Source organism: Streptomyces sp. NPDC094143, assembly GCF_040303825.1.
Taxonomy (GTDB): Bacteria; Actinomycetota; Actinomycetes; order Streptomycetales; family Streptomycetaceae; genus Streptomyces.
Map to the genome: position 1 here is coordinate 57672 of NZ_JBEOTZ010000013.1, position 54187 is coordinate 111858.

Below are 54187 nucleotides of genomic sequence, written 5' to 3' on the forward strand. Positions count from 1 at the left end.
GTGTGGGTACCGCTGGTCGTCGCGCTGCTGCTGGCGCTGCTGACCGCCGCCTCCTACGCGGAGCTGGCGACGAAGTATCCGCGGGCGGGCGGAGCCTCCCACTACGCGACGCGCGCTTTCGGGCCCTTCGCCGGCTTCGTGGCGGGCTTCTGCATGCTGGCCGCCGGGATCGTCTCCGTGGCCGCGCTCGCCCGAGGCTTCGGCGGTGACTACCTGTCGGCCTTCGTGACCCTGCCCGTGGGGCTCGTGGCCGTGCTGTTCCTGGCCCTGCTCGCGCTGGTCAACGCACGAGGCATCAAGGAGTCGACCCGCGCCAACGTCGTCGCCACCGTCGTCGAGGTGGGCGGACTGGCCGTGATCGTCGTCCTCGGCGCGTGGCTGCTGCTGCGCGGTGACGGCGATGCCGGGCGGCTCACGCAGCTGGGCACGCCGGAGAAGGGAGCGGCCGCGGCCGTACTGAGCGGTTCGGTACTGGCGTACTACTCCTTCGTCGGGTTCGAGACCTCGGTGAACGTCGCCGAGGAGACCCGCGACCCGCGGCGCTCCTATCCACGCGCCTTGTTCGGCGCCCTCGCCACCGCCGGAGCCGTGTATCTGCTGGTGGGCCTGGCCGCCAGCGCGGCGGTGCCGACCGACCGGCTGGCCGGGTCGAGCGGGCCGCTGCTGGAGGTCGTCGAGGAGGCGGGCGGCGTGCCGCCCCGCCTGTTCAGCGCCATCGCGCTCGTCGCCGTGGCGAACGGCGCGCTGCTCACCGGCATCATGTCCTCCCGCCTGGCCTACGGCATGGCGAAGGACGGGCTGCTGCCCGCCGCGCTGACCAAGGTGCTGCCGGGCCGTCGCACGCCGTGGGCCGCGATCGCGGTCACCACCCTGCTGGCGATGTTCCTCGCGCTCACGGGCAGTGTCGCCACCCTGGCGTCCACCCTGGTCCTGCTCCTGCTGGTCGTCTTCCTCATGGTCAACACGGCGGTGCTGGTGCTGCGCCGGGACCCGGGCGAAACCGACCATTTCCGGAGCCCGACCGTACTGCCGGTGCTGGGCATCGCGTCCTGTGTCCTGCTCGCCACGCAGATCGAGGCGCAGGTGTGGCTGCGGGGGCTGGTGATCGTGGCCGTCGGCGTGGTGCTCGGCGCGGTCACCGCCGTGCGGCGAACCCGGCGGACGGACCAGGACACGCGGAGCACCGGCTGATCATCCGCAGAGGGCTGGCCAGGCATGCGCGCAAGACCTGCCGGCGGTCGTGGACGGACCGGGCGAAGCCGAACGATCGTGTGTCTGCTGTCTGCTGTCTGCTGTCTGCTGTCCGCCGGGTCGGCGTGCGGTCGGCGACGAGCGTCTACCGTGGCCACCCCGCCTCCGGCAGCCCACGGCGTCGGGGGAGGCCGGATCGGCGCCCGGTACGAGGGGCGGGGCAGGCTCCTCAAGGTGTGCCGGTACGAGTCGCCGTCGAAGCGGGCCGGGAGATCTCCCACTACGCGGGCGGTACGAGGTACGGGTTCTGGAGGCCCGTACCGGCCGTCTGCTCGGCACCCACCGCATGGCCGGACGCACCCCGGTCGCCTGCACACTGTTCGTCCCACCCGGCGCGGACACCGAGGAGGTCGACCCGTCCGGTGACGCCGTGCTCCGCACACTCCTCGACCCGTACGCGCGCGGCGAGCAGCCCTGAGCGCGTGCCGCCCCAGGTCCGCCTTGTCGTGACGGCAGCATGCGGAGCCCGGCTCCTTCCTCGGCCAGGGGCCGGAGTGTCGTCTCGTGGTCCGAGTAGAGACGCCGGACCAGGGGTACCCGGGCCGCCCCGTGGAGGGAGGCACTCGTGGGAAAAGGTCCTCGTCCCGTGCCCGCGGTGACGGTCGCCGCCGCGCACGGTGCGTTCAACGTCGTGGGCGGCCTGTGGCCGCTGGTGCACCTGCGCAGCTTCGAGTGGGTCTACGGACCGAAGGCCGACGACTGGCTGCAGATGACCACGGGCGGACTGCTGGCGGGCGCCGGCCTCACGCAACTGGCCGCCGTCGCGGATCCGGAGGGCCCGAAACACGCCCGCCGCATCGGCCTGGTCACCGCTGCCACGCTGCTGGCGGTCGATCTGGTCTACGTCCCCAAGGGGCGGCTCAGGCCCACCTACCTCCTGGACGCCGCGATGGAGGCGGCATGGATCGCGGCCTGGTTCCGGAGCGCCCCCGCCACCGCCCCCGGCGGCCGGTGGACCGGGAGGCGTGGACGATGAAGGCACCACTGCCGCTTTTCCCCCCGCCCGGGCGGACGTCAGACGGCCAGGGACTACAGGAGCCGGCCGCCACCGTCGTCGGGGCGGAGGCGCTGTGGACCGACCTGCCCGACCACCGCACCGACGGCCGCGACTGCGCGGAGCGTCGTGTCACGATCCACGCCTGCTCGCCGACGGAGCGGACCGGCCAGGACGGCGAGCCGGCGGACGGACCGCTGCGCCGCGTGCCCACCAGTTCCGGGGAGCGCCTTTCCCCCAGGGGCCGCCAGGGTACTTCCGACTCCTCCTCCGACCGCGAGGCCGAGGCCGATGGGCGCGGGGACGGGTGGCCGGAATCATGAGAGTGCCCGACGCGTCCGCCGACCCGGTCCGCGCAGCCGGCGGACAGCCGTCGTCCCCGTCCCGGCCGGCCGCACTGGTCGAGGCCGGCTTCCGAGCGCTGGCCCGGCTGCGCCACGCCCCGGCCCTCCACCCCCAGGGGCTGACCTGCACCGGCGAACTGGAGGTGGTGGAGGACGGGGCCGGACCATGGCACGTGCCGTGGCTGGACATACCCCGGCGGCTCACCGCCACGGTCCGCCTCTCGCGTGCGGGAGGTCTGCCCCGGCGCCTGCCCGACGGGCTGGGCCTGGCCGTGCGCGTGACGGACGCCGACGGCCCGGACCGCACCCTCGACCTGCTCATGACCAGCAGCGGCCGTGGCCGGGCCGGACGGCATGTGCCGCTTCCCCGTGCCGACGCGCTGCGCGGCCCGTACTCCAGCCTGCTCCCGTACCGGGTGGCCGGCCGGTCCCGGCTGCTGGCGGCCTTCCCCCGCCGGACCCGGCAGGCGCCGGTGCCCGGCGACCCGCAGAGCATGGCCGCCGCGCTGGCGGCCGGGCCGCTCGTCTACGACCTGTGCGCCGAGACCGCCGACCGGTCCTGGCGGCGGTTCGCCGTGCTGACGGTGCGGGCCGTGCTGCCGGTCGGGCAGGAGGACACCCTCGACTTCGACATCTACCGCAACAGCGTGCGCGCGTTCGCGCCTGGCGGCGCCCTGGCCGCTACCCGCCGCGCCGCCTACCGCGGTTCACGCTCGGGCCGGGGCGCCCCTCGCGAGGCTCCGCGACAGTGACCTCCCGCCATAACCGTCCGGGTACCTACATACCGATCGGGTTGAGGTAGGTGGCCGGGCGGGTGGCGGCGTCCTGCTTGAGGATCTGGCCGCCGAACGGCCACGCCAGTGTGAAGTGCTCCGTCTCGTTCGGAGGGGTGACCAGGAACTTCGCGGGCACGAACTTCTCCTGCTGCGGAGTGGACCCGGCCACGGGGAGCAGGGTGATGCTGAAGTCCACCGTGTCGCCCTGCTCCAGTGTCATCTTCACTGGCGTCTTGGAGGAGCGCGCCAGCGACCAGGTGCCGTCGGTCTTCTGAGCGCCGATCATGTCGACGCCGGCGAATCCGGACAGGGTGCAGGTGCGCTTGCTCCGGTTGGTGAACCAGATGTACGCCTGGGTCTGCTTCTCGCTCTGCCCCATCTCCGGCCTCGCGTCATCCCCCGTGGCGAAGCCGGCCTTGAGGTCGGCGGTGTGGCAGCGCGTCGGCTCCGCCTTGGCGGCGGCCGAGGCCGGGACGGCGGCAGCGGCACTGCCCCCGACGACAACGGCCGCAAGGACGACGGCAGTCAGCTTGCTCTTCATGATTCGGTTCCCCTCCATACGAATCGGCGCACGAGGTCAGCGCGCGCCTGCACACCTGAAGACGCGCGATGTGGGGAAGTGGTTCGGTGTGCCGCGGCACCAAATGGCCCTGCCTGGCGACGTCTTCCTGACACTTGTCAGGAAGACGCCGCGGGGCATCCCGAGTACGTTCCGCCACACATCACAAACCCCAGGGAAGGAATGGCGTGTCCATACTCAAGCGGTACGCATCCCTCGCAGTGGCCGCCCTGGCTCTGCTGTCCGTGAGCCTTGCCGGGCCGGCATCCGCGGGGACCACGCAGTCCCGTGCGGTCTTCGGGGAACAGGCCCGCGCTGCCGGCCTCAGCCGAGGCGACGCCGACGCTCTCCAGGCGAAGGTGGACCGCTACCTTGCCCGCCACGACGGTCGTCAGGTCGCGGCGAACGAGATCGTCCTGGCGGACGGCGCCACGCTGACGGTCACCGTTCCCGGTGAGAAGTCCGTGCGCGATTTGAGCACGACGACCGGAACCCGCGCGGCGGCCCAGTGGGAATGCGACTACGGCTACTTCTGCATGTTCCGTCAGCAACTCGGCCTGGGCGACCGGCTCGCGTTCTATCACTGCCAGGACTACGCGTTGCAGGGCTGGACCGGTGACGGCTCCTACTACAACCACCAGACCCCCGGCACCCGTGCCCTGTTCAAGGCCCAGAACCGCAACGTCATCTTCACCACGCCCGGTGCCACCTACAGCGAGCCCAGCTACAACTGGACCCCCGTCTGGTTCGTCAGGCCCTGCTAGACAGGTCGACCGCTGAGCACCGCGACACCAGGCCCGACACCAGCCGCCCGGTCGGCGCGGGGTCGACGGCCGGGGGCGCTGGTGCAGATTCGGATGAGCGTGAACATGTCCGGCGCGCGGTCGACGCTGACCATGGCTCTGTCGGACATCGGCGAGCCGGTGCGCGTGACGGTGCTGCGGGCGGCGGACACGGTCCCCGTCACCGAGGCCGGCGGCATCCTGAACGGCTGAGCCGGGGCAAGGCGTACCGGGGTGTTCCAGGGCGCACGGCCGCCACTGTTGACGGGTACATGCCCTGTCAGTTTAATCAGGCCTTAAGTTAAGCCAGTCGCATGCCGTGAAGGGTGAGGACCCCCCACAGAGAGGTCATGCCATGACCCTGCTACTCAGACTTCCGCTCATGCGTGGAACGCCCCCGGCCGTGCGACGGCCGGGCGCCGCGACAGCTGTCCTGCTCCTGGCCCTCGCCCTGGTCGCGGGCCTGGGCCCGGCCTCACCGGCCGCGGCCGCGGGGGAGCGTGTCGACGTCTGGCTCACCACGACATCGGACTCCGCCGGCCGCAACGTCACCCGCGGACTCGCGCAGCAGGCCGCCGTGAACTTCGGCCCCACCGGCGGCAGCGCGGACCAGACCATCAACGTCGACGAGGCCACGACGTACCAGCAGTTCGAAGGGGGCGGCGCGTCCATCACGGACACCACCGCCCACCTGCTGCGCGGCGGCGCCATCAGCGCGTCGACCCGTGACAGCGTGATGCGCCGCCTGTTCTCGCCCACCGAGGGCATAGGCCTCTCCTTCGTCCGCAACCCCATCGGCGCCTCGGACCTGTCCCGGCCCGGCCACGTCTCCCTCGACGACACCTGCTGCGACCTCGGCGACTTCGGCGCCAACGGCTACGACACCAACGTCCGCCTGCTGACCACCCAGGCCAAGCAGCTCAACCCGGCGCTGCGCGTCAAAGGCGTTCCGTGGAGCGCGCCGGGCTGGATGAAGGACAACGGCCGCATGGACCAGATGGGCTGGCTGAAGTGGGAGTACTACCCCATGTACGCCCAGTACCTGGTGAAGTACATCCAGAGCTACCAGGCAGCCGGCGTGGACATCGACTACATCTCGGTGCAGAACGAACCGAACTGCTGTCAGGCGAGCAACCCCACCGCCATGGACTACCCGGGCATGAACTGGAACGCCTCCGGTCTGATCGAGTTCACGAAGAACCACGTGTACCCGGCCTTCCGCGCGGCCGGCATCGACACCAAGATCCTGGTCCACGACTGGAACTACGGGGACTACCCCGCCATCGGAGCCCCCATCCTGGCGGACGCCGGCGTGCGCAACGACCCCCTCTTCGGCGGCATCGCATGGCACGGCTACTCCGGGGACCCCGCCGTGGGCAGCCAGGTGCACCAGCAGTACCCGAACGTACGGCAGTTCAGCACCGAGCACTCCGGCGGCACCTGGATCGGCAACCAGCACAACGAGGACCTGGCGGACATCATCAACTACGCCCGCAACTGGAGCGGCAGCCTGGTCAAGTGGAGTCTGGCCCTGAACCAGAACATGGGCCCGCACAACGGCGGGTGCGGCACCTGCACGGGCCTGATCACCGTCCAGGAGGGCGGGCCGCGCGCGGGGCAGGTGGACTACACGGTCGAGTACTACACCACCGGCCACCTGACCAAGTTCGTCAGGCCCGGTGCCCACCGGATCGCGTCCACCGCCGGCACCACCGTGCCCAACGTCGCCTGGCGCAACCCGGACGGCTCCAAGGCGCTGATCGCACACAACGGCAGCGCGTCGGCCCGGTCCGTCCGGGTCGACTGGGGCTCGCAGTCGTTCCACTACACGCTGCCCGCCCGCACGACCGCCACCTTCACCTGGTCCGGCACGCCGTCGGGCAACCCGGGCGGCGACACGGGCAGCCTCGTGGGACTCGCCGGAAAGTGCCTGGACGTCGCCGGCGGCAGCAACGCCGACGGCACGGCAGTGCAGCTGTACACGTGCAACGGCTCATCGGCCCAGCGCTGGACGGTCGGTTCGGACGGCAGTGTCCGCGCACTCGGCAAGTGCCTCGACGTCAGTGGAGCTTCGACGGCCGACGGGGCCAGGGTGCAGCTCTACACCTGCAACGGCACCTCGGCGCAACAGTGGTCGTACAACCCCGCCACCCACGACGTGGTCAACACCGGAGCGGACAAGTGCCTCGACGTGACGGGCAACAACTCCGCTGACGGTACTCCCGCCCAGATCTGGACGTGCACCGGCGGCGCGAATCAGAAGTGGACGCTGAACACGGGCTGACCCGGCTGACCCGGCCGGCCGGGCCCTCCGGGGCCCGGCCTTTCCGCGCACCCGCCGGTCGACCAGGTCGTGCCGCCCATCGTCACCCAGTGAGCGTGACGGGCGCGCTGGGCCTCGTGTCGCGCACCCCCGCTTCCCGTGGGCCGGCCGCGCGACCGGCCCAGGACCGCGGCTCGACAGGGTGATCGCCTGTACGACATCGGCAGTCACGGATGGCTGCCGTGAGGCAGGCGTGCCATCACTGCTCTTCCCGATGACGCCACGTGGCATTGCCAGGGGGAATCAGGCAGAGCGGGCCGGCGGCTCCAGGGGTTCGCCGAGCAGGGGTGCGCGCAGCGGCCGGAACTCGACGGCCACGACCCCGTCGACATCGCGGCACATGTCCTCCAGGACGGGGACCGTGGTCCGGGCCAGGTACCCGCTGAGCACGACGTGGCCGTGCGTCACGTCCACCTGGACGGCGGAGGGCGCCTCGCCCAGCGCCTTGACGAGGACCTCCTCGACGATCTCCCTGCGGATCGCTTGGTCCGCCCGCAGGAACACCCGCAGCAGATCGCTCCTGCTCACCACCCCGATCAGGCGACCGTCGTCACCGACGACAAGGAGCCGCTTGACCCGGTGCCGTGACATCACCCGGGCCGCGTCGACCACACTCCAGTCCTCCCGCGCGCACAGCGCCGGTGACGTCATCAGCCCCGCCGCGTCGGTGGCCCCCGCCTTGGCCGGCTGCGGCAGCCCGTCGACCCCGCCCGTCGGCCAGCCCTGCATCTTGTGCAGGAGGTCGGCCTCCGACACCACACCCATCGGACGTTCCTGGTCGTCGACCACGGGAACCGCGGTGATGTCGTACTCCTGCAACAGATGGGCGATCTCCTTGAACGGCGTACCGCCCTGGACCCGGACGACCGCGTCGCTCATCACGTCGCGCACCTTGTGGTGGTTCATCGAGTATTCCTTTCTCCCACCACTGTTGTAGGAGGCAGCGTCCACCGGCGCCTCGGTGATTCCCCCGACTCCATACACGAGCCGGCTCTCCTGCACCTTGGAAGCGCTTGTCATCCGCACCGCTTCTCGTCCTGGCGGACTCCGTGACTCTCGCCTCCTCCGCTGAACTGCCGCTGCTCGTGGTCGACAGGTGGGGTGAGCCCCGGGCGCTCTGTCCGTGTTGTGGCCGCCGAGCCGTGGAGCATCGAGAACACCCTCGGACGCCAACATGGACTTCCAAGAGTTCGCGGCAGCCGTAGACGACGACGGTGTGTTCCGAGGCTTTTGCGCCGCTGACCGGAACGATCCGGGTGCTCGTCGCGACAGGCACCCGCTGTCGGTCAGTCATGGGAACCTGTGGCGGCAGCGGTGATGCCGATGCGATCATGGCCGACGAACCGCGACCGTCCCCCGGAGCGGTTTGTCACTCCCCACGTCGGTCGCGCGGTGTCCGTCAGCATATTCGGCGGCTCGCCAAGAGCCCGGAGTGCCGTGCCGAGAGGTCTGTTCGAGCAACACCCGCGTTATTCACCGGGCTCGGCGATCAGTGCCGTGGCAACGGAGCGGAACCCGAGCCGGGCGTAGATGCGGGCTACGTCATCGGTGCCCGCGGACAGGAAGACGGTCTCGGCGCCTCGCGACCGGGCATCGGCGACCAGTACCGCCGTGACCGCTTGCGCGAGCCCTCGACGCCGCGCGGCCGGCAAGGTTCCCACTCCTACGATCTCGGTGACGGCGCCGACCGGCTGGTGCTGACCGGCGCACAGCGCGTCTCCGCCCTCAGCCGCGGCGGCAACGAACGTCAGTCCGGCCTCGATACGCGCCACAGCGCGTTCCACCGAGCCGTCACCGGCACTGCCAAGCACAGCCTCGCGCAGGTCCGCCGGACCGGCCGCACCGACGGCGGTGCCGGGTTCGCCGAACGCCAGCCGCGGAACGGCCAGTGCGCTCGGCAGGACGGGATCACCGGGTCCGAGCATCCGAACCACGACGCCGTCCGACATCTCGGGCACCTCGCGCACTGCGGGAGTCGGTGCGCCGGGGTCGAGCACCATCAGGGGGTGCTCGTGCACCGCCAGTCCTGCCTCCTCCACTGCGGCCCTGAGCGCCGGCGTCGTCTCCGCGACCCACTCGAAACTCTCCGGGACGCCCAGTTCCCGCTGTCTGGCGCGGACCCGGTTCACATCGGCGGCACTCACCGCTCCGGACCACCCCAGGGTCGGCCGTGCGTAGAAGGGCCAGCCCTGTCCCTCGCGTAGGAACAGGGTCAGTGGCCCGAAGTCCTCGGCCCGGGCACCCGAGCGGGGAACCGCGTCGTAGTACTGCTCGAGTCGGCCCAGCAGAGCACGACGATCACCATGATCAGCAAGATCCGCAGACGTCACGCCGGGCATCCAAGCAGGAACTCGAAACCCACTTCCACCGCATTACACCGGCGTCACCGGTCAAGCCCCCCTCCGTGCAACACGCGCGACCCAGGTCACGCGCCCTTGCCCCGCTGCGGGGGCCCGCCGACGCGCTGACGGAGACGGCCGGTGGGTCACCCGTTCATGTCGCCCGGCGCATCACCTGGACGCAGCGGGTGCGGGCTGTGGAGCGGGGAGAGGGAAGGACTTGTCGCCGAACAGGATGCGGCCGGCCGCGGCCCGGCCCGGGCGGGTGCGCAGCAGGGTGAATGCCGCTGTAGCCGCGGCCGGCGTGCGGACGTGGGCCAGCCCCCTGCGCAAGATGAGCCGCCCTTGGAAGCGAGCACGCAGCGCGGCTCCGTTGTAGGGGGACAGCGCGTCCGGCCGCCCGGTGCGCAGCGCGTCGTCGAGGACCTCGGCTGCGAACTCCGACAGCCGCAGGCACGGATCCAGGCCACCGGCGGTGAGGGGCGAGACGGCCCCCGCCGCGTCGCCCACCAGAATCCCGTCCGCGCAGCTGATACGGCGCAGCACCCCACCGACCGGAATCGGCCCTCCGCGTCGCTCGACCGCGTCGGGACGCTCGACGCCGGCCAGCCCGGGCGCGGACGCGCTGAACCGCCGCAGGGCTCCGCGGAGTCCTTCCGGGAAGCGGTCGCCATAGCCGGCGACGCCGACGTGGGCGTGCTGTCCGTCGTTGACCACCCAGGCCAGATAGCCGGGAGCGAGCGACGGGTCGAGCACGCAGTGGAAGGTCGGTGGTTCGTCGTGCCCGGCGAGTCGGAAGACCTCCTCGGCGCCGACCAGCAGGTGCCGGTTGCGGTCGAGCTCCAGGTCGCGGGCCACGCTGGAGCGTGCTCCGTCGGCGCCGACGACGAAGCGTGCCCGGATCGTCGCCGGCCCGTCGCGACCGATCAGGTGGAACATCCTGCCCTGACGGCCGGCGTAGCGCGTGCCCAGGGCGATCCGCACGCCCGCGGCCGTCGCCGCGGCCGCCGTCGTCGCGTAGAGCGGCCCCATGTCGCCCACCCGGTATTCGTCGCGGGCGCTGACCAGGCTGACGGGGCGTCGCAGATCAGGCGGGTAGAGCAGCACACGCCGAATGGGCGGGCCGAGGTGCTCGGGCGGCAGCGGGAAGTCGTCGAGCGTCTTGCGGACGAAGATCCCCGTGGTGCGGATCGCACGGGAGAGGCTGGTCCGCCGGTCGACCAGGAGCACGTCGTGGCCGTGCCGGGCGAGGAGCGTGGCGGTGTGCAGGCCGGCCAATCCCGCGCCGACGACCAGAACGTCGGTACTGGCAGTGGTTCCGAGGTCGCTGATGCCGTAGGAGTTCACGGTCGGCCTCCCGCATGCGTGACCCCGTCCACTGGCGCGGTCCCGTCTCCGTCCGCAGCCCCGTCCAAGGGATCCTCCGCCTCCCAGCGGAGCAGATCTCCGGGCTGGCAGTGGAGCGCCTCGCAGAGTGCGGCCAGCGTGGCGAAACGCACGGCCTTGGCGCGCCCGTTCTTGAGTACCGCCAGGTTGGCGGGTGTGATACCCACGCGTTCGGCCAGCTCGCCGACGGACATCTTCCGTCTGGCCAGCATCACGTCGATGTCGACGACGATCGGCATCAGATCACCTCCGCCAGCTCTGCCCGCATCCGCGCGGCCTCCACGTCGCGCGCGACCGCCTGGCCCAAGAGCATCCGCAGCACCCAGACGATCAGGGCGACTCCCAGGACCGCCAGGCAGACCCCGCCCAGCAGGAGCACGATGCCCGGGGCCACCGCCTCGCCCGGGGCCAGAACGACACCCAGCGCGAACACGAGCAGTGCTGCCGCGGCGAAGGCGCCGATCACGACGTGCACATAGCGGAAGGCGGCGTGGGAGAACACCGTTCCGCGTCGGACCATCGCCGCCAACTGCCATACGCAGACCAGCACCACCTGCGCCGCCACGATGCCCAGGACCACGATCAGCACGATCGGCACCCGTCGATCCGCCAGCACGCCGCCCTGCGAGCCATCGGCCAGCTGAGCGACCATCAGCGTCTGCACGAACAGTGTCCCGGCGAGCAGTACGACGACCACGGCACGCAGGGCGAGCACCGCAATGTTTCCCATCACTTCCCTCTCGATCGAAACGCATCGAAACGCGATAGGAACTTATCGAGATTCGATAGATCCGGCAAGGCGCCTGATGGACTGGGGGAGGGTGCCGGGGGTTGTTATGACCGCTGTCATGATGGATGCTGCCTCTCGGCGTCTGCCGCAGCCGACCAGGACGAGCCGGGAGGACCTGAATGATCGACAACGTCGCACGGTCGATGTGGGAGAGGTTCGAGCCGGTTCACCAACTGGTCTACTTCACCCCCGAGGTGCGCGAGGCCATGGAGGGTCTCGGGTTGCGCGGCTACTGGATGGGCTACTTCGCCCTGCGCGCGGCGCCTCTCGGACCGGTCCCCGCCTCCGTCGTCACCAGCTGCTTCTACGTCTTCCACCCCGACCGGGCGGCGAAGGCGCTGCCGGGCGCCTGGTCCGTCGCCTCCCCGCACCAGGTGATCGAGGCACGCGAGCGGGCCGTCGACGCCGCGATGACCAGCTTGTACGGTCCGGACGTCGTGGCCTCCGCCGAGCTGGCCGAGGCCGCCGACCTCGCCTGGGAGGCCGCCCGCGCCGCGGACACGGCCGGACGGGTGCTCGGTGCGGCCAACCAGGCCCTGCCTCGCCCGGCCCGGCCCCACGTGCGGCTCTGGCAGGCGGTGACCACTTTGCGCGAGCACCGCGGCGACGGCCATGTCGCCGTGCTGGTGGGCCGTGCACTGGGGCCGGTCGAGGCGCTGGTGCTCAAGAGCGCGACGGGGGAGACCGACGCCGAGTTCCAGCGACGCGTCCGTCAGTGGAATGACGACGAATGGCGTTCGGCGCAGGTGAAGTTGGGTGAGCGCGGCTGGATCGACGGGGCGGGGCGGCTCACAGCGGCCGGAGCGGCCGCTCACCAGCAGATGGAAGCGGACACGGACGCGGCGGCGCTCACACCGTGGCAGACGCTGGGCGCCGACGCCACCACTCGCCTCGCCCACCTGCTCGAACCGCTCGCACGCCGGGTCCTGGACTCCGGGATCGTGCCGGCCGGCAACCCGGTCGGACTGACGGACACCACGTGGAGTTCCACCGGCTGATACCCGCTGATCCCCCGGTCAGCGCGGACCGAGGAACCTCCAGGATGTTGGCCGGCAACCCGGCTCTTTACGGCCAAAGGGCGCGAGGCGGTCGTGCGGCCACGCTTGCAACTGCCGCATGGACACGGCCGGGAGGCGGACCGGTATCTCCTGGCCGCAGCTGAGCGGATCGCCCGACCTCTGTGCAAGAGTTGAACTTTCACTCGGGTGTCGGGCGTTGCTACGGAGGACCCGCACAGGCGTGAGCACGGTTGGCCTGCAAGCGCGCTTACGTCCGGAAGCCGCCGCCCTGTCTTGCCTGCGCTTCGGAGCGCTGGAACCTTCGGTTCTTGAACTCGGTTCGCGCCGCAACACGCAACGAACCGCGACTGCTTGAACATCACCAGCGTCATCCGAGGAGTGAAACCATGCTGAGAGGGATGCGGATACCGGCGTTGGCGGTGGCGCCCGGCGCAGCCCTGGGTCTCGTGTTCGCGGGGCCCGGGCCTGTCTCCGCCGCGCCGAGCCCTTCCGGGCCTGCCCCTTCCTGCGTCGTGATGTACGAGAGCTGGCGGTACACCGACGCTGCCAACGACTGCGCCGAGACGTTGAGCGTCTCGGTGCTCTACCAGGACGGCGCGACGAGCCGATGCTCCATCCTCCCGCCGGGCGCTCGTGCGACGGTCGGTGAGGGCTATCTCGGTCAACACGGTCGCGCCGACCATCTCGTCCGCTGCGAAACACCCTGACCGTGCGCTCCACCGAAGCGGCGTGCCCGCATCACCATGATGCCGATGTCGTTGTCATGCGTCGTCCACCACTACGTCCCGGACAACGGAGCGGGGACGTCCGGGAACGGCAACGTCGCATCCCACAAGTGGGTCGCGAACTGCTGAAACGGCCCGCGCTGAGCAGCGTCCCCCCTCACTGCTCCCGTTCCGCAGGCGTGAACGGGCCGGTCGCGCGGGCTACGCACATGTCGACGACGGTCCTCTTCGCGGCCGCCGAGCCGTCCAAGCAGAGTCGTCCGCCTCGGTCGCGCAGGTCGACAAGGAACCGCGTTGTCGTACCGGACTGCTTGAGGTCGTGAATGCGTCCGTCGATGTAGCCGAGGTCGTTCAGGACCCTCCTGACCTTGGCTGGGGTCGGCTCCGTCAGATCCCAGAGCACCTGGGCGATGCGCTGTTCATGGAGGATGCCCGCGCACCAGTCACGAGCGTTCAACTCCACCTCCGGCCCTGCTGTAGGAGCGATCGGCTCGACCGCGCCACTCGGCGGTGTGTTCACCGGACCAGTCGGCAGCGTCTGGGCCGGACCGGTAGGCAACGTCTGGGCCGGACCGGTAGGCAGGGTTTGGGCCGGACCCGTCGGCGGCGCCTCCGCCGGGCCGCTCGGCGGCGCCTCCGGCGACGCGCTCGCCGGACACTGCTGCGCGACCTGATCCAGCATCTCCGTGAACGCTACGTCGGGGGCGGTCCCCGCCGAGCGAGCGGAGCCGCTGTCAGGCCCGTCGACGCCTGCCTTCTCGGTGCCGCACGCGGCAAGTGCCAGCATGGTGACGGCCACTGTCGCGAGCAGGGGCCGTGGGCGGGGCAGAAGGCGGCCAACGGAGCGGGCGCGAACAGGGCTTGGTCTCATGCGCCAAGTCTCCGAGCCGGCCACGGTTTCCACGTGAGTACACGTACTCACCGGCGTAGGCGGACTCACTCGACTCGGGTCCACACGGGCCGCGTTCAGCTCGCTCAGCTGCCCTCGGCGCGGACGCGGTCGGCAATGCCCCGTGTCAGTCCCTCCGCCAGGTCCTCCAGTAGACCAGGACGCCGTCGGGCAGCGACCTCCCGGTGTTCGAGTAGTGGAACTTCTTGCCCTGTCGGGCCTCAGCCTCCGCCGACTGGAACGGAACGCGGCGGACACGGGCCACGGTCTGCCGTACTCCACGGCGGCCACCATGCTCGGCGGGGAACGGCTTCCCCGCGAGGAACTCGTCGCGGCGTTCGTCGCGGCCTGTGGGATCCGGGGCGACGAGGCGGAGGCATGGCTGGACGCCCGCACCGACATCGCGTGCCGGCCCGCACCGTCGGACGCCACACCCACGCGGGCGACCCCTGCGGACGCAACGCCCGTAGACGCCACGCCTGTCGACATCGCGCCGGCGGGCGCCGCACCGGCGCGCGCCAGGGCTTGGCTGAGGCGGTGGACATGCATCGGCGCGCCGGCGCTCGTCACCCCACTCCGCGGCGGGGCGACGGCGTCCGGCGTCTTCAACGACGACGAAGAGGTGGGCCGGGGGGCGTGGGCCCGCTGCTGACGCAGCACGAGCGCCGCGTGGTGGTCAGACCGCCACGAGCTCCTCGGTGAGGAACTTCTCCACGAACTCCCGTGCACGAGCGTCGAAAGCGGCGTACTGAGCCGCTCGCTCGGCGCCCGCGACCGCTTCGCCGATCAGGAGGTTGCCTTCGGCGTCGATGCGCTGCGGGCGCTCCTCCGCGTCGGTGAGCAGACCGACGGTGGAGTGGGAGAAGCCGCAGTAGTACGCGATGCCTTCGCTCAGGCTGGTCTCGAGGACGGTCCGCATCCCGGCCACGACGGGATCGTCCGAGGTGGCTCCGGCCAGCCCCAGCCACAGGATGCGCTTGCTGGCGAGGCGGGGCCTGCTGCGGCCGTAGGCGAACCCGTAGTTCCATACCCGGTCGATCCAGCCCTTCAGGATCGCGGGCACGCTCTGCCAGTACACCGGGAAGACGGCGACGACGACCTCGGCGTCGAGGATGCGCCGCATGTGCGCGTGCACTTCGTCGGAGTACCTCTTCTCCCTGTCGCCCCAGTCCGGCTGGTCCGCCACGTTCATGCGCGGGTCGAACCCCTCGGCGTGCAGGTCGAGCAGGTCGACGCGGTAGCCGGCGGCTTCGAGCCGGGTGGCGGCCCGGCGGGCGGTGTGCGCGGTGAGGGAATCGGAGCGGTGGTGTGCGACGACGACGAGGGCTGTCCTGCCCTGGCGGTCCTGCTGCGTCACGGTGTCTCCCAGCTGGTCTCGGTCAGTCCGACGAGTCCAGTACAGACCCGCCGGCCTAGATGATCCATGGGAGAAGCGCTCCAAAACATAGGAGATCGTCTACGGTGTCGTCCGTGGATCCTCTGAGTTCGTTGCTGAGCGGTATCCGGGCCGAGGGCTCGGTCGTCACCCATGCCGTACTGACCCGGCCCTGGTCCATCCGCTTCGCTGACGCCGCGCCGCTGACCATGATCAGCGTGCTGCGCGGCGGCGGCACCCTGCTGCTGCCCGACGGAACCGAACGCGTCGTCGGTGCGGGCGACACGGCCATCGTGCGCGGCCCCGAACCGTTCCACCTCGTGGACCGTCCCGCCACCGTGCACGGTCCTCACGCCGCGTACGAGATCGCCTGCTTCACGCCGAACGCCGAATGCACCGCGCAGGAACTGGGCGGTATCCACTGGGGCGCTGACTCGGAGGAGGCGACCGCGCTGATCGTGGGCGCCTACCGCGCCTCGGGCCACCGCCACGAGCGACTCCTGCGTGCCCTGCCGCCCGTCCTGGTGGTCGAGGAGGACGCCGAGGTCTGTGCCTGGCTGGAGACGGCCGCCGCCGACGCGGCCCAGCACACGGCCGGTTCGCAGGCGCTGATGGACCGGCTCCTCGACTGGGCCCTGGTGTGCACGCTGCGCAGCTGGTTCGACAAGGCGGGCGCCGACGCGCCCGGCTGGTACCGGGGCCTCGCCGACCCGATCCTCGCCCCCGCCCTGCAGTCCTTCCACGACCAGCCCGCCCAGGCGTGGACGGTGGCCTCACTGGCCGCACGATCCGGCGTCTCCCGGGCGCTGTTCGCCAAGCGCTTCACCCAGCTGATGGGCCGTCCGCCCCTCGCCTACCTCACCGAATGCCGCCTGGACGAGGCCGCTGCGCTTCTGACCGACACCGACCTCACCATCGCCCAGATCGCCAGGTCCGTCGGCTACGCCGACGCTTTCGGCTTCAGCGCCGCCTTCAAACGCCACAAGGGCCAGAGCCCCAGCAGGTTCCGCGCGGCGGCGGCTTCGCCGGTGTCGGGTTCTCTCCGGTCGGGGTAGCCGCCGGCACGGCGGAGGCTGCTCCGCGAGCCACAGGCCATGGTTTGCCGGCCGGCACCGCTGCTCGGCCGCCTGCGAAGCGGGGGGGGGGCAGCGGTTCGCCGCCGTGGCCGACCACCGAGCGATAGGTCACGCGGGCTCGCGCACTGGAACGAGGTGGCGGGCGGGATGGTGCGGGCCGAGGAAGACGACGATGTCTTTGCTGTCGGGGGAGGGGTGGGTGGCCTGTATCCAGCCCTGGCGGTGGTAGAACGCCATGGCCCGGGGTGCCCGAACGGAGGTGAGCAGCCAGGAGCGACCCTCGGGGACGCCCGCTGTGATCGCCTGAAGCAGTCGTCCGGCGAGTCCGCTGCCGTGCGCGCTGGGCCGGACGGCGAGTTCGTCCACCTCGAAGGCACCGCACAACCAGTCTTCGGTATGCCGGGCACCGAGGCCGGCGGCGGCCTGCGGGTAGCAGCGGTCCGTGGGGAAGGGCGAGAGAGTGGTCCGCCCGCTGGCGAAACCGAGCACATCCCCGCCTTCCAAGCCCACCGCGGCGGTGAAACCGGGACGCCGCGCGTCCAGGAGCAGACGCGCGGCGAACTCGGCAGCCTTCTCCTCGTCCTCGTCCCAGGGCGGTACGCAGTAGGCGTCGACGTAGACCGAGCACAGCGCGTCGACGTGGGCAAGGACGTCCTCGCCGTGCAGCACGCGCACGGTGAGGGCTGGCGGAACGGCCAAGGGATCCCTCTTCTTCCTGCGGATCATGCTTTGTTGCACTCATTGTGCAATAAAGCCTTGGTGTTCCACGAGGGGTACGCCGACAGTGCGGCGATCCCCCGCCGGTTGTTCAGGGATGCCGAGGTGAGGCAGGGCGTGGACCTCTTCGGGTTGCAGGACCTCACCGGCGGCCCGAAGGCTGACCGGTCTACACGGGATCGGGCCGTTCTCCTAGGAGCCGGTCACGCCGGTCACGGTGGGGTAGTCCGTGTATCCCTCGACGCCACCGGCGTAGTACGTGTCGCGGTCGCCGGCGGCAAGAGGATGACCGTGGGTGAACCGGTCGACGAGGTCGGGATTGGCGATGAAGGGGGCACCAAAGGAGACCGCGTCGGCCAGCTCTCGTTCGAGCAGCTCGTTGCCGCTCGCCTGCGTGAAGCCGAGGTTGGCGATGACGGCGCCGCGGTAGTGGGCGCGATAGCGGGCGAACGCGGTGAAGGTGTCGTCGGCGCCCGTGTCGGGTTCCGGCCCCACGAGGTGGAGATAGGCCAGGTCGCTGTCGCCGAGGCGCTTGAGGAGCAGGTCGTAGTCGGCCAGCGACTCCGCGTCGGCGGTGAAGGCGGGCCCGCGATCCCAGTAGGGGGAGAGTTTGATGCCGACGCGGTCGCTTCCCCACACGCTGCTGACGGCATCCACGACGTCGAAGAGGAACTGGGCACGCTTCTCACTGCTGCCGCCGTAGGCGTCGGTGCGCTGGTTGAGGCGGGGGTTGAGGAACTGGGCCACGAGGTGCGAGGCCTGGGCGTGGATCTCCAGGCCGTCGAAGCCGGCGCGCAGGGCGTTGGCGGCGGCCTGCCGGTAGGTGTCGATCGTGGTGGCGATCTCTGCTGCGGTCAGGGCGCGGGGCGTGACCGTGTCCTTCGGGCCGTCGGGGGTGAAGGACATCTCCTGGGGGTTGATCGCCGAGGGACCTGCGGGGAGCCGGCCACCGAGGTGGTCGGGGTGGGAGACGGCGCCGACGTGGCCGATCTGCGAGACGATCCGCCCGCCGGCGGCGTGCACGGACTCGGTGACCTCGGCCCAGCCGGCGGTCTGGGCGTCCGTGTAGATGCCGGGGACGTTGATGAAGCCGATCGCGTCCGGGCTGACCCAGGTTCCTTCGCTGATGATCAGGCCGGCACCGGCGCGCTGCGTGTAGTACGTGGCGTGCAGGGCGGTCGGGGCCAGTTGGGCGTTGGTGGCCCGGGAGCGCGTCATGGGAGCCATGACGACGCGGTTGGGCAGTTCGAGCGCCCCCAGGCGAACGGGCCGCAGGAGGGGCTGGGTGCCGGATGCCGGAGTCGGGTCGGACATGAGGGTCTCTTTCGTGAAGGAAGGTGCTCCTCGCGGACACGAGGAGGACGAGCAGATGGGTGGACTCAGTCCTGCTTGAGGACGTGGAGGCCGGACAAGGGCCCGCCGAGCTGGATGAGGCGGCCTCCCTCGCGCAGCGTGCCGAGGTCGACGGGCGCGAAGCCGAACTGGGAGGCCAGGCCTTTCACGGTGTTCTTGGCGTCCGCGTCGTCCCCGGCGAGGAACAGCACCTGACGTCCGGCCTCGTGGCGGGGATCGGGCGCGATGAACTGCGCGAAGAGGGCGTTGAAGGCCTTGACCACGCGCGCGCCGGGAAGCAGGGAGGCCACGTATTCGCTTCCGGTGACACCGCCCAGGTCGGCGATCTTCGCGTTCGGCGGAGGGGAGGCGAACTGATTGGTGGTGTCGATGACGACGGTCCCGTCCAGGGGTGGGAGTTGGGCGGCCACGTCGGGCACCTGCGGCCAGCCGACCGCGAGCACGACGAGGTCTGCGGCGGCAGCCTCGGCAGGAGTCGCGGCTGCCGCGCGTGTGCCGAGGTCCCTCACCAGCGGAGCCAGGGAGTCGGGTCCTCGGCTGTTGCTGAGCACGACCTCGTGGCCGTGGCGGATCGCGTGCCGGGCGATGGCCTGGGCGATGGTTCCGGCTCCGAGCGTTCCGATCTTCATCAGGCGGCCCCGTGCCCGGAGTCGGTCGCCCGTGGTGTGGTGAGCAGGACGGTTCCGCTCTTGGCCGGGCGGCGGGCGTGCTCGATGGCCGCCCTGAAGTCGGCGAGGTCGTAGCTGGCCGCGACTTCGAGCAGGTCCGGGGTGTTCCGCGCCAGGTCCACGGCGAAGGCGACGTCCTGGGCCCGCTCCTTCGGGCTGCGGCGCATCCAGTGCAACACGGTCACGCCCTGCACGGTCAGCGCCCGCTGGACGAGGGGCAGCCGCTCCAGCGGGGTGGTGCCGGAGCCCAACTGCCCGTAGGAGATCAACGTGCCGCCGTCGGTGAGCAGATCGGTGAGGTCCCGGGTCATGGCGCCGCCGACGCAGTCGAGGACGACCCGAATGCCCTGGTCGCCGGCCTGGTGGCGGACCTGTTCCGGCCAGTCGTCGTCGCAGGTCGCGATGACGGGCAGCGTGGGGTACAGCGATCGCACCTTCCGGGCACCGGTTTGGCTGCGTACGAGGTTGATCAGGGGCAGGCCGTGCCGGACCGCGGTCGCGCTGACCAGCCGGCCGACGGAGGAGCCGGCGGCCGTCTGCACGACGGAGCCCTTCTGCCCGCGCAGGGCACTTCCCAGCGCGCGGTACAGCATGAGCACCGTCAGCGGATTGACCAGCATCAGGGCCGCGGTCTCGTCGCTGACCTCATCCGGCACCGGCACGGCCCGGTCGGCTGCGACCACGACGAAGTCGGCCCATGTCCCCGGCGCCGGGAAGACGGCCACGCGTTGACCGGGACGCGGCGTGTGCACGTCCGCCCCGACGCTCTCGACGACGCCCATCCCCTCCACTCCGGGAGTCCGGACCTCCGGCTGCTGTTCGGTGGGCCCCGCCGGTGCCTCAACGCCGGCCAGGTCACCCGGATGGACGGGCCGGACCAGCACGCGGACCAGGACCTCCCCGACGCCGGGACGCGGCCGATCGGGCTCCTCCCGCAGCGTGAGTACCTGGGCGGGTTCCCCCCGCCGGGTGTGCACCACAGTGCGCATGGCTCCTCCACTCACCTTTTGATGATGGGCAACATTAAAACAATGATGAGGGGTAACCTTGAAACGGTCAATCACACTCGATGGCGGGGGGCGGGCATGCCGCGGATCACCAGGGAAGACAAGGCCAGGAATCGGCAGAACATCGTCGAGGCGGCCGGGCGCATGTTCCGCGCACAGGGCATCGACGCCGTCGGGATCGCAGAACTGATGAAGGAGGCCGGCCTGACCCACGGCGGCTTCTACAACCACTTCGCGTCCAAGGACGATCTCGCCGCCGAGGTGTGCAGCGCCTCGTTCGCGGCGTCTCTGGGCGTCCTGGAACAGGCCGTTGCGGAAGGGGACGACCCCGTCGGCTCCCCGCTGAGGCGAGTGGTGGTCGACTATCTCTCGGTCGCCCATCGCGACGCCCCGGACGGCGGCTGCCCCTCCGCCTCCCTGGTCACCGACGCCGGACGGCACAACGACACGATCCAGCGCTCGTACGCGGCCGGCGTGGAAGGGTACCTGGCGGGCTTCGCGGCGGAGCTCGCCCGCGAACAGGACGAGGAGATCACCCCGGACCAGGCCCGGGACCGGGCCGTGCTGCTGCTCAGCACGCTGGTCGGGGCGATGGTGCTCGCCCGAGCCGTGCGCCACGTCCAGCCCGAACTGTCCGAAGAGATTCTCCGGACCTGCCGCGCTCACGCCCTTGACTGATGCGTGGTGTCTCGACACCACCGGGCCGGACCATCTGAACCGCGAGGTGATCGACGTCTCCGTGCGTTTCGCCGCACCGATCCCGGTCCACCCCGTCCGGCTGATCGCTCAAGGCCGCGGCCTTCACGGGCCGAGGTCGGCAGACTGCTCACCGCGGGGAAACTCGTGTCGGCCGTCCGGCCGGACGGCACGCTCTCCGGTGACTTCACCTCCACGCTCAAACGCTGAGCCCTCACCGCGGTCAGGTCCTGTCCGGCGCGTGCCGCCCGGACAGGCCCTGGGGCCGTCCTGCCTGATGCTGGTCGTTGAAGCCTCAAGGGGATGCTCGCATCCTCCGCCCCGGAGCGGGCGAGCAGGCCGCGCAAGTAGTCATGGGCGCGCTCAGGACAGAACGGATCGGCCCCATCCGGGCGTCCGTGTCCACGAGTTCCGGAACACCCCCGTCGCCGCCACCGGCCCTCGGTAGCCTGAAGGCCGTGATGGCGGGCACTGAAGAGACCCGGCTGGTCGTGCTGCGCGGCAACAGCGCCTCGGGGAAGTCGTCCGTGGCGGCCGGCCTCCGCGAGAAGTTCGGCCGCGGCCTGGCCTTGGTCAGCCAGGACAATCTCCGCCGCGTCGTGCTCCGCGAGCGCGACCGGCCCGGCGCCGCGAACATCGGCCTGATCGACCTGACCGCCCGCTACGCATTGGACGCCGGGTTCCACGGCGTGATCGAGGGCATCCTGTACGCCGACCGCTACGGCGACATGCTCGCCCGGTTGCGCACCGACCATCGCGGTCCGACGCACGGCTACTACCTGGACGTGCCGTTCGACCAAACCCTCGCCCGGCATGCGACCAAGCCGATCGCTGACGAAGTCAACGAGACGCAGCTGCGCGACTGGTACCGGCCACGCGATCTGCTGCCCGACCGGCTCGAGACCATCATCGGCGCCGACAGCGCCCTGCACGAGACCGTCGCCCGGATCATGTCCGACACCGGCTTGGCCCACCTGCCCGCCACGGACCGCTGACCGGAGCAGTGCCGGCGCCCAGCACGTCGGGCTACGTTGAGCCACGTCCTCGTTGTCCAGATGTAGGCCAGGTGTAGGCCAGATGTGGGCCGGAGGTCGGACGGCCGGGCGCCCGGCCGGGAGGACTGAACAGCGCTTCGTGATGAGCGCGGGACCCTCCGGTACCGCGAACCGGGGCAGAGGAACGGACGAGGTGGACTGCTGCTGCCGGTCTACGGCCTTTCGCTCGTGGACGTACCTGCAGATGCATGCGGAAGAGTGCGGAACTGTCGTGCGAGCGAAGTCGGACAGTGATCGGCGTAAGCGTGGGCGAGCCGATGTCCTGAACAGGCACTCTGCGCCGCTTGAACCCTGATCGTTTGTCAGTGGTGCCCTCCAGCATGGCCCTCGTTGGGTTGGATGACTCAGGGGGAGGACCAGATGCCGATCGTGCGGCCCTACGTGCGTTCCGACGGGAGGCCGGTGCGCGGGCACCTTCGGTGGGCGCCGGGCGCCCGGCGCGAGCTCACCGTCTTCGCGTCGATCGCTGTGGCTGTCGTGGGCTTCGGCCACAGCAACGGGACAGCGGGTGGTACCACCAGCCCGGCGTGGAAGCCGGGGGAGGGGCCGGCGGCGACCTCTCCGCTCCGTTTCGATCAGAGCTCCGGCCGGGCGGCACCCGGCAGGAGTGTGCCGCGGCCGACGGTGTCGTACCCCATCGAGTTCCCCACCCCCACGAGCAGGCCGGCACCGCCCACGCCGACGGTGTCGTACCCGATCGACTTCTCCACCCTGGGTGGCGGGCGATGAGCCGACGTCCGCCCCGGCGCCGCAGCGCTGCCCGGCGCCCTCGTCGTAGCCGCCGGCGGCAGCGGGACGACGTACAGCTGCTGGCCCTGGCCATCGCCGCGCTGGCGGCCGTCAGTGTCATGGTCGCGGTGGTCAACTGGCTGATCGCCCACTGGTGGGTCCTCGTCGTCGCCGCCCTGGCTCTGCTGCTGGGTGGCCTGTGCTGGTGGCAGCACCGTGCTCGGCGCGCGCAGTGGCAGCAGGCCCGGGCACGCGCGCTGCGCTACGGGCTGGCTCAGCTGGACGCCCTGTCCCACCGCCAGTTCGAGCACGCGATCCGGGACCTGATGCACCGCGACGGATGCACGGACGCCGTCCAGGTCGGAGGCCAGGGCGACCTCGGCGCCGATGTGAAGGCCACCGATCCCTACGGCCGGCGCTGGGTCATCCAGTGCAAGCACCGCAGGAACGGCAGCCGGGGCGCGGCCGTCGGCACCCCCGACCTGCAGGTCCTCAACGGCACGGGCCGCCCCGTCCACAGGGCCGACATCGTCGTCATGGTCACCAACGGCCGCATCACCCAGCCCGGCCGCACCTTCGCCCGGCAGCAGCGCCTGCTCCTCGTCGATCGCCAGGTCCTCGCGCAGTGGGCGGCCGGTTCACGCCCTTTGTGGGACTTGCTGGGCGCGGTGCCACCACCGCGACGGTCGGCACCGCGCTCGTGACGTCCAGGCGGGTCTGTTCCGGGCCCTCGCGAAGATCCCCGGCGCCCGGGTGACGACCGGCGTGAAGGACCCGCTCGGCCGCGCGGCGATCGGCGTGAGCGTGACCTACGAGAGGACGCCTGCGGGCCGGCAGGGCAAGCAGGAGATCTTCTTCGACCCCGGGAGCTACGCCTACCTCGGACGGACCCGGGACGACGGACAGATGATCAGCGCTCGCGCCGCCTGGGGCGTCGTCAACAAACCTGGCGCCCGCTCCTGACCACCCGTGTGGGCCACCGCGTCCGCGGCCCGGGCCTGTTGGCGGTGCTGAGACCGTGGTGGTGGCGGGCTGACCGGCTGGAGTGCCGAAAACGGAGGTGGGCGGGCCATGTTGCCGGGAAGAATGGCCGCCATGAGGTACGAAGGCTCTTCCATCGACCCGGCCAAGCCGAGCATTGCCCGCGTCTACGACTATCTGCTCGGCGGCAAGGACAACTATGCCGTCGACCGTGAGGTCGGCGACGTGTTCAAGCGCGACCTCCCCGGCTCGGTGGCCATCGCCTTCGCCAACCGCGCGGCCCTGACCCGGGCGGTCAGCGAAATCGCCAGGACCACCGGTGTTGGGCAGTTCATCGACATGGGCAGTGGCCTGCCGACCGCGGACAACGTCCACCAGGTCGCCCAACGGCACGCTCCCGAGTCCCGGGTCGTCTACGTCGACATCGACGACCAGGTGTTGGTCCACGGCCGCGCACTGCTGGAGAACAACGACCGCACCCGCGTCGTCGCGGTCGATGTGCGCAACCCCGAGGGCATCCGCTCCCACCCTGCCACGCTCGAGCTCATCGACTTCTCTCGTCCCGTCGCCGTCATCCTCAGCGCCATCCTTCACCACGTCAACGACGACGAGGACCCGGCCGGCATCGTCCGCTACTGGCGCGACCAGGTCCCCTCCGGAAGCTACTTCTTCATCAGCCACTTCCGCTCCGGCAACAACCCGGAGACCGTGGAGGCCGAGAAGGTCCTGCAACAGACGTTCGGCCGCGGCCGGTGGCGCACGGACGCGGAGATCGCCTCCCTGCTGGACGGCTTGGAGATCCTCGACCCCGGGATCGTCCCGGCGCCCCTGTGGCGTCCCGACAAGTCCGACAATCCGTGGAACAGCGGCAAAGGACGAGAACTCACGGTCTGGGAGCACCTCATCGCCGCCGGCATGGCCCGGAAAGCCTAGGCGGGTGCCCGAGGCCGTCAGGCCCGGGGAGGTGAACCGACAGTGGGGCAACGGGAGTCGTGCATGGGGGGCTGCCTGTCCGTGATCTGACAGGGCTTCGCCAAGCTGTGGCGGAGGTGGCCGCGCTGCCGTCGGGCGTGACCTGAACGGACCCCCCGGGGGCTGATGACCGGCGGCATGGCCGACGTCAGCCTCGGGAACGCATCCAGGCCTGGCGGAGTGTGGGCCGGACCGCCGGAGCAACTCGACCGGATCACCGCTGCCCAGCGATGGCGAGCAATGCTCAACCACCCACGAGCGGTACTCCCGCCGCCATCCTCCATCGCCCCCTCAGACATTCTGCCGTGACGGGAAGTCACTCGCCGCGGAGGTTCAGCCCCTACCCGTTCACGCGGACATCACCAGGTTCGGCGGCCGGCCCCGGTAGAGGCCCGTTCTCTAAGTCCTGCTCGTGTCAGGACGGCTCGGCGTGCGCGTTCGCCGTGCGTCCAGCGCGGTCCGCCCGACGGTGGGCCCCGGCCTCCCGGAGGCACCAGGCCGACCACAGCAGCAGGACGAGGAAGACGGCGAGCAGCCCCAGCAGCAGCACCAACTGCCGTGCCGATCCATCACGTTGGACCAGATTCAGCAACAGGCAGAAGCTCCAGGCCACCACACCGCCCGCATACACGCCCCTGAGCAGTCGCAACTGACTGACCGAACCCATCGTCACCCCTCCGGGCCTTGTCCTCACGCCTTGCTCCCGCCTGTACCCCCGCCTCGCGAGTTCACCGCTTCCATGGGGCGCTGATTACTTGCCCACCGTCCTCGCCCTGCCTGGCCGGTCACTGATGCCGCAGGGCCTGGCGCATCCTGTGGAGGCGGTCCACGGAACGGCGGCGCATCCACAGGACCCAGGAGCACAGCACGGCCATGCCGAGCACGAAGAGGAGGGGGAAGACGAGGGATCCGCTGACGGCGCCCAGGACGAGCAAGCCGACCGCGACGAGGCCCATGGCGCCGAGCCAGTACGGCAGCCACTTGCCCGCCCGTTCCACCTGGCCGAGCTGTTCGGCGACCAGCCGTCGCATGGTCGCCTGCTCCTGTGGGTCCCCGGGTACCTCGTGGTGGCGGATCTTCCGGTTCAGGTCGGCGATTCCGCCCGCGTCGGTGCCCACGGCTCGGGCGGCCCGGCGACGCTGGACGGCCAGGACCGCGATGGCGACCCCGCTGTAGAGAGCGCTTTGGAGCACCCAGACAACAGGGTGTTCGTCCCTGCGGAGCAGGGCCGTGGTGCCCAGTGCCACCAGGAAGACCAGGATCGCCTGCGCGGTCAGACTGCGGTCGAGTAAGCGCTTGAGCGAGAGCACAGCGCAGACCTCCTTCAAGGGAAGTCGGGACAGAGTCGTTGCCTCCCGGATACCCCGCGTTCTGCCCCTGATCTGACCAAGCGGTGAAGCCGCAGATTCGAGCCGCAGCGGAGGCGAGGGCGGTGATCACCGGCGGCATCGCCATAGGGACCCGTGCCCGCCTCGGCGCATCGCGCTGATCGGGGTGGCGGAAAACTCCCGCATCCGGCACCCGACCGTCGCCCGGCTCCCGCGGCGTGCGTCGTGGGGTGTCCCAAGTGTCGAGCCTTGTGTCAAGAAGTCATCAAGTCGCTGGGACAGTCTCGATCTTGGTTGACCGCCCACCTAGCCCGACGGCAGGATTGGCCCTGGCCTCCCTGCGTCAACTGACCAAGGCGACAGGGGTTTTGACTTTCACTGGGGGAAGAATGCGTTCATTCATCCGTCGACGCCGCACTTCAGTCGCGACAATGATCGCCGCCGTGTGTATGTTCGGCGGCGCGACCACATCCGCACAGGCGGCGACCAACCCCAATCCCATCGACTGGACTGTGTACTCAACGCACATCGGTCCTGATGGGGAAGATGTGCCGTTGCGTGTGGGGCAGAAGGACGCCGGCGGAGTCGACGGTTTCGGCAAGCGTCACATCGAGTCCGGTCACGCCGACCAGATCTCGAGCTGGTCGAATATGAAGCAGGACATCGACAAGACGTTGGACCGAGGAAAGTGTTCGACCAGCGGCAGTAAGATCACTTGTAAGCTGGAGAGTCACACCTTCCGGAACCCTCACGCCAGCGGCATGAAGGTGGTGTTCACCGAGCGGGTGGACTCACGGTCCAAGGACCATCGACCCGTGGGCGTTATCACCGCGTACTACTATAATTGTGGATGCTAGGTACGAACGAATGGCTAAGATCACGGAGTACAAGGCGTATCTCGAGGAATTTCGCGCCGAGGTCGTTGAAGGGCTGAGTTCAACGCTCACTGAGCACGCCGCCACTCTAAATCAGCTTTCGTACTCGGAAGACGATGACGGGGTTTGGGCTGAGGTGGTTGTGCACCTCCCCGGCCGTAAGGATCCTTGGGTCCGTCGCCGCCTGATCATCCCGGCACAGGGCCCCGACAAGGACGCCTGGCTGGCGGGGACCATTTTCTCTTCGGCACTCATCGAGGATCTGGACACACGTCGTACCTGACGGCCCGAGAGCAAAAGGGGTCTCCATCTACAGCAAAGAGATGGAGACCCCTTTCCCCCATCAGGTCCCTGTCGTTGGCGCTGATCCCTCACCTCGGTTCGACGCAGGCGAAGGCGGTCGTACATGAACGCGTCACAGCCCGGAACCGCGGCGATGACCTCGGTGTTCATGGCTTTCCAGGAACTCACCGTCGAACACACCGCCTGCCTGTGCCAGTGACAGGCGCTGTGCCGCTGTCGGCCCCAGTCGGCGCGGAGCGCGGCGTTGCGCATCGCGGGCGAGACGGATCGCGGGCGAGTGGCGCTCGGCATGGACCGAACCCGAAAGGCGAACACGCGGTCAGGAACTCGTCGGCGTCAGGACCTGCAAGCCCACCACCCGCAGCAACTGCAAGCGATCGTACGACTCCGTGCCCGGGCGGGCCGTGTGGATGACGAGTTGCTGATTGTGGTCGGAGTTGACGAGGATTTCGCAGTCGAGTTCGAGGGTGCCGATCGCAGGGTGCCGGAAACGTTTCGTGGAGGCGCGACGTACGGCCACCTCATGTTCGTCCCAGAGGCGGGCGAACTCCTCGCTCGCGGCGCGCAGTTCGGTGACGAGGGCGGCGGGTTCGGGGTCCGTCGGGCGGGCTGAGGCCACCGCCCGCAGGCCGGCGACCTGTTCGCGGGCGCGCTCGGGGCGGTCCTCGGGCGGGAACAGCTCCTGGGCCGCCGGGTCCAGGAAGAAGCGGCGGATCATGTTGCGTCCTCGGGGCGGGCCGGCGAGGACGTCTCCGCTCAGCGCCCGCGACAGCGCGTTCTGAGCCAGGACCTCGCCGCAGTCGGTCGCCACCATCGCCGGAGTGTCGTGCAGCCGGTCCAGCACCAGGAGCAGACCCGGGCGCACGTGTGTGCTGGTCGCTTCCCGGCGCGGCGGCTCTTCACCGGTGAGGTGGAAGAGGTGGTCGCGTTCGTCCTCTGTCAGGCGCAGGGCACGGGCCAGCGCGGTGAGCATCTGGCGGGACGGGCGTGGGCCCCGGGACTGTTCCAGCCGCGTGTAGTAGTCCACGGACATGCCGGCCAGCTGGGCCACCTCCTCGCGGCGCAGCCCCGGTGTACGGCGGCGGGCTCCGGCCGTGAGTCCCACGTCGGTGGGGACCAGGCGGGCGCGTCCGCGGCGCAGGAAGTCGGCGAGTTCGGCTCGGTTCACCTCTCCAGGGTGCGGGAGGCCGGCCGACTTATCCAGGGACTCCCGATCCCCTGATCAAAAGGTCTCTCCCGCTCGTCCCCGCATCCGCCGAGGCTGGTCATCAACGACAGACGAGTGCGTGAGGAGCACATCATGCTGACATTGGTGACCGGGACGACAGGGCAGGTCGGACGCCGCTTCGCGCCGAGGCTGCTGGCCCAGCGGCAGCCGGGCCAGCAGGTGCGGGTTATGGTGCGGGACGCGACCCGTGGCGAGCGCTTCGCGGAGCTGGGTGCCCAGGTCGCCGTAGGGGATATGCGTGATGAGGGGACACTCGGCGAGGCGCTCGCCGGTGTGGACGCCGTCGTGAACATCGCTGCCTCCTTCCGCGGGGTGCCGGACGAGGAGGCGTGGGCCGTCAACCGGGACGCCGCGGTGGCCCTGGGCCGAGCGGCGCAGGCCTCCGGGGTGAAGCGATTCGTGCAGGTCAGTACGGGCAATGTGTACGGCGTCGGACGGGGCCGCCCATTGACCGAGGAGGACGAGAGCCGGCCGGGCGGCCAGATGTGGGGCGCCTACCCCGAGTCCAAGGCCGAGGCCGAACGCGAACTGCTCGCGCTCAGGGGCATGGACGTGCGCATCGGACGGCTGCCCTTCGTCTACGGCGAGGGAGACCCGCACCTCGCCAACGCCCTGCATTGGGCCGACCGCTGGGCGCCGCACCAGCGCCTGCAGATGGCCCACCACGCGGACGTCGCCCAGGGCCTGATGCGGCTGCTGTACGCGCCGGGCATCGCCGGCCGGATCTACAACATCGCCGATGACGCTCCCGTCACCACGATCGAGCTGTACCAGCTCAACGGCGTCGAGGTGCCCGCCGGGCTGCACGAGCTCACGGACCCCGACCCGTGGTTCGGGATCATGTCCAACCAGCGCATCCGCCGCGAGCTCGGTTTCCGGCCGATCTACCCGAGCGTCTGGACGGCCCGGGACGCCGGAGCCCTGTGACAGTCACCCCGCCGGGTCGGTCACCCCTCTGATCCGGCGGGGGGAGGAGGGCCAAGCGCCGCACTCGGCGCGCGAGCTGCGCGGGTATCGACCTCGGCGCCTCGGGTACTCCGCACGGGCATTCAATACGTCGAGCCGCGTGTGAAGGAGAGTTGTGGTGGAGGGGATCGAAAACGAGAGGGGCAACCGATTCTGTAAGGCGTGCGGTGTGCCGGCCGAAGACGGGAGGTTGTGCAATCGCTGCGGAGCGGTCCTGGATTTCCCCGACGAGGGTGGACTGATCGAGGACCAGGGTGCCGCGGTGCGGCGGGACTTCGAAGGGCGTGCTCCTCGCCCGGAGGCCTGAGTACGTCGTGGGGCAGGCGGTTGCATCCTGGGCTCGCGAACGGCTGCCGGGAAGTACGGGCAGAACGTGACACGGACAAGAGCCCCCTGGGCAGCCCCGGCCCGGTCCAGGCCACGGAACCGCGGGTCGCGAGGCGTCCCGGGTGGTCGGGGTGCCCGTGCCGTCACGATTCCTCAGGCGGATCGCCGAGGGTGTCACCGTAGAGCCGGAACAGGCGCAGTTCCTCCGGCCCGTCGGTGGGGTCGGGCGCAGGCGTTGCCAGCAGTCGGCGGTGAGGCGGCGCGCGGCCGGGGGCCGGGCCATGGCTGCGCCGGCAGCTCCGGGGGAAGCAGCGGGTCGGGTTCCACGGCCCGGGTGAACTCGGCCGCCAGCCGGACGGCCATGGCGAGCCGCCCGGTCGCCACCTGCTCGGTGCGGTCGGCCGCGGCCAGCGCGATGATGCCGCCAAGGCGCCCAGCTCGGCGGCGCTCAGCTCGGTCAGGCAGTACCGCGCGAAGGCGGTGAGCCGTTCGTAGCGGGTGGCGATCTCCCGCACGGGCCACAGTGCGGCGGCCAGGGCGGCGGGGTGCCGGAAGTGACGGTGATGAACGTTCCTGCGCCGCGTCCGACCAGGTGCGGGGTGAAGGCGTCGACGACCCGGATGGTGCCCAGCAGGTTGGTGTCGATCGTCGTCTGTGCCGTCTCAGAAGTGCGCGGGATCGCGCAGGTCCTCCAAGAGCATGACGCCCGACATCGTCACCACGGTGTCCAGCTCGGGGTACTGCGCGAGCACGCTGTCACGGGCGGAGGCGACGGAGGCACTGTCGGTGACGTCGACGCGGACGGTCCCGAAACCCTCTCCGGCCAGTTCTAGCCCTGGCCAGTCAGCGGTTCCGCACCCTGTGGGCCCGGCACGACGTCCGCAACCTCGACGGAGGCACCACCACCGTCCACCACCCGGTCGTCGGTGAGCTACGCCTGCACCGCGACAAACTGCCCGTCGACGACGTCATCCTCGTCGTCTACTACCCCGACAGGCACAGCGACAGCGACGAGAAGCTGCAACTCCTCGCCGCACTGCCCCGGACGGACCCCGACGACGAGGTACACGGCAGGGGGTCGAACACGCGGCAGACGAGAACGTCATGACGAACACCGGCCGTGCAGCCGGATCAGGCGGCAAGGAGCGGCGCCGGCCGTCGTCACGTCAGGTGGCCGTGGGCACGGGGACGACCACCTGACACGGTGCGGCTTCGCCGACCAGATCAGCACGGTGGTGAGCGCGGTAGGCGTCACCCACGGCAAACAGCACCGCTGGGGCTACCTGCTCGCCTGCCGGCGGCTGCGCGTCACACCCGACGAAGCGGTGGTCTTCGAGGACTCCGAGGCGGGCCTGCAGGCGGAGCGGCGCGCAGGCGGCCGATGCTTCGCCGTGGGCCGGGCGGCCGGGACACCCGCCTTGAGGTGACTGGCCGGCCGTGTGGCCGAGACCTGGCTCGGGCACGGGTCATCGACCCCGCCGGCCCCGGACCGCGCCGGTGCCGCACCGAACCTACACGGCCGAACAGCCGACGGCCGTTACGTCGACCGGCCACCACACGCCCGCACCAGCCTCTGAGGTCTGTCAATCAGTGACCTGCGTGTGGGGCCGCTCCGTCAGCTCTCGGCCCTGGTCCTGGTCGCACGGGGCGCGGGCCCGGAGCGCGGTCACCTTGTCGGCGGATGCCGGCCCGGCCAGGACGAGGTACCACTCAACGACCCCGTCGGAGGCCTCTCGGCCGGTTCCCGCCGTCTTGCCCGTCGTATCCTGCGGGTGTGGAGCTGCGCTTCGACATACGTCAGTCGGACTCACCGTGGGCCGACAGCGTATGGACCTGTACCAGCGAGCAGGTCACGACGATGACGTCCGTCGCGGGGGTGCGCTGGGGCCTGGTGTTCTATGAGCAGGACGGCCGGTCCCACGCGACCGTCACCGGCCCGGAGACCCGGACGAGCACGGCACCGGTCCCGGAAGGCGCTGCCTTCACCGGCATCGAGTTCGCCGTGGGCACCTCGCTGCGGGTCCTGCCCACCCCGGAGCTGGTCGACGGCGGCGTGGAGCTCCCCGACACCACACGCCGGACGTTCCGACTGGACGGCGCCCGCTGGCAGACCCCGACAGCCGATGACGCCGAGGCCCTGGTGGAGCGGCTGGTCGATGCCGGGATCGTGGTGCGCGACCCGCTCGTCGCCGAGGTGTTGCGCGGTCACGATCCGGCGGTGTCGGGGCGGACCGTGGAGCGCCGCTTCCGGGCCGCCACCGGTCTGACGCGGGGGGCGGTACGGCAGATCGAGCGGGCCCGCACCGCGGCGGAACTGCTGGCGGCCGGTGTCACGGGCGCCGACGTGGTCGCCAAGCTCGACTACTTCGACGAGCCGCACCTCGCCCGGGCGCTGCGCACCTACGTGGGCCGCACCGCCGGGCAACTGCGCGACGGCGCGGGCGGCGCGATCGCACTCGACCTGGTCAGCGTTTGACGTCGTAGATCAGCTTCAGGATTCCGTTGGAGTAGCTCTGCGACTCCCGCAGCGACAGCATCTGCTTGTCACGGTCGGCCCGGTGGAACAGGCTCTTTCCGGCGCCGAGCAGGACGGGGAAGACGAGCAGGTTGTACTGGTCGATCAGGCCGGCCTCCGACAGCCGCCGCGCCAGTTCGGCGCTTCCGTGGATGTAGACGGAGCCGCCCTCGCTCTCCTTGAGCTTGGCGACGTCCTCCGTCGTGCGCAGGATCGTCGACGGACCCCACCCGCCGACGAGGGCGTCGTCCGGCAGCGTGCTCGACACCACGTACTTGGGCAGTTCCTGGTAGGCGGCGTGGTCCTCCGAGGCGGGCCAGACGGATGCGAAGGCCTCGTAACTGCGGCGGCCGAACATCAGCGCCGTCGTGTCGGCGAGTTCCTCGGCCTTCAGTGACCAGGCCTCCGGGACGAACTCCAGGTCCTTCACCACCCAGCCACCGTTGCGGTGCCCCTCCTCGGGCCCGCCGGGCGAGTCCAGGACACCGTCGAGCGACATGAAACCGGTGTAGACCAACTTACGCATCTGCGTCTCCTCCTCAGGGCTGAGCTCCTGGGACGAGCCTAGGTCGCGGCCGGGACAGGCGTCTTGGACGGAAACGACATCGAGGTGGTCACCGCAGGGGAGCGCCATCTCCGCGACGCAGGGGTGGGGCTGAAGCCACCGGCTGTGGCCCCACCTCCTGCTGCGGTCCTGCTGCGGCCCATGCGGGGTCAGTCGCTGGAGATGACTTCCAGCAGGTCGCCGACGGCTCGGTCGGGCAGGGCGCGGGCGATGTCGGCCAGGGCGACGATGCCGACCAGGCGGTGGCCGTCGATGACGGGCAGGCGGCGCACCTTGTGGGAGGCCATGGTGCGCAGGAGTTCCTCGACGTCGTCGTCCGCGCCGATGGTGACGGCTTCTCCCTGGGCGAGGTCTGCGGCCTTGACCTGCGCCGGATCCTTGCCGGCGCCGAGGACCTTGACGACGATGTCCCGGTCGGTGAGCACACCCTTGAGGCGGTCGTCGGTGCCGCAGATGGGCAGTGCGCCGACGCCGAGTTCAGTCATCTTGCGGGCCGCGTCCAGGACGGTGTCCTCGGCGCCCACGCATTCCGCGCCCTCGGTCATGATCTCCCGGGCTGTGGTCATGAATCCTCCTGAAAGGCGGCGATCATCGTTGAAGCTGTTGGTTAACCGTCCGAGGGACGGTGAAACCTGTTGAGTGTTGAACGGACATGCCGCAGCGGGTTGCCCGGTCGGCCGCTTCTCCATCGGCCGTCAGCTGTCAGTTGCGCAAGGTGAGCGTCACGTCGGCCTTGTCGTCGGGCTGCCCCTCGTTCCAGTTCTGGACGTGGATGTTCCTGGAACCACTCGCCAGCGGGAAGAGGATCATATTCGCGAAGGCTGACCGGCCGTCCAAGTCGCCGGTATTCTCACTGGCGCCCTCGAAGACATCGACGAATCCTCCGGTCGCGCGGACGACGCCGTTTCGAATTCCGGCCGCTCACATCCCCCTTTTTCGTCACAAGCTGCTCCATACGCCATACGTGCGCCTTTTCGCTCGAAGCGACCAGTGGCTTTTGCAGACATGGTCAGTGCCGGTGCCTGGAATCGCCGGCAGCGAGGGCGCACCGCGCCCCGGAGTGCGTGACGCCCTCGGTGGCCTCCCCCAGCGTGATGACCGCTCAGGAGCACGACGCGGCCCGGAGAGCAGGCCGCCCGACTCCGGCCTCCCTGGACTGGCCCCCTCACGTACCCAACTTCGGCCAGGAAGGGACTGTTTGAGCCACGGAAAGATCCATAACCTGTGGTCGCTGACACTCTGTCCAACGCAAGGAGTTCCGTGTCCACTGCCCAGCAGGTGCCCGACATTCTCTCGCCCGAGTTCGCCGCGAACCCCTACCCCGCCTACGCGGCGATGCGCGAGAAAGAACCCCTGATCTGGCACGAACCCACCCAGAGTTACATCATTTCCCGCTACACCGACGTCGAGCGCGTCTTCAAGGACAAGGAGTCGGAGTTCACCACCGACAACTACGACTGGCAACTGGAACCGGTCCACGGCAAGACGATCCTCCAGCTCAGCGGGCGTGAGCACGCGGTCCGGCGGGCTCTGGTCGCGCCCGCCTTCCGGGGCAGTGACCTGCGGGAGAAGTTCCTGCCGGTCATCGAGCGCAACTCGCGCGAACTGATCGACGTCTTCCGGCACACCGGCTCCGCCGACATCGTCCAGGACTACGCGACCCGCTTCCCGGTGAACGTCATCGCGGACATGCTCGGCCTGAACAAGGCCGACCACGCCCGCTTCCACGGCTGGTACACGGCCGTCATCGCCTTCCTCGGCAACCTCTCGGGGGATCCCGAGGTGACCGCGGCGGGTGAGCGCACCCGGGTGGAGTTCGCCGAGTACATGATCCCGATCATCCGCGAGCGGCGCGAGAACCCGGGCGACGACCTGTTGTCGACGCTCTGCGCCGCCGAAGTCGACGGCGTGCGGATGAGCGACGAGGACATCAAGGCGTTCTGCAGCCTGCTGCTCGCCGCGGGCGGGGAGACCACGGACAAGGCGATCGCCGGCATCCTGGCCAACCTGCTGCGGCACCCCGACCAACTCGCGGCGGTCCAGGCCGACCGGAGCCTGATCCCGGCCGCGTTCGCCGAGACGCTGCGCTACACCCCACCGGTCCACATGATCATGCGGCAGTCAGCCACCGAAGTGCAGGTCAGCGGCGGCACCATCCCGGCGGGAGCGACGGTCACCTGTCTCATCGGCGCCGCCAACCGGGACGAACGCCGATTCCGCGACCCCGACACGTTCGACATCTTCCGCGACGACCTGAACACGACGTCGGCGTTCTCGGCCGCCGCCGACCACCTCGCCTTCGCCCTCGGGCGGCACTTCTGCGTCGGCGCGCTGCTGGCCAAGGCGGAGGTCGAGATCGGCGTGAACCAACTGCTCGACGCCATGCCCGACCTCCGGCTGGCCGACGGCTTCGACCCGGTCGAGCAGGGTGTGTTCACCCGTGGTCCGCAGTCGTTGCCGGTGCGCTTCACGCCGGTCACCGGCTGAGCACCCTCCCCACGCCGCCCCGGGTCCGGCCGTCGCCCGGGGTGGCGTACCGGCGCCGCGCCCGCGCAGGACCCGGCGGTGCGGGGTCGCCGGACCCGGAACGCGGGCGCCCCGGGCCGAGCGCGCTAGCGAACCGAGGGCGTGAACCGCACCGGAAGAGAGGTCAGACCACGCATCCAGATGGACGGTCGCCAGGTCAGCTCGTCGGTCTCCACGCCCAACACGAGGTCGGGGAGGTGCTCCAGCAGCGTCTCCACGGCCGTACGCGCCATGACGTCCGCCAGGAGCGGCGCGGGATACGGGCAGCGGTGCTCGCCGTTGCTGAAGGACAGGTGCGCGGAGTTCTCGGCGCCGACATGCGACTCGGGCCAGATCTGCGGGTCGGTGTTGGCCGCGGCCAGACCCAGGATCAGGCAGTCGCCCTCCCGGATGAGCCGCCCGCCGAGCTGGGTGTCACGCACCGCCCAGCGGCCGATGAAGTTCTGGGTCGGCGTGTCCAGCCACAGCACCTCGTTCAGAGCTTCCCCGACACTGACCCGGCCGCCGGAGACGTTGACCGCGAAGCGCTCGTCGGTCAGCAACAGCCGCAGGGTGTTCCCGATCCAGTTGCCGGTGGGCTGCTGTGCGGCGGCGATCACCGAGATCAGGTCCTGCACGATCTCGTCGTCGCTGAGCCCGGCCGGATCGAGCAGCATCCGCGAGGTGACGTCGGGGCCGGGGCGATCCCGCTTCTCCTTCACGAGCCGCATGATGCGCTCCCCGACGCGCGCGTACGCCGCCACCGGGTCGTCGCCCTCGCCGGCGTCCAGGGAGATGCGCAGGTCGTCGACGAGCCGCTCGGTGTCCGCGCTGCCCTGCGGCATACCGCACATCCACAGCACGGCCCGGGCCGGCAGGGCGTGCGCGTACATGCTCATCAGTTCGGCCTCGCCACTGCCGGAGAACGAGGCGATCAGCTGTTCGGCGATGAGCTGGCACTCACGGGTGAGCTCGAACTGGTCGACGCCCTCCAGCGCCTGCGTGATCACGCCCGCGCGACGCTGGTGCTCCTGCCCCTCGGTGAAGAGCACCGACGGCTGGTAACCGACGAACGGCAGCAGCGGCCAGTCCGGCGGAATGTTCGGCCACTGGTTCCACCGCCGGGAGTCCCGCGCGAACAGCTCGTCGTGGCCGGTCACGTAGGAGACCTCGGGATAGCCGAGCACGAGCCAGGCGGGGATGTCGCCGTCGAGCAGCACCGGCGCGACGGACCCTTGCTCCCGGCGGATCGTGCGGTACAGCTGCGAGGGTGTCCGTTGGTACTCGAGTCCGCCCAGACGTACGGCACCGGGGTGCGCGGGACAGCCGGACGGAGGCATCCCGACGGACGAGGTGGTGTCGCTCACGGTGTCCTCTCCTGGATCAGTGCCAACGCGTAGAGGTGCTCCACCAGAGCGATGAGGACCTCCTTGCCGGACGACCTGAGCCGGGCGTCGCAGTCGATCATGGGTATGTGCTCACCCAGGGCCAGCGCCTGGCGGATCTCCTCCAGGGAGAACCGGTTCTCGTCGTCGTCGAAACGGTTGACGGCGACCACGAACGGGGTCTTGTGATGCTCGAGCCGGTCGATCGCATACCAGGAGTCCTCCATCCGGCGGGTGTCCACGAGGACGACCGCACCGAGCGTGCCGGAGAACAACCGGTCCCACAGGAACCAGAAGCGCTCCTGGCCCGGGGCGCCGAACAGATACAGCACCATCTGCTCGTTGAGGCTGATGCGTCCGAAGTCGAACGCGACGGTGGTGGTGGTCTTGCGTTCCACACCGGCCGTCTCGTCGACGCCCTGCCCGGCCTGCGTCATCACCTCTTCGGTGTTCAGCGGCCGGATCTCGCTCACCGCGCGCACCAGTGTGGTCTTGCCGACACCGAAACCGCCCACCACGACGATCTTCAGGCCGGTCTCGGCGGCATCGGCCAGCGGCGTGCGCTGGTAGGGCAGCTCAGAGGTTGCGGAGCCCATGGAGCACCTCCTGGAGCAGGGCGGTTTCGGGGAGGTCCGCGACGGATGCGGCCGCGCGGGGGTGACGGGCGCTCACCTTGCCCATGGCATGGAGGTCACCGAGGAGGATCCGGACGACGGTGATGGGCAGCTTCAGCTCGGCGGCGATCTCGACCAGGGCCGTGGGGTGGCGGCACATCTCGAGGATCCGTACGTGCTCCGACTGCATGCCGGTGGCGGGCTCGCACTCACTGACGATCAGCGTCACCAGGTCGAACGAGTCGTCCGCTTCGCTGCGCCCGCCCGTGACGGTGTAGAGCCGGTCGGGATCACCGACGTCCACGGGTTTGTGGATCACGCGGTGGCACCCCGGGTGGCGGTTGTGCGCGGTTCGGCCCGCAGGTGTTCGCCGATCTGCTCGACCATCTCCGTCATCTGGTGGCCCACGACGCCCGGGTCGGCGCTCTCCTCGGCGACGACCGCGAGGTGGGCGCCCTGACCGGCCTCGACTATGAACAGAAGACCGCCGTGGAACTCGGTCATGGAGTGCCGGACACCGCCCGACCCGTCGCCGAACTCCACGGACGCGCCTTGTGCGAGTGCCTGGATGCCCGAGCAGATCGCCGCGAGCTGGTCGGCCTGGTCGAGGGTCATGTGCTCGGTCCAGCACAGTTTCAGGCCGTCCCTGGACAGGACGAGGGCGTGCCGCGTACCCGGCGTGCGCTCCAAGAGGTTCGTCAAGAGCCAGGTGAGGCTGTTGTCAGTGGTCTCCATGGTGGGTGGGCCGGTGCTGACCTCGGAGGTCGTCCGGCCCGTTCCTCCAATCCAACGAGGTGCGGGGGTGGTGCGGGAGTGGTGCGGCCGGTGCGGCCGCGAGGGGTGAGGGCGCGGGGCCTAGCTCTCGGTGTCGGGCCCGGTCTCGCCACCGGATCCGGTGCCTGTTCCGGTTGCGCTTCCGGTGCCGGATCCGGTGGCGGTTCCCATACCCGTTTCGGTGCCAGCGCCGGGACCTGTTCCGGTTTCGGCGTCGGTGGAGCCACCGGCCTGCCGGCCGCGGTGGAAGGCGCCGAACCGGCTTCCGGCGTCACGTGCCGGACCCGACTCGTGCCGAGCCGCGCGGGACGGCTCGGCCGCCTGCTTCGGCCGGCTCCGCTCCGCTTCGGCCATCGTGCGGCCGGGGGCGCGGACGGGCAGCCCGTTGGGAGTGGCCGGGGTGCGCCTGCGGGGCATCCGGTCGGCGGGCGCCACGTCGTCGGCCGGAGCTGCCTGAGGCCGCACGGGAGAGGGGTACTCCTCGACCGCGGCGGTGTGGGTGGCCGGCACCTCCGCCGCGGCGCGGGGCTTCTCGGCGGGCGCCGTCTCGCGCTGCTGTGCGATGAGCTCGGGCGGGAGGAGCACCACGACGCCGGTGCCGCCCCGGGAGGAGGGACGGTAGTTGACGCTGATGCCGTACTTGACGGCGAGGCGCCCCACCACACCCAGGCCGAGACGGGTGCCCTGCAACGAGGCGAGGTCGGTGACCTTGCCCGACACGGACTCCTTCGCCCGGCGCAGCGCGGCGTCGGACATCTTCAGACCGCTGTCCTCGATGGTGACGACGAGCCCGGCGCTGCCCTCCTCGACGTACACGTGGACCTCGTCGATCGGCGGGGAGAAGTTGGCAGCGTTGTCCATGAGTTCGGCCAGCAGGTGCATCACGCCCTCGGCGGCGAAGCCCGCAATGGCGGCCCGGCTGGCGTTGTGCAGCCGCACCCGCCGGTAGGCGGCGATCCGGCCGACGGCGCCGCGGAGGATGCTCTCCATCACGATCGGCTTGTTCCAGACACGGCTGGAGCGGCCGCCCATCAGCAGCGCCAGCCGGTCGGTCATCAGACCCAGCTGGGAGGTGCTGTGGTCCAGACGCAGCAGATCACCGAAGACCTCCTGGCCGTGCCGTTCCTGCATCTCCCGCAGCTCAGCGAGCATGCTGACCGTCTTGGCCTGGACCCGGCTGAGCGCCTTCGCGGAGGCGGCCTGAGCCGCTGAGGAGCGGCGTTCGCTGTAGGCGAGGTCGCGGACGAACGATTCAGCCGTGGCGCGCAGCAACGGGCCGCGCGGCCAGTCGAACGCGGCGAGGACCGTGTCGGCGGAACTGCCCTCCCGCAGCATGGCCACCGCCGCGGGCAGCGTGTGCTGGGTCAGCCGTTCCAGTTCCTCGCCCGCTGCGGTCAGTTCGCTCCTGGTCGCGTCGAGTTCGCGCCGCACCTCGCCCGCGCGCCGTACCGCTCCGCTCACCTCGGTGGCGAAGACGTGCAACACCCTGCGCAGGTGCGGGTCGGCGGGGGAGCGGACGCCGGCCAGGGCGTCGTCCGCGTCGGCGCCGTTCTTCAACTGCGACACCAGGGCGGGCAGGACCGTGTTGACCAACTGCGCCGCCTCGGCTCCCTGCTGCGCCCAGTTGTTCTTGGTCATCTCCAGTTCCTCGCCCCGTGCCGCCGCCTGCTGACGCGCCCGGCGCAGCAGGACCGAGGAGCCGACGGTGACGGCGGTGAGGAAGATCCAGGCGACGGCCGCGGTGCCGAGAACCCACGGACGGGCGCTCGCGGGAGCGAGGACGCTCGCCGCACCGGCGCCGAGCGCCGCGCCGACCGGCAACACGGGAAACAGGACCGGGGAGGAGCGTGCCGCTTTGGAGGATCGACGCTGACGGGTTGGGGCAGGCACTGGCATTCCGCGGTCCCTCGGTCCGTGAGAGCAGGAGGTGCGTGGACGACTGAAGCATCGCCGGACCCGGAAGATGATGACCGGCCTCCGGATCGAACACGTGGCTCATGCTAGCCATCAGGCCGCCCTGGAATATGCCTGGGGGCAGGGGAGTTGCGGCGGAAAGCTCATTTCGTCGAGAAAAGGCGGCGGCAGACACGCCGTGTGCTAAGCGCACCGTGCTTTGCCGTCTGGTTCAGGCGTGTGGCGCACGGCGGTTCTCGGTATCGCGTAATGGTGCACGGCGGTTCTCGGCGTCGCGTAACGGCCGCGTCGCGTTCGACGGGTGCGGGCAGCCGCATCAAGGGGTGTACTTTCGGCCAAAGTTCGACGGGCTGTCCTCTCAGTCGTGCTCCTGCCGACGCCCGCGAGCACGGCGGGCGGACCGGTCACCGTTGCTGCGCCGTCCCCGGCCCGCCGGTGTACCGGGCGAGGACGTCCTCGGCTGCAGGGACGGTGCCGAAGAGCTGCCGCCGGCGGGTGTCGGCGGAAGGGACGGCCCGCACCTTGATCTTCCTCCCGGCCCGGTGGCCCATGAGGTCGGCCATCTCGCGCATGCTGACCGGACGGTCCCAGCCGATGTCGACGCGCTCACCGTTGCCGGCCCCGGCGTCGACGGCGGCCGCCAGTTATGCCGCGAGATCGGAGGGGTGGACGAAGGCCTGCGGGACAGTGGTCTTGCCGATCCACAACAGGCGGCCCTCGTCGAGCGGGTTACCCGCCATGGTCGCGATCTGGTCGAGGAACGCCCCCTGGTTCCGTTCGGCACGGCCTGTGGTGCCGAGTGTTACCCGGACTCTTCCGGCGGCACGGCGCGGCTGTTGATCGCGTCGGTGATGGTGTAGGCGGTGCGGACGAAGGACTTCGCCTGCTGCGCCGAGAGGTTCTGCGCGGAGATCTCCTCCAGCGCTCGCCACATGGCCGCGAGGGGCTCGCGCAGGGCACGGCCCTTGTCGGTCAGGTGGACGACCATGACGCGCCGGTCGTGCTCGGCCGGCTCGCGGACGAGCAGGCCGGCGTCCTGCATACGGCGCAGGGACTTGGAGACCGTGGAGTGGTCCAGGCCGACGCTTTCGAGCAGCTCGGACTGGGTCTGACCGTCCCGGTCCAGCAGTTGCATCAGCAGCAGTTCCTGTCCGGGATGCAGGTCCATCTCGCGGAGCATGACGGCGGCGCGGGCACGATGGGCACGAGCGAGCTGGAAGATCGCGTAGCTCATCGGCCCCTCGTCGGCCGTGCTGGGGATGCGGGGTGTGGGGACGGACATGCGGTTCCTCAGACGGTGTAGGTGGGGTAGTCGGTGTAGCCGGCCGCTCCGCCGCCGTAGAAGGTGGCCGGGTCGGGGGTGTTCAGCGGCGCGTCAGAGCGTAGCCGTTCGACGAGGTCCGGGTTGGCGAGCGCGAGGGCGCCGACGGAGACGAGGTCGGCCGTGCCGTTCTCGATGTCCTTGGCGCGGGTGGGCAGGTCGGTGCCGGCCCGGTTGAGGATCAGCGTGGTCGGCCAGAGCCGGCGCAGGATGCCCAGCAGTTCCTCGTCGCCCGAGTGGAGGACGTGGAGGTAGGCGAGGCCGAGCGGGCTGAGGGCGCGCACGAGCGCCGGGTACAGCTCGGCGGTGTCGGACTCGGCCATGTCGTTGTAGGAGTTGCCTGGGGAGATGCGCAGGCCGGTGCGCTCGGCGCCGATCTCGTCGGCCACGGCGGCGGCCACCTCGACGGCGAAGCGGATACGGCCCTCGAGGGAACCGCCGTAGCGGTCGGTGCGCTGGTTGGTGTTGCCGGACAGGAACTGGTGCACGAGGTAGCCGTTGGCGCCGTGGATCTCCACGCCGTCGGCGCCCGCCGCGACGGCAGCCGCAGCGGCGCGGCGGAAGTCGTCGACGGTCGCCGCGACCTCCTGCGTCGACAACGCACGGGGTGTTGGCATTTCCTGCGGCCCGGACGCGGTGAACATCGTTCCCCGGGGCTTGATCGCGGAGGGGGCGACCGGCCGGCGCCCGTGAGGGGTGTTGTCGGGGTGGGCGATGCGTCCGGTGTGCATCAGCTGGATGACGATCCGGCCGTCGGCCGTGTGCACGGCGTCGGTGACCTTGCGCCAGCCCGCGATCTGGTCGTCGTTGTGGATGCCGGGGGTGAGGAGATAGCCCTGGCCGTCGGCGTTCGGCTGGGTTCCCTCGGTGATGATCAGCGCGTGCGACGCCCGCTGGGCGTAGTACTCGGCGTTCAGCTCGGTCGGCACCCCTTCGGGGGTGGAGCGGTCACGGGTCATGGGGGCCATGACCAGGCGGTGCGGGAGGGACAGGGCACCGACGGTGGTCGGTGTCCACAGCGAATTCAGCATGGAGGGTCCTTCGGTTCCGTGATCAACAGGGTGGCGTCGGCAAAGGGGGGAGTGAGGAAGGAGGCGAGTCCGGTCAGTCGACGGTGAGGACGAGCTTGCCCCGGACGTGTCCGGCATCGCTGACCTGCTGGGCCGTGGCGGCCCGCGCGAGCGGGTAGGCGGTGACGGTCGTGACGACCTTGCCGGTCGCGGCGTCCTGCGCCAGAGCGGCCAGGCGGGCGCTCGAGCGCCGCTGGGGGCCGTTGGCGAAGGTGATGCCGAGCTGGTGGGCGCGGAAGTCGGCGATGGTGACGATGCGTTCGGTACCGCCGCGCAGGGTGATGGAGTCCTCCAGGGCTCCCTTCCCGGCCAGGTCGAACACCGCGTCCACGCCCTCGGGGGCCAGTGCCCTCACTCGCTCGACCAGGCCCTCGCCGTAGCGGGTCGCCGTGGCGCCGAGCGAGGCGAGGTAGTCCTGGTTCGTGGGGCCGGCAGTGCCGATGACCCGCGCTCCGCGGGCCGTGGCGAGCTGGACCGCCAGGGTTCCGACCGCGCCGGCCGCGCCGTGCATCAGCACGGTCTCCCCGGCGCTGACACCGAGCAGGTTCAGGACCCGCTCGGCGGTCTCGCCGGCCACCGGCAGGGCGGCCGCGTGCTGCCAGTCGAGGCCCGGGGGCTTGGGGGCAACCGTGGTGGCCAGCGCGTACTCGGCGTACGAGCCGGTGTCCGACCAGCCCAGCACCTCGTCACCCACGTGCACGTCCTGCACGCCTTCACCGAGGGCGTCCACCACGCCGGCGAGCTCGCCGCCGGGGACGGCCGGCAGCGGCGTGGGGAACACCGTCTCCAGCGCCCCGGAACGGATCTTGCCGTCCAGGGCGTTCAGTCCGGCGGCCTCGACGCGGACGCGGAGCTGCCCGGGCCCGGGCTTCGGGACCTCGATGTCCGCCTCACGTAGTACTTCTGGGCCGCCGAAGCGGTCGAACAGCATGGCTCTCATGACGACTCCTCTCGCGTCACCACCCATTTAGGTGGCTGGACACATAATCAACGTAGCAGGGATAATGTGGCTAGCCAAGTATTTGTTTCCGTCCTGGCTCCGCGAGATCCGCCGCGGTCTGGAGGTCCGGTCGCCCCGCTTCCGGCCGAGGTGTTCCTTGACCGCGCGAGACGCGGCGGGTGGTCACCGGCCGTCGTCCGCGCCGGCGCCTGTTCGGGACAGGCGATCCTCCGCTCGCGCGTACGGATCACCCGATTCTGCGATCCGAACAACGCCCGCAGCGCTCTGCTCTCCATGGCCGTCGCCGCCAGGTGCGGCATGACGGTCTCAGTCGGCCGGGCCGCCGGACCCTGCGCGAGGGGCCATAGCAGGACGGCCGACAGTACGGCGTCCTCACCACCTCGGGGTGGCGTTCGGCGAAGTCGCCGGTCACGAAGAACGTGGCGGGCGCGCTGCGACGGGCGAGTTCACCGGCCGCGTTGAACATCCAGGCTCGCGGCGGCCGGCCACGGACCGGGCAACCACTCCTTCAGCCACCCCACTTCAGGGACGTGGGCGAGGCCGGACGACGGCACGAAGTGACGGCGGCAGACAGGGCTCTACACGCGGCCGGGGCTGGCCACGCGCTGACGCCGTTCTTCCGGTTCCCGTACGGCGAGACCAGTCCCGCTCACATCAGGGAGGTCAACGCCCTCGGCTTCGCGGACATCGAGTACACCACCGACACCAACGGCTGGAAGGGGACCGAAGGCGGGATGACGGTGAACCGCGCAATGGAGCGGGCCGTGGACGCCCTGCGCCCGGGCGCGATCCTGCGGATGCATGCCGGGGCGTCACGGGGACGCACGGAGGTGATCGACGCCCAGGCCCTGCCCCGCATCCTCGACGCGTTCGCAGCCGGCGGCTATCGAGTCATCGACCCGCGCACACTGCTCACCCCTGACACCGCGCGACACCGCGTGAGTGTCGTATCGCGCCCTACGGCAAGAGCCGGCCCCGCGACACCAGTGGACGCGACGAGACGAGGGGGACCGGCTCCGCCGGGCCGGCGTGGCCGCCTGCGTGTTGCCCGTCGACTGCCGCGTGGACGCCACGATCGTCCTTTCGGCCGTCCTTTCGGTGATGGTCGCCGTCCGTCGCCCTGCCCGGCGGTCAGGCCTCGGCGAGCAGGGGGTCGTAGGGGGTGGTGCGGCGACGTGCCGACATGAAGGACAGGAAGTCGTTGATGAACGCGCTGCGACTGTAGGTTCCGTCGGCGTCCGGGGTGTCCCGGCGGAACCCGGTCCGGAACAGCGCACGGTACTCATCGGCGTCGATGTGCTGGTTGCCGTCCTCGTCGGTCACGTCGAAGAGGACCTCGGCGACCCTGATCAGCGCGGGACCGGCGAGCGAGGGAACGGCCGCGGCGTACTCGTGCGCGCTGACGCGGCCGTCTCCGTCGGTGTCCAGGGCTGCCTGCAGTTCGCGCCACCAGTCGGCGTAGGCGTTGTAGAGCCGGGTCTCCTCGGGTTCGTCCAGATCGAGGCGGCTGGACATCTCACGGGCCATGGCGGCGAGGTCCGGCCAGTCCAGGTAACCGTCCCCGGTCTGGTCGAGGACGTCCGTGAAGAACTCCTCCGCGCTGCGCTGTGCCGTGGTGGCCGCGGCGGGTTCGGGTTCCGGGGGGAGGGGAGTGATGAGACGGATGAGGGCGCCGGCCCGTTTCATCTGCTCACGCAGGGCGGCGACCGTCCTCGCGCGGGGATCGTCGCTGTCGGGGGACAGCATCACCGTCTCGGCGATCCTGTCGGCCTGGATCCACCCCTCGGGCAGGAACCGGGCCAGACCGGCCACCAGGTAGGCACCCTGCATCACGGTCTGGACTCCCGCGATCTCGGGCAGACCGGCTCGCCGCCGGAAGGGCTCGGGAAGGGACGCCACGGTGATCGCTCCGATGACGGGGCCGGCGACGGCCCGGCCGGTCGCCCACAGGGCCGGAAAGCCGTTCAGCAGCGGCGGAGCGGGGAGGTGGTCGAAGAGCCTGTAGAGGATGATCCGCATCGCCTCGGTGTTCTCCAGCTCCTCAGCGACCACCCGGTCGAAGTAGGGCCAGAACTCGTCCAGGGTGGGCGGCAGATGGTCGGCATCGTCTCCCATCGCGGCGAGATACGCCTGGAATTCGGCGTACAGCTGCTCCATGCTCTGCTGCTCCAGGGGCTGTCCGCCGAGCCGGCACATCGTGACGGTGCTTTCGAACAAGGTGGCCACGACCCAGGCACGCACCCGCGGATCCATCGCGTCGTACGGACGATCGCGGGCATCGGTGCCGTGCAGGCGCGCGTGCATGCGGTTGAGCCGTGTCGCCTCCCGCTGCCGCACCTGGTCGTCGGGGCCGAACATGCGCCGCAGGCTCGTGAAGGTGTTGCCCAGTCGCCGCCAGGGATGCACGACGAAGGTGGAGTTCTCGATCAGGGCGGCGCCGATCTGAGGGTGCGCGGCCTCGAGCACGGTGGCCCGGATCATCGCCAAAGCCCAGCGCGGGTCGTTGAAGAGCGTGTGGAACTGTGATCCGGGGCCGAACAGAGGCTCTCCTGCCGAGTGGGGATCCCCGGTTCGCGGATCCCCCGTGCCGGTGTCGGCGGTGGGGGAGTGAGGGCTGTCCGCTGTGGTCACGATCGTGATTCTCCGTTCTGGTTGGGCAGTACGCCGCCGAAGCGGCGCGAGCGCTGCCGGTAGGCGTCGAGGCACTCGAGGAAGTCCGGTGCGCGGAAGTCGGGCCACAGCTCCGGCGGGAAGATCCACTCGGCGTAGGCGACCTGCCAGAGCATGAAGTTGGAGATGCGCTGTTCACCGGAGGTGCGGATGACCAGGTCCACATCGGGGGTGTCGGGAAAGGGGAGGTGAGCGGCGAAGCCGTCCTCGGTCACGGACTCGGCCGGCACGCCGCTGCGGATCAGCGACCGTGCGGCCTCGACGATGTCCCTGCGCCCGCCGTGGTCGAAGGCGACGGTCAGCGTCATCCGCCGGTTGTCACCGGTCAGTGTCATCAGGTCGGCGATGTCCCGTCCCAGCGCCGGAGGGATGCGGGGGTCGGTCATGCCGAGGAACCGGCAGCGGATGCCCCGCGCGTGCAGCAGCGGGGCATGCTTGCGCACCACCCGGCGCACCAGGTGCATCAGAAAGGCGATCTCGGTGTCCGGGCGACGCCAGTTCTCGGTGGAGAACGCGAACAGGCTCAGCCAGCCCACTCCGGCCGCGCGCGCTGCTTCGATGACGTCGATCACCGTGGTCTCGGCGGCACGGTGCCCCGCTGTGCGCGGGAGGGAGCGCTGCGCCGCCCACCGGCCGTTGCCGTCCATCACGCACGCGACGTGCCGTGGCACCTCGCGCGGACCCGGCCGAGCTGTGCCCTCGGTGGCAAGGGGAGAGGCAGGCCCGTCGTCCATGCACCACTCCGCTGTCATGCCCGCCCCCTCGGCTCCCCCAACGGACGCCGTCCGCAGCGCCGGAGACACCTCCGGCGGCGCCGCCACCGTCTCGCGATCACCCGCAGCCAGCCTGACAGCGCCCACGGCCGCACAGTCCGCACATCCCGCCGATTCACGCTTGGTGCGTGTGTGCGAGCCGGAAGGAGGCAGTGTGAGTCGGCTTCACAAGGCCGACAGCCGTGTGCCGAACCCGCGCTTGTGGTAGGGCGCGATGGGGAGGGGGGCGGCTGCGACGTCGTGAGCGCACCGGCCATGCCAGGATCGCCGAAAATCATGGCCAAAGGTCATGCGGCAGCGCGTAGGGTGCGCAGCATGACGCTGCGACTTGTTCAGGTGAATTTCAAGGCCAGGGACGAAGTGGCGCTCGGCCGGTTCTGGGCGGAGGTGCTCGGCTGGGGTGTCTCCAGTGAAGGCCCCGGGGTGACCAACCTGGAGCCGGTGGGTTTCGACTGGCCGGACCCGTCCGCCGTCTGCGTCGACCTCGTCCGCGTACCGGATCCGGAGACGGTGAGGTACCGCGTGCACCTGGAGCTGTCCACCGCCTCCGCCGCCCACCAGGCGGAGTTGGCCGCCCGTCTGAAAGACCTCGGAGCGACGCCCGTCGACGTGGGCCAGGGCGATGTGCCGTGCACGATGTGGGCCGATCCGGAAGGCAACGTGTTCAGCGTTCTGGAGCCCAGGGAGCTCTACCGGGACACCGGGCCCATCGCCGCCGTGGTCGTCGCCTGCGCCGATCCACGCGCGATGGTGCGGTTCTGGGGCGAGGCGATCGACTGGACCGTGCTTGAGCTGACCGACGACCGTGCCCTGCTGCGCTCGGCCGAGGGCGTCGGCCCGTACCTGGAGTTCCGCCGCACGCCGGAGGACAAGGTCGTGCGGAGCCGCGTCCATCTCGACGTCAGGCCCGACCCGGTCGAGGACCAGGCCAAGGAGGTCGCCCGGCTCGAAGGTCTGGGTGCGCAGCGGGCCGACGTGGGGCAGGGTGACGTCCCCTGGATCGTCCTGACCGACCCGGAGGGCAACGAGTTCTGCGTCCTCGGCCGGGGCTGACGAGCAGCTCCGCCGGCTCCCGCGAGGCGGTGGGCCGTGCGCGCCGCCTCGCCGGCCGCCCGGCCTCCCCACCCCTCAGGCCGGACGACTTGCGGGGGAGGAGCACCTGGCAGACCCGTCCGGCAGGGACGGACACCGGGCCGCAGCGGTGACGCCGGGCCTGGTCGCGCGGGGCCGAGCTGCGTCGGCTGCGCCAGGCCAGCGGGCTGAAGGGTTTTGAGGTGGCGGAGCGGCTCACAGCTGGAGCACCTGAAAGCCCTCGGAGCAGAGCCCCACATCACGGTGCAGCCCCTCCCTTACGCGGTGGGTGCCCATCCGGGCCTGCCGGGGCAGTTCTCCGTCCTGCGGTCCGCCGACGGTCCCGGAGGCGGGGTGGTGTATCTGGAACGGTTCACCGGCGATCTCTTTCTGGAGAAGCCCTCCGATGCGCAGCACTACGGCGTGCTGTACGACCACCTTCAGGCCGAGGCCCTCGACCCCGACAGCAGCCGCGATCTCATCAACGACGTCACCAAGACCTACATCAGCGCGGCGAGTCACCCCTGAAACGCGCGGGCTGGTTCGCGGTGGTGGAGAGCATCGGCACGGGCAGCGTCCGGGACGTGCCCGGATGCTGCCCGCGGCCCGTGCGTCACGCGGGTCGGGCGCCGGGGGAGGGGAGCGGGGAGGTGTGGCCCCGTCGGTCTCAGTGGTGCCAGGCTCGCCCGCCGGTGTTGTGGATGAACCGCTGGAGCACCTTGAGGGTGGTCAGGTACTCCGCGTCGGAGATGCCCGCGTGCCGTTCCGCCCACAGCTCGTCCTGGAGGGCCGCGGCCTCGTCGTAGAACGCCCTGCCTTCCGGCGTGATACCGAGACGTCCCTCGGCGTCCTCGGTGATCCAGCCTCGTTCGATGGTCGTGTCGATCTCCGACTCCATGGCTTGCGGACCCGTGTCGAGGTAGTCGCGCAGGAGGCGGGACACCTCGTCGCGGGTCTTGACGGTCCCGGCGCGTGCGACCTGCGCCAGAACCCACCACTGCGGCTGGGTGGTGCCGATCCGGGCGAGCGCTTCCCGGGTGCGGCTGACGACGGCCTTGTAGGCCGCCCAACTCCAGTAGCCGATGGGCTGCTTGATCAGTTCGGCATCGCTGTGTGAGTACTCCATTGCCTGCCTCTCCGCCTTCGCGTGAGCTGGTTTCAGCGGAGCGACCGTAGAAAGTCAACCTGACTTGAGGTCAAGGCGCCACGACATGCCGGTCCCGTCGAACGCACCACGACCCGCCCGCGTTCGGTGCACCACACCAGGTCTGGGAGTATGGCCGCAGGCGTGCGTGCCGGGTTCGGGGACCCGCGGGCGGCGCGAGACGGGCGGGTACGGGCGGCGGCCCGGCGGGCGGGAGAGCGGAGCGGTGCGGCACATGCCTCAGTACCCGGAGTACCTCGCGGCGGTCGTGTTCGCCGCGGGTGGCGTCGTCAACGCCTGGCTGGCACCGCACCGGTTCTCCGCCGCCGTCCTGTTCTGCCTCGCGGTGACCTCTGCCGGAGTCGGTGTGGCCGCGCGCAGTGCGGCGGCCCACCCGGGCATCGCCACTGTCCTCGCAGTTGCCGCCCTGCTCCTGGGGCTCGCGGTGGGCTTGCTGCTGCTGGCCGACGGCGTCCTGCTGATTCGGCGCTACGGGCCGCAGGCAGCACTGCTGGCGACGGGAGCCGCCGGCTGCGCGGTGCTGGCGGTGCTCGGTCTCAACGCGGTCTTCCTGGCGGTCGGCGGCGGCGCCCTCGGTGCCCCCCTGGTCGCGGTGAACGCGGCCGCGGGATACCTCACGCTGCTCTTCCTGGTCTTCGCCGGCTATGTGTTCGTCCGGGGCCGTAGCACCCCTCTGCCGGAGACCACCCATGTCGTCGTCCTGGGCGCCGGGCTCGACGGCGACCGGCCCGGCCCGCTGCTGAGCCGCAGGCTGGAGCGCGCCCTCGCGATCGACGCCGCCCGCGCACCGGACGCGCCTGGGGTGGTGTTCGTCGTCTCCGGCGGCCAGGGCGACGACGAGGTCCGCTCCGAGGCGGAGGCGATGGCCGACTATCTGCGCGGACGCGGAGTGCCCGCCGACCGGATCGTGCGGGAGGACCGCTCCGTCAACACCGGGCAGAACCTCCGCTTCAGCGCGGCCCTCGTGGACGGCACCGCTGCCGGTCACCGCGCCACGGTGGTCACCAGCGGCTTCCACGTCTACCGCACGACTTTGCTGGCCCGCCGCGTGGGCGTGCCCGTGCACGTCGTGGGCGCGCCGACCTCCCCCGCCTACTGGCTGGCCGCGACGCTGCGCGAGTTCGCCGCGATCCTGTGGCTGGAGCGCTTCCTCCTGATCGGACTCAGCCTGCTGCTGGCGGTGCCGGTGGCGACGGCGCTCTTCGAGGGCTGAAGCGCCTGGCCGGGGACCTCGCAAGAGGGACGGGCAGGCCGTGCGTCGGGCAGGATCGCCCGGGCCAGGGCGCCACGCCGGCGCTGACCCACGGACAGACTCCGGCCGCTCCCGCGCGTGTTGCCGTCGCGGTAGCCGCGGGCCTGCGTAGAACATGAGTCCACCGTCTGACGGCACCGCGCCGAGATACGACCGCAGGAGGAGCCCGCCACCTCCTGCGGTCGCACAGCGGCCGTTCGCCTGGGGTACTCGATTGCGACCCTGGTCGCATGCGATCGCGACCCGGGGCCGATGTGGCAGCGTGTGCCCCGCCCTGAGGATGGCCGGGTGACCGAGATCATCGGGGGGGCTGTACATGTCCCCACTGGAATTCCTCGCCTTGCTCAGTGCCGTGACGCTGGTGGCGGCGCGCTGGCTTCCCCCCGCGGCCCGCCCAGGCGTCACGATCGCGGCGGTGGCGGTTCTCGCACTGTCCGCGATCGTGCTGAGCGCGGTGGGGATCCGCTGGCAGATGCTGCCGGTACTGGCAGGCGCTGGCGTCACGCTGCCGTTCGCTGTCTCCCCCCTGTTGCGACGCCGTACCGGCCGGCCGGCGCGGCGGGCCCGGTGGTGGCTGGCGTTGCCGGGCTCGGTGGCCTGCCTCGGCTTGACGGCCACGGGTCCGGTCGCCGCCTGGGCCTTTCCCGTACCCGCGTTCCCCGAGCCGTCGGGCCGTTTCGCGGTCGGCACCCGGGTGACGCAGTGGACCGACCCACACCGCCCCGAGACGTTCACCGCCGATCCGCACGACCGGCGCACGGTCGTGGTCCAGCTCTGGTATCCCGCACAGAGGACTCCCGCAGGCGCGCGGCGGGCCCAGTACCTCGGACGCACGGAGCACGAGGCACGTACCGTCTCCGACGCCCTCGCCCGCCAGGTCGGCCTGCCCGGCTTCCTGGTGGACGGCGTCCCGCGTGCCCACACCCATGCGGTCTTCGACGCCCCGCCGGCCGATGGGGGCGAAGGGTTCCCGGTCGTGCTGTTCTCTCCCGGGTCGGGCGGAGTGCGCACTCAGAACACCGCCTGGGCGGAGGAGCTGGCCAGCCACGGCTATGTGGTCGCCGGCCTCGACCACCCGTACGACTCCGCCGCCGTCGTCCTCGCCGACGGCCGGACGGTTCACACCAGGACCGACTCCACCGGAGACCGGGCCAAGGACGACGAACTGGCGGTCGACTGGACGGCCGTTCGGGCCGCCGACCTCAGCTTCGTCCTCACCCGGCTGGATCATCTGGACCGAGGTGAGATGGCCGGATCGCTGACCGGACGCCTGGACACCAGCCGGGCCGCGGTCACCGGCCACTCCATGGGCGGTGCCGCCGCTCTCCAGGCAGCCCGGCGGGACCGCCGTTTCGACGCCGTCATCGATCTGGACGGCTACCCCCACGGCCCCACCTCCCCCTCACTCCGCCAGCCGACACTCGCGCTCACCCAGGCCGTCACCCCGGGAACCGACCCGCACTACATCCCCCGCCTCACCAACGCCCTCAAGCGCAACACCGCGACCAGCTAACGGCTCACCATCCCCGGCGCCGCACACCTCACCTTCATGGACGGCCCCCTGTACCTGCCGCCTGTGCCCTCGATCGTCGGCTCCCTGGGCCGCACCGACAGCCCGCACGTCGTCGCCGCGACCACGCTCGCCTTCCTGGACACCACCCTCCGGCGCGGACCCGGTGACGTGGCAGGCGTGCTGTCGGCCTACGGCAGCCTCAGCGTCCACCGCCCGGACCTTCCGGACGACAACCGCTGATCAGCCGCGTCACGGCAGCCGACGGCAGGGCAAGCCGCCCTGGGCTCGTCCCGGGCCGACCCGACCGGACTTCTGCGTTTTTCGCCCCCCGGCACCCGCCCGGCAGGCAGGCAGTGGATCACCCCATCCCCGTCTCGGGTAGCGTCAGGGTATGAGTCATCCGCACCCCGAGCTGAAAACCGCCCCGCCCCTGCCAAAAGGAGGGCTGCGGGTCATCGCCCTGGGCGGCCTGGGGGAGATCGGCCGCAACATGACCGTCTTCGAGCACGCCGGCAAGCTGCTCATCGTCGACTGCGGCGTGCTCTTCCCCGAAGAGACCCAGCCCGGCGTGGACGTGATCCTGCCGGACTTCACCTCGATCCGGGACCGCCTGGACGACATCGTGGCCGTGGTGCTGACCCACGGCCACGAGGACCACATCGGCGGTGTGCCGTACCTGCTGCGCGAGCGGTCCGACATCCCCCTCGTCGGTTCCAAGCTGACGCTGGCGTTCCTGGAGGCCAAGCTCAAGGAACACGGCATCCGGCCGCGCACCGTGCGGGTGCGCGAAGGTGACCGGCGCGGCTTCGGCCCCTTCGACTGCGAGTTCGTGGCGGTCAACCACTCCATCCCGGACAGCCTCGCGGTCGCGATCCGCACCGGCGCGGGGATGGTGCTGCACACCGGTGACTTCAAGATGGACCAGTTCCCTCTCGACGATCGCATCACCGATCTGCGCGCCTTCGCCCGTCTCGGTGAGGAGGGCGTGGACCTGTTCCTCACCGACTCCACCAACGCCGAGGTACCCGGTTTCACCACCTCCGAGCGTGAGCTGAACCCGGCGATCGAGCAGGTGATGCGGACCGCGCCGCGGCGGGTCATCGTCTCCAGCTTCGCCAGCCATGTGCACCGCATCCAGCAGGTGCTGGACGCCGCCCACGAGCACGGCCGCAAGGTCGCCTTCGTGGGCCGGTCCATGGTCCGCAACATGGGCATCGCCCGTGACCTGGGCTATCTGAAGGTCCCGTCCGGTCTGGTCGTGAGCACGAAGGAGCTGGAGAAGCTCCCGGATCACAAGATCACCCTGGTGTGCACCGGTTCCCAGGGCGAACCGATGGCCGCACTGTCACGCATGGCCAACCGCGACCACATGATCCGCATCGGCAAAGGCGACACCGTCCTGCTCGCCAGCTCCCTCATCCCCGGCAACGAGAACGCCATCTACCGGGTGATCAACGGACTCACCAGGTGGGGCGCCCACGTGGTCCACAAGGGCAATGCCAAGGTGCACGTCTCCGGGCACGCGAGCGCCGGCGAACTCGTCTACTGCTACAACATCGTCAAACCGCGCAACGTCATGCCGGTGCACGGCGAGTTCCGCCACCTGCGCGCCAACGCCGACCTCGCCATCCGTACCGGGGTCGACCCCGAGCGAGTCGTCATCGCCGAGGACGGTGTCGTCGTCGACCTCGTCGACGGACGCGCCTCCATCACCGGCAAGGTCCCCGCCGGCAACGTCTACGTGGACGGCATGGAAGTCGGCGGTGCCACCGAAGCGTCCCTCAAGGACCGACTCACCCTCGCAGAGGAAGGTGTCGTCACCGTGGTGGCCATCGTGGACGCGGACACCGGAGCCCTTGCCGAGGCGCCCGACTTCCTGGCCCGCGGCTTCGTCCATGACGACACCACCTTCGAGCCGGTCATCCCGGTGATCGAGAAAACGCTGGCCACCGCGGCCGAGGAAGGCGTCGGGGACGCACGCCAACTCGAACAGCTCATCGCTCGCGCCGTCGCCAACTGGGCCTTCCGCACCCACCGCCGCAAGCCCCTCATCATCCCCGTCATCATCGACGCCTGAGCAGGCCGCGCCCCGGGCGACGTCTGCGGCCCGGGAAGGACGGTGGGCGCGAAGGTCTGATGCCGACCGTCTTCTTCCTGGTCGCAGGCAGAGCAGCGGGCGTCCACGACGACCGGCACCGCCGTGACCGAGGGCGGTGTCGGCCGGGACCGTGAAGGTGAGGGGCCGGCCGGCGGCCGGCAGAGCCGGCTTGGCGTGACAGTGCCGGT

60 protein-coding genes and 3 pseudogenes (1 of these 63 running past the window's edge) are annotated in these 54187 nt (G+C 70.5%); 32 read left to right on the forward strand and 31 right to left on the reverse strand.

The window, feature by feature from the left end; translation table 11 throughout:
- The 5 genes from ABTZ58_RS18575 to ABTZ58_RS18595 all read left to right on the forward strand — a co-directional run.
- Positions 1-1191: the 3' portion of an APC family permease gene (locus tag ABTZ58_RS18575; RefSeq protein WP_351357372.1), read on the forward strand. Its footprint begins 177 nt before the window's first position; 1191 of the gene's 1368 nt are visible here — the last part of the coding sequence; its start codon lies beyond the left edge, outside the window; it ends in the stop codon at positions 1189-1191.
- 346 nt (positions 1192-1537) lie between these two features.
- Positions 1538-1669 carry a hypothetical protein gene (locus ABTZ58_RS18580; protein WP_351357375.1) on the forward strand — a complete coding sequence of 44 codons (132 nt, stop codon included), beginning with the start codon at positions 1538-1540 and terminating at the stop codon, positions 1667-1669.
- A 168-nt stretch (positions 1670-1837) separates the two neighbouring features.
- Positions 1838-2227 (forward strand): hypothetical protein, encoded by a 390-nt coding sequence (locus ABTZ58_RS18585; protein ID WP_351357378.1) that lies wholly within the window; start codon positions 1838-1840, stop codon positions 2225-2227.
- The gene (locus ABTZ58_RS18590) at positions 2224-2568 is read left to right on the forward strand and encodes a hypothetical protein (protein WP_351357381.1); all 345 of its coding nucleotides are present in this window, start codon (positions 2224-2226) and stop codon (positions 2566-2568) included. The genes ABTZ58_RS18585 and ABTZ58_RS18590 overlap by 4 nt, the downstream gene beginning before the upstream one ends.
- Entirely contained in the window at positions 2565-3341 is a 777-nt protein-coding gene (locus tag ABTZ58_RS18595; RefSeq protein ID WP_351357384.1) for a phosphodiesterase, read from the forward strand. The genes ABTZ58_RS18590 and ABTZ58_RS18595 overlap by 4 nt, the downstream gene beginning before the upstream one ends.
- 25 nt (positions 3342-3366) lie before the next feature.
- On the opposite strand, the gene ABTZ58_RS18600 is transcribed toward ABTZ58_RS18595, so the two are convergent.
- Positions 3367-3906, reverse strand: a complete 540-nt coding sequence (locus ABTZ58_RS18600; RefSeq protein ID WP_351357387.1) for a DUF4232 domain-containing protein — start codon at positions 3904-3906, stop codon at positions 3367-3369.
- Positions 3907-4112: 206 nt separating this feature from the next.
- Here ABTZ58_RS18600 and ABTZ58_RS18605 point away from each other — a divergent pair, with 206 nt between their 5' ends.
- The 3 genes from ABTZ58_RS18605 (at position 4113) to ABTZ58_RS18615 (ending at position 6990) form a co-directional block, all read left to right on the forward strand.
- On the forward strand, positions 4113-4688 hold the full coding sequence (locus tag ABTZ58_RS18605; RefSeq protein ID WP_351357390.1) for a hypothetical protein: 576 nt from the start codon (positions 4113-4115) through the stop codon (positions 4686-4688).
- Between the two features lie 93 nt (positions 4689-4781).
- Positions 4782-4919, forward strand: coding sequence for a hypothetical protein (locus tag ABTZ58_RS18610; protein WP_351357393.1), 138 nt, complete (start codon positions 4782-4784; stop codon positions 4917-4919).
- Positions 4920-5061: 142 nt separating this feature from the next.
- On the forward strand, positions 5062-6990 hold the full coding sequence (locus ABTZ58_RS18615; protein ID WP_502996090.1) for a lectin: 1929 nt from the start codon (positions 5062-5064) through the stop codon (positions 6988-6990).
- A 282-nt stretch (positions 6991-7272) separates the two neighbouring features.
- Here the strand turns inward: ABTZ58_RS18615 and ABTZ58_RS18620 are convergent, their stop codons facing one another.
- Positions 7273-7935 carry a CBS domain-containing protein gene (locus ABTZ58_RS18620; protein ID WP_351357399.1) on the reverse strand — a complete coding sequence of 221 codons (663 nt, stop codon included), beginning with the start codon at positions 7933-7935 and terminating at the stop codon, positions 7273-7275.
- Between the two features lie 217 nt (positions 7936-8152).
- On the opposite strand from ABTZ58_RS18620, the gene ABTZ58_RS40205 reads away from it, so the two are divergent.
- Positions 8153-8347 carry a DUF6924 domain-containing protein gene (locus ABTZ58_RS40205; protein ID WP_502996091.1) on the forward strand — a complete coding sequence of 65 codons (195 nt, stop codon included), beginning with the start codon at positions 8153-8155 and terminating at the stop codon, positions 8345-8347.
- A gap of 151 nt (positions 8348-8498) precedes the next feature.
- On the opposite strand, the gene ABTZ58_RS18625 is transcribed toward ABTZ58_RS40205, so the two are convergent.
- From ABTZ58_RS18625 to ABTZ58_RS18640, 4 genes are all read right to left on the reverse strand, one after another.
- On the reverse strand, positions 8499-9368 hold the full coding sequence (locus ABTZ58_RS18625) for a GNAT family N-acetyltransferase (protein ID WP_351357402.1): 870 nt from the start codon (positions 9366-9368) through the stop codon (positions 8499-8501).
- A gap of 171 nt (positions 9369-9539) precedes the next feature.
- On the reverse strand, positions 9540-10715 hold the full coding sequence (locus ABTZ58_RS18630; protein WP_351357405.1) for an FAD-dependent oxidoreductase: 1176 nt from the start codon (positions 10713-10715) through the stop codon (positions 9540-9542).
- Positions 10712-10993 carry a helix-turn-helix domain-containing protein gene (locus ABTZ58_RS18635; protein WP_351357408.1) on the reverse strand — a complete coding sequence of 94 codons (282 nt, stop codon included), beginning with the start codon at positions 10991-10993 and terminating at the stop codon, positions 10712-10714. The genes ABTZ58_RS18630 and ABTZ58_RS18635 overlap by 4 nt, the downstream gene beginning before the upstream one ends.
- The gene (locus ABTZ58_RS18640) at positions 10993-11484 is read right to left on the reverse strand and encodes a DUF2975 domain-containing protein (RefSeq protein ID WP_351357411.1); all 492 of its coding nucleotides are present in this window, start codon (positions 11482-11484) and stop codon (positions 10993-10995) included. Before ABTZ58_RS18640 ends, ABTZ58_RS18635 begins: the two co-directional genes overlap by 1 nt.
- Positions 11485-11663: 179 nt before the next feature.
- On the opposite strand from ABTZ58_RS18640, the gene ABTZ58_RS18645 reads away from it, so the two are divergent.
- Complete coding sequence (locus tag ABTZ58_RS18645) at positions 11664-12542, forward strand: SCO6745 family protein (RefSeq protein WP_351357414.1); 879 nt, start codon at positions 11664-11666, stop codon at positions 12540-12542.
- 419 nt (positions 12543-12961) lie between these two features.
- A complete protein-coding gene (locus tag ABTZ58_RS18650; RefSeq protein WP_351357666.1) occupies positions 12962-13270 on the forward strand; it encodes an alpha-amylase inhibitor in 309 nt (102 codons plus the stop codon).
- 175 nt (positions 13271-13445) lie between these two features.
- On the opposite strand, the gene ABTZ58_RS18655 is transcribed toward ABTZ58_RS18650, so the two are convergent.
- Positions 13446-14087, reverse strand: coding sequence for a hypothetical protein (locus tag ABTZ58_RS18655; RefSeq protein ID WP_351357417.1), 642 nt, complete (start codon positions 14085-14087; stop codon positions 13446-13448).
- Positions 14088-14373: 286 nt separating this feature from the next.
- Between ABTZ58_RS18655 and ABTZ58_RS18660 the strand changes: the two genes are divergently transcribed.
- A complete protein-coding gene (locus ABTZ58_RS18660) occupies positions 14374-14829 on the forward strand; it encodes a hypothetical protein (protein WP_351357420.1) in 456 nt (151 codons plus the stop codon).
- A gap of 24 nt (positions 14830-14853) precedes the next feature.
- Here the strand turns inward: ABTZ58_RS18660 and ABTZ58_RS18665 are convergent, their stop codons facing one another.
- Positions 14854-15534, reverse strand: a complete 681-nt coding sequence (locus ABTZ58_RS18665) for an NAD(P)H oxidoreductase (RefSeq protein ID WP_351357423.1) — start codon at positions 15532-15534, stop codon at positions 14854-14856.
- A gap of 113 nt (positions 15535-15647) precedes the next feature.
- Between ABTZ58_RS18665 and ABTZ58_RS18670 the strand changes: the two genes are divergently transcribed.
- Positions 15648-16607 (forward strand): AraC family transcriptional regulator, encoded by a 960-nt coding sequence (locus tag ABTZ58_RS18670; protein WP_502996092.1) that lies wholly within the window; start codon positions 15648-15650, stop codon positions 16605-16607.
- Positions 16608-16736: 129 nt separating this feature from the next.
- On the opposite strand, the gene ABTZ58_RS18675 is transcribed toward ABTZ58_RS18670, so the two are convergent.
- The 4 genes from ABTZ58_RS18675 to ABTZ58_RS18690 form a co-directional block, all read right to left on the reverse strand.
- A complete protein-coding gene (locus ABTZ58_RS18675) occupies positions 16737-17327 on the reverse strand; it encodes a GNAT family N-acetyltransferase (RefSeq protein WP_351357428.1) in 591 nt (196 codons plus the stop codon).
- Between the two features lie 210 nt (positions 17328-17537).
- On the reverse strand, positions 17538-18659 hold the full coding sequence (locus ABTZ58_RS18680; protein ID WP_351357431.1) for an alkene reductase: 1122 nt from the start codon (positions 18657-18659) through the stop codon (positions 17538-17540).
- Between the two features lie 65 nt (positions 18660-18724).
- The gene (locus ABTZ58_RS18685; protein WP_351357434.1) at positions 18725-19327 is read right to left on the reverse strand and encodes an NADPH-dependent F420 reductase; all 603 of its coding nucleotides are present in this window, start codon (positions 19325-19327) and stop codon (positions 18725-18727) included.
- Positions 19327-20355 carry a zinc-binding dehydrogenase gene (locus ABTZ58_RS18690; RefSeq protein ID WP_351357437.1) on the reverse strand — a complete coding sequence of 343 codons (1029 nt, stop codon included), beginning with the start codon at positions 20353-20355 and terminating at the stop codon, positions 19327-19329. Before ABTZ58_RS18690 ends, ABTZ58_RS18685 begins: the two co-directional genes overlap by 1 nt.
- A 96-nt stretch (positions 20356-20451) precedes the next feature.
- Between ABTZ58_RS18690 and ABTZ58_RS40210 the strand changes: the two genes are divergently transcribed.
- The 3 genes and pseudogenes from ABTZ58_RS40210 (at position 20452) to ABTZ58_RS18705 (ending at position 22064) form a co-directional block, all read left to right on the forward strand.
- A complete protein-coding gene (locus tag ABTZ58_RS40210; RefSeq protein WP_502996093.1) occupies positions 20452-21051 on the forward strand; it encodes a TetR/AcrR family transcriptional regulator in 600 nt (199 codons plus the stop codon).
- A 1-nt stretch (position 21052) separates the two neighbouring features.
- Positions 21053-21279, forward strand: a pseudogene (locus ABTZ58_RS18700) (DUF1062 domain-containing protein); the annotation flags it as partial.
- Between the two features lie 251 nt (positions 21280-21530).
- A complete protein-coding gene (locus tag ABTZ58_RS18705) occupies positions 21531-22064 on the forward strand; it encodes a P-loop NTPase family protein (RefSeq protein ID WP_351357440.1) in 534 nt (177 codons plus the stop codon).
- Between the two features lie 635 nt (positions 22065-22699).
- On the opposite strand, the gene ABTZ58_RS18710 is transcribed toward ABTZ58_RS18705, so the two are convergent.
- Positions 22700-22834, reverse strand: coding sequence for a hypothetical protein (locus tag ABTZ58_RS18710; protein WP_351357442.1), 135 nt, complete (start codon positions 22832-22834; stop codon positions 22700-22702).
- Between the two features lie 15 nt (positions 22835-22849).
- On the opposite strand from ABTZ58_RS18710, the gene ABTZ58_RS18715 reads away from it, so the two are divergent.
- The 3 genes from ABTZ58_RS18715 (at position 22850) to ABTZ58_RS18725 (ending at position 24767) form a co-directional block, all read left to right on the forward strand.
- Entirely contained in the window at positions 22850-23557 is a 708-nt protein-coding gene (locus ABTZ58_RS18715; RefSeq protein WP_351357445.1) for a restriction endonuclease, read from the forward strand.
- 49 nt (positions 23558-23606) lie between these two features.
- On the forward strand, positions 23607-23816 hold the full coding sequence (locus tag ABTZ58_RS18720) for a hypothetical protein (protein WP_351357448.1): 210 nt from the start codon (positions 23607-23609) through the stop codon (positions 23814-23816).
- 123 nt (positions 23817-23939) lie between these two features.
- Positions 23940-24767, forward strand: coding sequence for an SAM-dependent methyltransferase (locus ABTZ58_RS18725; protein ID WP_351357669.1), 828 nt, complete (start codon positions 23940-23942; stop codon positions 24765-24767).
- A 454-nt stretch (positions 24768-25221) separates the two neighbouring features.
- Here ABTZ58_RS18725 and ABTZ58_RS18730 read toward each other — a convergent pair whose 3' ends face one another.
- Together ABTZ58_RS18730 and ABTZ58_RS18735 are read right to left on the reverse strand one after the other, a co-directional pair.
- Positions 25222-25473 (reverse strand): hypothetical protein, encoded by a 252-nt coding sequence (locus ABTZ58_RS18730; protein WP_351357451.1) that lies wholly within the window; start codon positions 25471-25473, stop codon positions 25222-25224.
- A gap of 118 nt (positions 25474-25591) precedes the next feature.
- Positions 25592-26116 carry a hypothetical protein gene (locus ABTZ58_RS18735; RefSeq protein WP_351357454.1) on the reverse strand — a complete coding sequence of 175 codons (525 nt, stop codon included), beginning with the start codon at positions 26114-26116 and terminating at the stop codon, positions 25592-25594.
- Positions 26117-26565: 449 nt separating this feature from the next.
- Here ABTZ58_RS18735 and ABTZ58_RS18740 point away from each other — a divergent pair, with 449 nt between their 5' ends.
- Complete coding sequence (locus ABTZ58_RS18740) at positions 26566-26991, forward strand: hypothetical protein (protein WP_351357457.1); 426 nt, start codon at positions 26566-26568, stop codon at positions 26989-26991.
- A 10-nt stretch (positions 26992-27001) separates the two neighbouring features.
- On the forward strand, positions 27002-27292 hold the full coding sequence (locus ABTZ58_RS18745) for a hypothetical protein (protein WP_351357460.1): 291 nt from the start codon (positions 27002-27004) through the stop codon (positions 27290-27292).
- Between the two features lie 339 nt (positions 27293-27631).
- Here ABTZ58_RS18745 and ABTZ58_RS18750 read toward each other — a convergent pair whose 3' ends face one another.
- Complete coding sequence (locus ABTZ58_RS18750; RefSeq protein WP_351357463.1) at positions 27632-28480, reverse strand: helix-turn-helix transcriptional regulator; 849 nt, start codon at positions 28478-28480, stop codon at positions 27632-27634.
- Positions 28481-28612: 132 nt separating this feature from the next.
- Between ABTZ58_RS18750 and ABTZ58_RS18755 the strand changes: the two genes are divergently transcribed.
- The gene (locus tag ABTZ58_RS18755; protein WP_351357466.1) at positions 28613-29467 is read left to right on the forward strand and encodes an NAD-dependent epimerase/dehydratase family protein; all 855 of its coding nucleotides are present in this window, start codon (positions 28613-28615) and stop codon (positions 29465-29467) included.
- Between the two features lie 892 nt (positions 29468-30359).
- Here the strand turns inward: ABTZ58_RS18755 and ABTZ58_RS40215 are convergent.
- Positions 30360-30663 (reverse strand): annotated as a pseudogene (locus ABTZ58_RS40215) (SDR family NAD(P)-dependent oxidoreductase); the annotation flags it as partial.
- On the opposite strand from ABTZ58_RS40215, the pseudogene ABTZ58_RS18760 reads away from it, so the two are divergent.
- From ABTZ58_RS18760 to ABTZ58_RS18770, 3 genes and pseudogenes are all read left to right on the forward strand, one after another.
- A pseudogene (locus ABTZ58_RS18760) lies at positions 30663-30941 on the forward strand (MmyB family transcriptional regulator); the annotation flags it as partial. The pseudogenes ABTZ58_RS40215 and ABTZ58_RS18760 sit on opposite strands and share 1 nt — an antisense overlap.
- A gap of 22 nt (positions 30942-30963) precedes the next feature.
- On the forward strand, positions 30964-31260 hold the full coding sequence (locus tag ABTZ58_RS18765) for an HAD family hydrolase (protein WP_351357672.1): 297 nt from the start codon (positions 30964-30966) through the stop codon (positions 31258-31260).
- A gap of 431 nt (positions 31261-31691) precedes the next feature.
- Positions 31692-32309, forward strand: a complete 618-nt coding sequence (locus ABTZ58_RS18770; RefSeq protein ID WP_351357469.1) for an AraC family transcriptional regulator — start codon at positions 31692-31694, stop codon at positions 32307-32309.
- On the opposite strand, the gene ABTZ58_RS18775 is transcribed toward ABTZ58_RS18770, so the two are convergent.
- Together ABTZ58_RS18775 and ABTZ58_RS18780 are read right to left on the reverse strand one after the other, a co-directional pair.
- Positions 32299-32874, reverse strand: a complete 576-nt coding sequence (locus ABTZ58_RS18775) for a dihydrofolate reductase family protein (RefSeq protein ID WP_351357472.1) — start codon at positions 32872-32874, stop codon at positions 32299-32301. The two genes, ABTZ58_RS18770 and ABTZ58_RS18775, sit on opposite strands and share 11 nt — an antisense overlap.
- 188 nt (positions 32875-33062) lie before the next feature.
- On the reverse strand, positions 33063-33479 hold the full coding sequence (locus tag ABTZ58_RS18780; RefSeq protein ID WP_351357475.1) for a CBS domain-containing protein: 417 nt from the start codon (positions 33477-33479) through the stop codon (positions 33063-33065).
- 694 nt (positions 33480-34173) lie between these two features.
- Between ABTZ58_RS18780 and ABTZ58_RS18785 the strand changes: the two genes are divergently transcribed.
- Entirely contained in the window at positions 34174-35400 is a 1227-nt protein-coding gene (locus tag ABTZ58_RS18785) for a cytochrome P450 (RefSeq protein ID WP_351357478.1), read from the forward strand.
- A 125-nt stretch (positions 35401-35525) separates the two neighbouring features.
- Here the strand turns inward: ABTZ58_RS18785 and ABTZ58_RS18790 are convergent, their stop codons facing one another.
- The 11 genes from ABTZ58_RS18790 to uppS all read right to left on the reverse strand — a co-directional run bounded on the left by ABTZ58_RS18790 (position 35526) and on the right by uppS (position 46861).
- The gene (locus tag ABTZ58_RS18790; RefSeq protein ID WP_502996096.1) at positions 35526-36758 is read right to left on the reverse strand and encodes a cytochrome P450; all 1233 of its coding nucleotides are present in this window, start codon (positions 36756-36758) and stop codon (positions 35526-35528) included.
- A gap of 23 nt (positions 36759-36781) precedes the next feature.
- Positions 36782-37399: a GTP-binding protein gene (locus tag ABTZ58_RS18795; protein WP_351357484.1), complete on the reverse strand. Its 618-nt coding sequence runs from the start codon at positions 37397-37399 to the stop codon at positions 36782-36784.
- Entirely contained in the window at positions 37380-37736 is a 357-nt protein-coding gene (locus ABTZ58_RS18800; RefSeq protein WP_351357487.1) for a DUF742 domain-containing protein, read from the reverse strand. Before ABTZ58_RS18800 ends, ABTZ58_RS18795 begins: the two co-directional genes overlap by 20 nt.
- On the reverse strand, positions 37733-38152 hold the full coding sequence (locus tag ABTZ58_RS18805) for a roadblock/LC7 domain-containing protein (RefSeq protein WP_351357490.1): 420 nt from the start codon (positions 38150-38152) through the stop codon (positions 37733-37735). The genes ABTZ58_RS18800 and ABTZ58_RS18805 overlap by 4 nt, the downstream gene beginning before the upstream one ends.
- Positions 38153-38272: 120 nt before the next feature.
- On the reverse strand, positions 38273-40087 hold the full coding sequence (locus ABTZ58_RS18810; RefSeq protein WP_351357493.1) for a sensor histidine kinase: 1815 nt from the start codon (positions 40085-40087) through the stop codon (positions 38273-38275).
- A gap of 422 nt (positions 40088-40509) precedes the next feature.
- The gene (locus ABTZ58_RS18815) at positions 40510-40668 is read right to left on the reverse strand and encodes a hypothetical protein (protein ID WP_351357496.1); all 159 of its coding nucleotides are present in this window, start codon (positions 40666-40668) and stop codon (positions 40510-40512) included.
- A 239-nt stretch (positions 40669-40907) separates the two neighbouring features.
- Positions 40908-41387: a MarR family winged helix-turn-helix transcriptional regulator gene (locus ABTZ58_RS18820; RefSeq protein ID WP_351357499.1), complete on the reverse strand. Its 480-nt coding sequence runs from the start codon at positions 41385-41387 to the stop codon at positions 40908-40910.
- 8 nt (positions 41388-41395) lie between these two features.
- Positions 41396-42457 (reverse strand): alkene reductase, encoded by a 1062-nt coding sequence (locus ABTZ58_RS18825; protein WP_351357502.1) that lies wholly within the window; start codon positions 42455-42457, stop codon positions 41396-41398.
- Between the two features lie 73 nt (positions 42458-42530).
- A complete protein-coding gene (locus ABTZ58_RS18830) occupies positions 42531-43436 on the reverse strand; it encodes an NADP-dependent oxidoreductase (RefSeq protein WP_351357505.1) in 906 nt (301 codons plus the stop codon).
- A gap of 1152 nt (positions 43437-44588) precedes the next feature.
- Positions 44589-45998, reverse strand: coding sequence for an oxygenase MpaB family protein (locus ABTZ58_RS18835; protein ID WP_351357675.1), 1410 nt, complete (start codon positions 45996-45998; stop codon positions 44589-44591).
- Between the two features lie 86 nt (positions 45999-46084).
- Positions 46085-46861 (reverse strand): polyprenyl diphosphate synthase, encoded by a 777-nt coding sequence (gene uppS / locus ABTZ58_RS18840; protein ID WP_351357508.1) that lies wholly within the window; start codon positions 46859-46861, stop codon positions 46085-46087.
- 354 nt (positions 46862-47215) lie between these two features.
- Between uppS and ABTZ58_RS18845 the strand changes: the two genes are divergently transcribed.
- A complete protein-coding gene (locus ABTZ58_RS18845) occupies positions 47216-47953 on the forward strand; it encodes a VOC family protein (protein WP_351357511.1) in 738 nt (245 codons plus the stop codon).
- Between the two features lie 216 nt (positions 47954-48169).
- The gene (locus tag ABTZ58_RS18850) at positions 48170-48499 is read left to right on the forward strand and encodes a Scr1 family TA system antitoxin-like transcriptional regulator (protein ID WP_351357514.1); all 330 of its coding nucleotides are present in this window, start codon (positions 48170-48172) and stop codon (positions 48497-48499) included.
- Positions 48500-48638: 139 nt separating this feature from the next.
- Here the strand turns inward: ABTZ58_RS18850 and ABTZ58_RS18855 are convergent, their stop codons facing one another.
- Positions 48639-49097 carry a MarR family winged helix-turn-helix transcriptional regulator gene (locus tag ABTZ58_RS18855; RefSeq protein ID WP_351357517.1) on the reverse strand — a complete coding sequence of 153 codons (459 nt, stop codon included), beginning with the start codon at positions 49095-49097 and terminating at the stop codon, positions 48639-48641.
- Between the two features lie 253 nt (positions 49098-49350).
- On the opposite strand from ABTZ58_RS18855, the gene ABTZ58_RS18860 reads away from it, so the two are divergent.
- The 4 genes from ABTZ58_RS18860 (at position 49351) to ABTZ58_RS18870 (ending at position 53978) form a co-directional block, all read left to right on the forward strand.
- Positions 49351-50349, forward strand: a complete 999-nt coding sequence (locus ABTZ58_RS18860; RefSeq protein WP_351357520.1) for a YdcF family protein — start codon at positions 49351-49353, stop codon at positions 50347-50349.
- A gap of 355 nt (positions 50350-50704) precedes the next feature.
- Entirely contained in the window at positions 50705-51901 is a 1197-nt protein-coding gene (locus ABTZ58_RS18865; RefSeq protein ID WP_502996094.1) for an alpha/beta hydrolase family protein, read from the forward strand.
- Positions 51902-51937: 36 nt separating this feature from the next.
- Complete coding sequence (locus ABTZ58_RS40220) at positions 51938-52141, forward strand: hypothetical protein (RefSeq protein WP_502996095.1); 204 nt, start codon at positions 51938-51940, stop codon at positions 52139-52141.
- A gap of 151 nt (positions 52142-52292) precedes the next feature.
- Positions 52293-53978, forward strand: a complete 1686-nt coding sequence (locus ABTZ58_RS18870) for a ribonuclease J (RefSeq protein WP_351357523.1) — start codon at positions 52293-52295, stop codon at positions 53976-53978.
- Positions 53979-54187 lie beyond the last annotated feature (209 nt).

Coding starts and splice junctions, on each gene's coding strand:
- ABTZ58_RS18635 (WP_351357408.1), bottom strand. CDS start 10,993: ATGCCGATCGTCGTCGACATCGACGTGATGCTGGCCAGACGGAAGATG.
- ABTZ58_RS18770 (WP_351357469.1), top strand. CDS start 31,692: ATGACGTCCGTCGCGGGGGTGCGCTGGGGCCTGGTGTTCTATGAGCAG.
- ABTZ58_RS18805 (WP_351357490.1), bottom strand. CDS start 38,152: ATGGAGACCACTGACAACAGCCTCACCTGGCTCTTGACGAACCTCTTG.
- ABTZ58_RS18745 (WP_351357460.1), top strand. CDS start 27,002: ATGGCTAAGATCACGGAGTACAAGGCGTATCTCGAGGAATTTCGCGCC.
- ABTZ58_RS18755 (WP_351357466.1), top strand. CDS start 28,613: ATGCTGACATTGGTGACCGGGACGACAGGGCAGGTCGGACGCCGCTTC.
- ABTZ58_RS18625 (WP_351357402.1), bottom strand. CDS start 9,368: ATGCCCGGCGTGACGTCTGCGGATCTTGCTGATCATGGTGATCGTCGT.
- ABTZ58_RS18685 (WP_351357434.1), bottom strand. CDS start 19,327: ATGAAGATCGGAACGCTCGGAGCCGGAACCATCGCCCAGGCCATCGCC.
- ABTZ58_RS18790 (WP_502996096.1), bottom strand. CDS start 36,758: ATGCCTCCGTCCGGCTGTCCCGCGCACCCCGGTGCCGTACGTCTGGGC.
- ABTZ58_RS18645 (WP_351357414.1), top strand. CDS start 11,664: ATGATCGACAACGTCGCACGGTCGATGTGGGAGAGGTTCGAGCCGGTT.
- ABTZ58_RS18590 (WP_351357381.1), top strand. CDS start 2,224: ATGAAGGCACCACTGCCGCTTTTCCCCCCGCCCGGGCGGACGTCAGAC.
- ABTZ58_RS18680 (WP_351357431.1), bottom strand. CDS start 18,659: ATGTCCGACCCGACTCCGGCATCCGGCACCCAGCCCCTCCTGCGGCCC.
- ABTZ58_RS18595 (WP_351357384.1), top strand. CDS start 2,565: ATGAGAGTGCCCGACGCGTCCGCCGACCCGGTCCGCGCAGCCGGCGGA.
- ABTZ58_RS18715 (WP_351357445.1), top strand. CDS start 22,850: ATGAGCCGACGTCCGCCCCGGCGCCGCAGCGCTGCCCGGCGCCCTCGT.
- ABTZ58_RS18820 (WP_351357499.1), bottom strand. CDS start 41,387: ATGTCCGTCCCCACACCCCGCATCCCCAGCACGGCCGACGAGGGGCCG.
- ABTZ58_RS18610 (WP_351357393.1), top strand. CDS start 4,782: ATGAGCGTGAACATGTCCGGCGCGCGGTCGACGCTGACCATGGCTCTG.
- ABTZ58_RS18705 (WP_351357440.1), top strand. CDS start 21,531: ATGGCGGGCACTGAAGAGACCCGGCTGGTCGTGCTGCGCGGCAACAGC.
- ABTZ58_RS18775 (WP_351357472.1), bottom strand. CDS start 32,874: ATGCGTAAGTTGGTCTACACCGGTTTCATGTCGCTCGACGGTGTCCTG.
- ABTZ58_RS40210 (WP_502996093.1), top strand. CDS start 20,452: ATGCCGCGGATCACCAGGGAAGACAAGGCCAGGAATCGGCAGAACATC.
- ABTZ58_RS40220 (WP_502996095.1), top strand. CDS start 51,938: ATGGACGGCCCCCTGTACCTGCCGCCTGTGCCCTCGATCGTCGGCTCC.
- uppS (WP_351357508.1), bottom strand. CDS start 46,861: ATGGACGACGGGCCTGCCTCTCCCCTTGCCACCGAGGGCACAGCTCGG.
- ABTZ58_RS18845 (WP_351357511.1), top strand. CDS start 47,216: ATGACGCTGCGACTTGTTCAGGTGAATTTCAAGGCCAGGGACGAAGTG.
- ABTZ58_RS18855 (WP_351357517.1), bottom strand. CDS start 49,097: ATGGAGTACTCACACAGCGATGCCGAACTGATCAAGCAGCCCATCGGC.
- ABTZ58_RS18830 (WP_351357505.1), bottom strand. CDS start 43,436: ATGAGAGCCATGCTGTTCGACCGCTTCGGCGGCCCAGAAGTACTACGT.
- ABTZ58_RS18860 (WP_351357520.1), top strand. CDS start 49,351: ATGCCTCAGTACCCGGAGTACCTCGCGGCGGTCGTGTTCGCCGCGGGT.
- ABTZ58_RS18600 (WP_351357387.1), bottom strand. CDS start 3,906: ATGAAGAGCAAGCTGACTGCCGTCGTCCTTGCGGCCGTTGTCGTCGGG.
- ABTZ58_RS18690 (WP_351357437.1), bottom strand. CDS start 20,355: ATGCGCACTGTGGTGCACACCCGGCGGGGGGAACCCGCCCAGGTACTC.
- ABTZ58_RS18780 (WP_351357475.1), bottom strand. CDS start 33,479: ATGACCACAGCCCGGGAGATCATGACCGAGGGCGCGGAATGCGTGGGC.
- ABTZ58_RS18795 (WP_351357484.1), bottom strand. CDS start 37,399: ATGGGCTCCGCAACCTCTGAGCTGCCCTACCAGCGCACGCCGCTGGCC.
- ABTZ58_RS18725 (WP_351357669.1), top strand. CDS start 23,940: ATGGCCGCCATGAGGTACGAAGGCTCTTCCATCGACCCGGCCAAGCCG.
- ABTZ58_RS18620 (WP_351357399.1), bottom strand. CDS start 7,935: ATGAACCACCACAAGGTGCGCGACGTGATGAGCGACGCGGTCGTCCGG.
- ABTZ58_RS18810 (WP_351357493.1), bottom strand. CDS start 40,087: ATGCCAGTGCCTGCCCCAACCCGTCAGCGTCGATCCTCCAAAGCGGCA.
- ABTZ58_RS18730 (WP_351357451.1), bottom strand. CDS start 25,473: ATGGGTTCGGTCAGTCAGTTGCGACTGCTCAGGGGCGTGTATGCGGGC.
- ABTZ58_RS18640 (WP_351357411.1), bottom strand. CDS start 11,484: ATGGGAAACATTGCGGTGCTCGCCCTGCGTGCCGTGGTCGTCGTACTG.
- ABTZ58_RS18580 (WP_351357375.1), top strand. CDS start 1,538: ATGGCCGGACGCACCCCGGTCGCCTGCACACTGTTCGTCCCACCCGGC.
- ABTZ58_RS18825 (WP_351357502.1), bottom strand. CDS start 42,457: ATGCTGAATTCGCTGTGGACACCGACCACCGTCGGTGCCCTGTCCCTC.
- ABTZ58_RS18740 (WP_351357457.1), top strand. CDS start 26,566: ATGATCGCCGCCGTGTGTATGTTCGGCGGCGCGACCACATCCGCACAG.
- ABTZ58_RS18815 (WP_351357496.1), bottom strand. CDS start 40,668: ATGGCCGACCTCATGGGCCACCGGGCCGGGAGGAAGATCAAGGTGCGG.
- ABTZ58_RS18870 (WP_351357523.1), top strand. CDS start 52,293: ATGAGTCATCCGCACCCCGAGCTGAAAACCGCCCCGCCCCTGCCAAAA.
- ABTZ58_RS18650 (WP_351357666.1), top strand. CDS start 12,962: ATGCGGATACCGGCGTTGGCGGTGGCGCCCGGCGCAGCCCTGGGTCTC.
- ABTZ58_RS18615 (WP_502996090.1), top strand. CDS start 5,062: ATGACCCTGCTACTCAGACTTCCGCTCATGCGTGGAACGCCCCCGGCC.
- ABTZ58_RS18865 (WP_502996094.1), top strand. CDS start 50,705: ATGTCCCCACTGGAATTCCTCGCCTTGCTCAGTGCCGTGACGCTGGTG.